This is a genomic window from Spirillospora sp. NPDC052269 (assembly GCF_040679435.1).
In the GTDB taxonomy this organism is placed as follows: Bacteria; Actinomycetota; Actinomycetes; order Streptosporangiales; family Streptosporangiaceae; genus Spirillospora.
In genome coordinates this window covers 285682-341936 of sequence record NZ_JBFAUU010000011.1, presented here as the reverse complement: position 1 = coordinate 341936, position 56255 = coordinate 285682, and the positions used below count along the sequence as shown (strand labels likewise).

General features: G+C 70.9%; 53 protein-coding genes and 1 pseudogene (1 of these 54 running past the window's edge). 28 read left to right on the top strand and 26 right to left on the bottom strand.

What is annotated here, in order from left to right; all coding sequences use genetic code 11:
• Positions 1-2918 carry the 5' portion of a sensor histidine kinase gene (locus AB0L06_RS25095; protein ID WP_500233511.1) on the bottom strand. Its footprint begins 496 nt before the window's first position, so the window shows 2918 of its 3414 coding nt (coding positions 1-2918); its start codon is at positions 2916-2918; its stop codon lies beyond the left edge, outside the window.
• Between the two features lie 926 nt (positions 2919-3844).
• Here AB0L06_RS25095 and AB0L06_RS25090 point away from each other — a divergent pair.
• The 6 genes from AB0L06_RS25090 to AB0L06_RS25065 all read left to right on the top strand — a co-directional run bounded on the left by AB0L06_RS25090 (position 3845) and on the right by AB0L06_RS25065 (position 10981).
• Complete coding sequence (locus tag AB0L06_RS25090; protein WP_500233510.1) at positions 3845-4621, top strand: ABC transporter permease; 777 nt, start codon at positions 3845-3847, stop codon at positions 4619-4621.
• Complete coding sequence (locus AB0L06_RS25085; RefSeq protein WP_500233509.1) at positions 4618-5457, top strand: ABC transporter permease; 840 nt, start codon at positions 4618-4620, stop codon at positions 5455-5457. The genes AB0L06_RS25090 and AB0L06_RS25085 overlap by 4 nt, the downstream gene beginning before the upstream one ends.
• A gap of 145 nt (positions 5458-5602) precedes the next feature.
• Complete coding sequence (locus AB0L06_RS25080) at positions 5603-6586, top strand: ABC transporter substrate-binding protein (protein WP_500233508.1); 984 nt, start codon at positions 5603-5605, stop codon at positions 6584-6586.
• Between the two features lie 25 nt (positions 6587-6611).
• Complete coding sequence (gene mdlC / locus AB0L06_RS25075; protein WP_500233507.1) at positions 6612-8240, top strand: benzoylformate decarboxylase; 1629 nt, start codon at positions 6612-6614, stop codon at positions 8238-8240.
• 70 nt (positions 8241-8310) lie between these two features.
• A complete protein-coding gene (locus AB0L06_RS25070; RefSeq protein ID WP_500233506.1) occupies positions 8311-9729 on the top strand; it encodes an ABC transporter ATP-binding protein in 1419 nt (472 codons plus the stop codon).
• A gap of 10 nt (positions 9730-9739) precedes the next feature.
• Complete coding sequence (locus tag AB0L06_RS25065) at positions 9740-10981, top strand: flavin-dependent oxidoreductase (RefSeq protein WP_500233505.1); 1242 nt, start codon at positions 9740-9742, stop codon at positions 10979-10981.
• Positions 10982-11020: 39 nt separating this feature from the next.
• On the opposite strand, the gene AB0L06_RS25060 is transcribed toward AB0L06_RS25065, so the two are convergent.
• From AB0L06_RS25060 to AB0L06_RS25050, 3 genes are all read right to left on the bottom strand, one after another.
• Positions 11021-11998 carry a CU044_5270 family protein gene (locus tag AB0L06_RS25060; RefSeq protein ID WP_500233504.1) on the bottom strand — a complete coding sequence of 326 codons (978 nt, stop codon included), beginning with the start codon at positions 11996-11998 and terminating at the stop codon, positions 11021-11023.
• Positions 11995-12591, bottom strand: coding sequence for an RNA polymerase sigma factor (locus AB0L06_RS25055; protein ID WP_500233503.1), 597 nt, complete (start codon positions 12589-12591; stop codon positions 11995-11997). Before AB0L06_RS25055 ends, AB0L06_RS25060 begins: the two co-directional genes overlap by 4 nt.
• A gap of 106 nt (positions 12592-12697) precedes the next feature.
• Positions 12698-13414 (bottom strand): hypothetical protein, encoded by a 717-nt coding sequence (locus AB0L06_RS25050; protein ID WP_500233502.1) that lies wholly within the window; start codon positions 13412-13414, stop codon positions 12698-12700.
• Between the two features lie 110 nt (positions 13415-13524).
• Between AB0L06_RS25050 and AB0L06_RS25045 the strand changes: the two genes are divergently transcribed.
• Positions 13525-14115: a DinB family protein gene (locus AB0L06_RS25045; RefSeq protein WP_500233501.1), complete on the top strand. Its 591-nt coding sequence runs from the start codon at positions 13525-13527 to the stop codon at positions 14113-14115.
• Positions 14116-14158: 43 nt separating this feature from the next.
• Positions 14159-14746 (top strand): DinB family protein, encoded by a 588-nt coding sequence (locus tag AB0L06_RS25040; protein WP_500233500.1) that lies wholly within the window; start codon positions 14159-14161, stop codon positions 14744-14746.
• Between the two features lie 47 nt (positions 14747-14793).
• Here AB0L06_RS25040 and AB0L06_RS25035 read toward each other — a convergent pair whose 3' ends face one another.
• On the bottom strand, positions 14794-15369 hold the full coding sequence (locus AB0L06_RS25035) for a TetR/AcrR family transcriptional regulator (protein WP_500233499.1): 576 nt from the start codon (positions 15367-15369) through the stop codon (positions 14794-14796).
• A gap of 49 nt (positions 15370-15418) precedes the next feature.
• Between AB0L06_RS25035 and AB0L06_RS25030 the strand changes: the two genes are divergently transcribed.
• The 3 genes from AB0L06_RS25030 to AB0L06_RS25020 all read left to right on the top strand — a co-directional run bounded on the left by AB0L06_RS25030 (position 15419) and on the right by AB0L06_RS25020 (position 18752).
• The gene (locus AB0L06_RS25030) at positions 15419-16240 is read left to right on the top strand and encodes a class I SAM-dependent DNA methyltransferase (protein ID WP_500233498.1); all 822 of its coding nucleotides are present in this window, start codon (positions 15419-15421) and stop codon (positions 16238-16240) included.
• A 200-nt stretch (positions 16241-16440) separates the two neighbouring features.
• The gene (locus AB0L06_RS25025) at positions 16441-16893 is read left to right on the top strand and encodes an imine reductase family protein (protein WP_500233543.1); all 453 of its coding nucleotides are present in this window, start codon (positions 16441-16443) and stop codon (positions 16891-16893) included.
• A 368-nt stretch (positions 16894-17261) separates the two neighbouring features.
• Entirely contained in the window at positions 17262-18752 is a 1491-nt protein-coding gene (locus AB0L06_RS25020; protein WP_500233497.1) for an alpha/beta hydrolase, read from the top strand.
• On the opposite strand, the gene AB0L06_RS25015 is transcribed toward AB0L06_RS25020, so the two are convergent.
• Positions 18749-19408, bottom strand: coding sequence for a hypothetical protein (locus AB0L06_RS25015; RefSeq protein WP_500233496.1), 660 nt, complete (start codon positions 19406-19408; stop codon positions 18749-18751). The genes AB0L06_RS25020 and AB0L06_RS25015 overlap by 4 nt on opposite strands.
• Positions 19409-19600: 192 nt before the next feature.
• On the opposite strand from AB0L06_RS25015, the gene AB0L06_RS25010 reads away from it, so the two are divergent.
• Positions 19601-21085, top strand: coding sequence for an alpha/beta hydrolase (locus tag AB0L06_RS25010; protein WP_500233495.1), 1485 nt, complete (start codon positions 19601-19603; stop codon positions 21083-21085).
• Positions 21086-21133: 48 nt separating this feature from the next.
• On the opposite strand, the gene AB0L06_RS25005 is transcribed toward AB0L06_RS25010, so the two are convergent.
• Positions 21134-22018: an ADP-ribosylglycohydrolase family protein gene (locus AB0L06_RS25005; protein WP_500233494.1), complete on the bottom strand. Its 885-nt coding sequence runs from the start codon at positions 22016-22018 to the stop codon at positions 21134-21136.
• Between the two features lie 178 nt (positions 22019-22196).
• On the opposite strand from AB0L06_RS25005, the gene dnaE reads away from it, so the two are divergent.
• Complete coding sequence (gene dnaE / locus AB0L06_RS25000) at positions 22197-25763, top strand: DNA polymerase III subunit alpha (RefSeq protein ID WP_500233493.1); 3567 nt, start codon at positions 22197-22199, stop codon at positions 25761-25763.
• A gap of 165 nt (positions 25764-25928) precedes the next feature.
• On the opposite strand, the gene AB0L06_RS24995 is transcribed toward dnaE, so the two are convergent.
• Positions 25929-26378: a MarR family winged helix-turn-helix transcriptional regulator gene (locus AB0L06_RS24995; RefSeq protein WP_500233492.1), complete on the bottom strand. Its 450-nt coding sequence runs from the start codon at positions 26376-26378 to the stop codon at positions 25929-25931.
• 147 nt (positions 26379-26525) lie between these two features.
• Here AB0L06_RS24995 and AB0L06_RS24990 point away from each other — a divergent pair, with 147 nt between their 5' ends.
• Complete coding sequence (locus AB0L06_RS24990; protein WP_500233491.1) at positions 26526-27971, top strand: MFS transporter; 1446 nt, start codon at positions 26526-26528, stop codon at positions 27969-27971.
• Between the two features lie 11 nt (positions 27972-27982).
• Positions 27983-28630, top strand: a complete 648-nt coding sequence (locus AB0L06_RS24985; RefSeq protein ID WP_500233490.1) for a nitroreductase family protein — start codon at positions 27983-27985, stop codon at positions 28628-28630.
• 29 nt (positions 28631-28659) lie between these two features.
• On the opposite strand, the gene AB0L06_RS24980 is transcribed toward AB0L06_RS24985, so the two are convergent.
• Positions 28660-29628 carry a helix-turn-helix transcriptional regulator gene (locus AB0L06_RS24980; protein ID WP_500233489.1) on the bottom strand — a complete coding sequence of 323 codons (969 nt, stop codon included), beginning with the start codon at positions 29626-29628 and terminating at the stop codon, positions 28660-28662.
• 106 nt (positions 29629-29734) lie between these two features.
• On the opposite strand from AB0L06_RS24980, the gene AB0L06_RS24975 reads away from it, so the two are divergent.
• Entirely contained in the window at positions 29735-30130 is a 396-nt protein-coding gene (locus AB0L06_RS24975; protein WP_500233542.1) for a RidA family protein, read from the top strand.
• A 43-nt stretch (positions 30131-30173) separates the two neighbouring features.
• On the opposite strand, the gene AB0L06_RS24970 is transcribed toward AB0L06_RS24975, so the two are convergent.
• Positions 30174-30992: a sigma-70 family RNA polymerase sigma factor gene (locus AB0L06_RS24970; protein ID WP_500233488.1), complete on the bottom strand. Its 819-nt coding sequence runs from the start codon at positions 30990-30992 to the stop codon at positions 30174-30176.
• Here AB0L06_RS24970 and AB0L06_RS24965 point away from each other — a divergent pair.
• The 5 genes and pseudogenes from AB0L06_RS24965 (at position 30901) to AB0L06_RS24945 (ending at position 34114) form a co-directional block, all read left to right on the top strand.
• On the top strand, positions 30901-31512 hold the full coding sequence (locus AB0L06_RS24965) for a dihydrofolate reductase family protein (protein WP_500233541.1): 612 nt from the start codon (positions 30901-30903) through the stop codon (positions 31510-31512). The genes AB0L06_RS24970 and AB0L06_RS24965 overlap by 92 nt on opposite strands.
• Before the next feature lie 158 nt (positions 31513-31670).
• On the top strand, positions 31671-31946 hold the full coding sequence (locus AB0L06_RS24960; protein WP_500233487.1) for a hypothetical protein: 276 nt from the start codon (positions 31671-31673) through the stop codon (positions 31944-31946).
• 273 nt (positions 31947-32219) lie between these two features.
• Positions 32220-32453: pseudogene (locus AB0L06_RS24955) on the top strand (alpha/beta fold hydrolase); the annotation flags it as partial.
• Positions 32454-32511: 58 nt separating this feature from the next.
• Entirely contained in the window at positions 32512-32976 is a 465-nt protein-coding gene (locus tag AB0L06_RS24950; protein ID WP_500233545.1) for an alpha/beta fold hydrolase, read from the top strand.
• 43 nt (positions 32977-33019) lie between these two features.
• On the top strand, positions 33020-34114 hold the full coding sequence (locus tag AB0L06_RS24945; RefSeq protein WP_500233486.1) for a methyltransferase domain-containing protein: 1095 nt from the start codon (positions 33020-33022) through the stop codon (positions 34112-34114).
• 461 nt (positions 34115-34575) lie between these two features.
• Here AB0L06_RS24945 and AB0L06_RS24940 read toward each other — a convergent pair whose 3' ends face one another.
• Positions 34576-35523: a quinone oxidoreductase family protein gene (locus AB0L06_RS24940; protein ID WP_500233485.1), complete on the bottom strand. Its 948-nt coding sequence runs from the start codon at positions 35521-35523 to the stop codon at positions 34576-34578.
• Positions 35524-35624: 101 nt separating this feature from the next.
• Here AB0L06_RS24940 and AB0L06_RS24935 point away from each other — a divergent pair, with 101 nt between their 5' ends.
• On the top strand, positions 35625-36101 hold the full coding sequence (locus AB0L06_RS24935; protein WP_500233484.1) for a MarR family winged helix-turn-helix transcriptional regulator: 477 nt from the start codon (positions 35625-35627) through the stop codon (positions 36099-36101).
• Positions 35983-36429 carry a DUF6368 family protein gene (locus AB0L06_RS24930; RefSeq protein WP_500233483.1) on the top strand — a complete coding sequence of 149 codons (447 nt, stop codon included), beginning with the start codon at positions 35983-35985 and terminating at the stop codon, positions 36427-36429. Before AB0L06_RS24935 ends, AB0L06_RS24930 begins: the two co-directional genes overlap by 119 nt.
• Here AB0L06_RS24930 and AB0L06_RS24925 read toward each other — a convergent pair.
• From AB0L06_RS24925 to AB0L06_RS24890, 8 genes are all read right to left on the bottom strand, one after another.
• Positions 36406-37923, bottom strand: coding sequence for a ricin-type beta-trefoil lectin domain protein (locus tag AB0L06_RS24925; RefSeq protein ID WP_500233482.1), 1518 nt, complete (start codon positions 37921-37923; stop codon positions 36406-36408). The genes AB0L06_RS24930 and AB0L06_RS24925 overlap by 24 nt on opposite strands.
• A gap of 131 nt (positions 37924-38054) precedes the next feature.
• Positions 38055-39182 (bottom strand): methyltransferase domain-containing protein, encoded by a 1128-nt coding sequence (locus AB0L06_RS24920; RefSeq protein ID WP_500233481.1) that lies wholly within the window; start codon positions 39180-39182, stop codon positions 38055-38057.
• Entirely contained in the window at positions 39179-40147 is a 969-nt protein-coding gene (locus AB0L06_RS24915; protein WP_500233480.1) for an MvdC/MvdD family ATP grasp protein, read from the bottom strand. The genes AB0L06_RS24920 and AB0L06_RS24915 overlap by 4 nt, the downstream gene beginning before the upstream one ends.
• A complete protein-coding gene (locus AB0L06_RS24910; RefSeq protein WP_500233479.1) occupies positions 40148-40276 on the bottom strand; it encodes a hypothetical protein in 129 nt (42 codons plus the stop codon). It lies immediately after the preceding gene.
• Between the two features lie 408 nt (positions 40277-40684).
• A complete protein-coding gene (locus AB0L06_RS24905) occupies positions 40685-40888 on the bottom strand; it encodes a DUF397 domain-containing protein (RefSeq protein ID WP_500233478.1) in 204 nt (67 codons plus the stop codon).
• A gap of 5 nt (positions 40889-40893) precedes the next feature.
• Entirely contained in the window at positions 40894-41088 is a 195-nt protein-coding gene (locus AB0L06_RS24900; RefSeq protein WP_500233477.1) for a DUF397 domain-containing protein, read from the bottom strand.
• The gene (locus AB0L06_RS24895; RefSeq protein WP_500233476.1) at positions 41085-41282 is read right to left on the bottom strand and encodes a DUF397 domain-containing protein; all 198 of its coding nucleotides are present in this window, start codon (positions 41280-41282) and stop codon (positions 41085-41087) included. Before AB0L06_RS24895 ends, AB0L06_RS24900 begins: the two co-directional genes overlap by 4 nt.
• Positions 41275-42141, bottom strand: a complete 867-nt coding sequence (locus tag AB0L06_RS24890; protein ID WP_500233475.1) for a helix-turn-helix domain-containing protein — start codon at positions 42139-42141, stop codon at positions 41275-41277. Before AB0L06_RS24890 ends, AB0L06_RS24895 begins: the two co-directional genes overlap by 8 nt.
• Before the next feature lie 246 nt (positions 42142-42387).
• Here AB0L06_RS24890 and AB0L06_RS24885 point away from each other — a divergent pair, with 246 nt between their 5' ends.
• From AB0L06_RS24885 to AB0L06_RS24875, 3 genes are all read left to right on the top strand, one after another.
• Positions 42388-42723, top strand: coding sequence for a hypothetical protein (locus AB0L06_RS24885; RefSeq protein ID WP_500233474.1), 336 nt, complete (start codon positions 42388-42390; stop codon positions 42721-42723).
• Complete coding sequence (locus AB0L06_RS24880; RefSeq protein WP_500233473.1) at positions 42720-43109, top strand: ATP-binding protein; 390 nt, start codon at positions 42720-42722, stop codon at positions 43107-43109. The genes AB0L06_RS24885 and AB0L06_RS24880 overlap by 4 nt, the downstream gene beginning before the upstream one ends.
• Before the next feature lie 343 nt (positions 43110-43452).
• Positions 43453-44700: a hypothetical protein gene (locus tag AB0L06_RS24875; RefSeq protein WP_500233472.1), complete on the top strand. Its 1248-nt coding sequence runs from the start codon at positions 43453-43455 to the stop codon at positions 44698-44700.
• Positions 44701-44718: 18 nt separating this feature from the next.
• On the opposite strand, the gene AB0L06_RS24870 is transcribed toward AB0L06_RS24875, so the two are convergent.
• The 7 genes from AB0L06_RS24870 to AB0L06_RS24840 form a co-directional block, all read right to left on the bottom strand.
• Complete coding sequence (locus AB0L06_RS24870; protein WP_500233471.1) at positions 44719-46368, bottom strand: bifunctional 3'-5' exonuclease/DNA polymerase; 1650 nt, start codon at positions 46366-46368, stop codon at positions 44719-44721.
• Positions 46369-46422: 54 nt separating this feature from the next.
• Complete coding sequence (locus AB0L06_RS24865) at positions 46423-47940, bottom strand: metallophosphoesterase family protein (RefSeq protein WP_500233470.1); 1518 nt, start codon at positions 47938-47940, stop codon at positions 46423-46425.
• 170 nt (positions 47941-48110) lie between these two features.
• Positions 48111-49769, bottom strand: coding sequence for a monocarboxylic acid transporter (locus AB0L06_RS24860; RefSeq protein WP_500233469.1), 1659 nt, complete (start codon positions 49767-49769; stop codon positions 48111-48113).
• Positions 49766-50209 carry a DUF485 domain-containing protein gene (locus tag AB0L06_RS24855; protein ID WP_500233468.1) on the bottom strand — a complete coding sequence of 148 codons (444 nt, stop codon included), beginning with the start codon at positions 50207-50209 and terminating at the stop codon, positions 49766-49768. The genes AB0L06_RS24860 and AB0L06_RS24855 overlap by 4 nt, the downstream gene beginning before the upstream one ends.
• A 389-nt stretch (positions 50210-50598) precedes the next feature.
• Positions 50599-50997: a YccF domain-containing protein gene (locus AB0L06_RS24850; protein ID WP_500233467.1), complete on the bottom strand. Its 399-nt coding sequence runs from the start codon at positions 50995-50997 to the stop codon at positions 50599-50601.
• A 344-nt stretch (positions 50998-51341) separates the two neighbouring features.
• Positions 51342-52229, bottom strand: coding sequence for a diacylglycerol/lipid kinase family protein (locus tag AB0L06_RS24845; protein ID WP_500233466.1), 888 nt, complete (start codon positions 52227-52229; stop codon positions 51342-51344).
• Positions 52230-52235: 6 nt separating this feature from the next.
• Positions 52236-53897, bottom strand: coding sequence for an FAD-binding oxidoreductase (locus AB0L06_RS24840; protein WP_500233540.1), 1662 nt, complete (start codon positions 53895-53897; stop codon positions 52236-52238).
• 80 nt (positions 53898-53977) lie between these two features.
• On the opposite strand from AB0L06_RS24840, the gene AB0L06_RS24835 reads away from it, so the two are divergent.
• Together AB0L06_RS24835 and AB0L06_RS24830 are read left to right on the top strand one after the other, a co-directional pair.
• On the top strand, positions 53978-54604 hold the full coding sequence (locus AB0L06_RS24835) for a TetR/AcrR family transcriptional regulator (protein ID WP_500233465.1): 627 nt from the start codon (positions 53978-53980) through the stop codon (positions 54602-54604).
• 14 nt (positions 54605-54618) lie between these two features.
• Positions 54619-56166 (top strand): glycerol-3-phosphate dehydrogenase/oxidase, encoded by a 1548-nt coding sequence (locus AB0L06_RS24830; RefSeq protein ID WP_500233464.1) that lies wholly within the window; start codon positions 54619-54621, stop codon positions 56164-56166.
• Positions 56167-56255: the final 89 nt, after the last annotated feature.

Below are 56255 nucleotides of genomic sequence, written 5' to 3'. Positions count from 1 at the left end.
GGCGGACGGCCGGGCGGCCGCCTGGGCGAGGCCGGCGGGCCGGTCTCGGCGGTGCGGCCCGCGTTCGGGGCCGGCGGCGCCTCATGGGCGGCCGACGGCGCGGCGTGCGATGCGCCCGTGTGCGGCCTGGCCGGGGTCGCGTCCTGGGGACGGTTCGTCTGCTCCGGAATGGCGTCCTCCGGGATGTTGGGTTCCTCCGGGATGGCGCTGACGGGGCCGGTGTCCCACGAGAACGCGCGGCGGGCCGGGGCCGGCTCGGAGTCCTCGGGGCGCTGCGGCGGCTGAGCCGTGCGGCCGGGGTCTCCGGCGTAGGGCTCGGCGGCGGGGTTCCGGTCCGCCGGGGCGGACCGGTCGATCTGCGTACGGTCTACGGGGCGACGGTCCTCGGTGTCGCCGGGCCACTGGCCGGACGCGGCGGGCGTCGCCGACGCGCGCGGGTCCTGGCCGTTGCGGTCGGCCGGCTGGAAGACGTCGTCGGCGGGCGTGCCCACGCCCGGCAGCTGCGCGCCGGGACGGCGCACGGGCAGGCCGGAGGTGGTGCTGCGGTTCGGGTCGTCCTGGCCGGCGCGCGGGACGGAGCCGTTGGCGAGCCCGTCCATGCGGGTCTCGGCGCGGTCGGGGGCCGCGTGGCCCGCGCCCAGGTCGCGCTGGTCGCCGGTGCCGCCGAGGACGGGCTGCGGGCCGGTGTCGCCGAAGCGGCGGCCGTGCCGTCCCTCGAAGCGGCCGTTCTCGCCGAAGCGCGACGCGCCGGAGCCGTCGGCGTCCGGACGGGCCGGGTACTCGTCCTCGCGGAAGGCGCCGGGGCGCTCGTCCATGGCGGTCGCGGTCGGGGCGGCGAGCGCCGGGACGGCCGCGCTCTCGATCTGGGCGGTGCCGCCGCCTCCGCGGGTGCCGACGCCGGCGTTGTCCGCCGGGCTGATGACGTGGTCAGGCAGCATGACGAACGCGGTGAGGCCGCCGCCCTGCGCCATGCGCAGCTCCACCCGGATGCCGTGCCGGATGGCGAGGCGGCCGACCACGAACAGGCCCATGCGGCGGGCCGCGGAGAAGTCGATGACCGGCGGGTTCGCCAGGCGCCAGTTGGCCTGCTCGAGCTCCTCGGCGGTCATGCCCACGCCGTTGTCGGTGATCTGGAGCATCGCGCCGCCGCCGCTGAGCCGCTGGCCGGAGACGGTGACGCGGGTGCGTCCGTCGGAGAAGACGGTGGCGTTCTCGACCAGCTCGGCGAGCAGGTGGACGAGGTCGTTGACCACGGGGCCGGCGACCGTCATGTCGCCGTGCACGCGGACCTCGACCCGCTCGTACTGCTCGACCTCCGACAGGGAGGCGCGGACGACGTCGATGAACGGGACCGGCTGGTTCCACCGGCGGGCCTGGTCCTGGCCGCCGAGGACCAGCAGGTTCTCGTTGTTGCGGCGCATGCGGGTGGCGAGGTGGTCCAGGCGGAACAGGTTCGCCAGCTGCTCCTCGTCGCGCTCGCTCTGCTCCAGCTCCTCGATGAGCTGCAGCTGCCGCTCGATGAGGGTCTGGCTGCGGCGCGACAGGTTGACGAACATCGCGTTGATGTTGCCTCGCAGGACGGCCTCGTCGGCCGCCAGCCGGACCGCCTCGCGGTGGACCTCGTCGAACGCTCGGGCCACCTGGCCGATCTCGTCGGTGGAGCTGACGTCGATCGGCTCGACCTCGATGCCCTGGGCGGCGGCCTCCGGGTCGCGGAGCCGGTCGACCAGGCCGGGCAGCCGGGTGCCGGCGATCTCCAGCGCGCCGTCCTTCAGGCGGCGCAGCGGGCGGACCAGCGAGCGGGCGACACCGAGGGTGAACAGCAGGACCGCGATGAGGACACCGGCGACGACCGCGCCCTGCACCATCACCGACTCCTCGGCGGCGCTCTTGCGCTGCCCGGCGGAGGCGATGATGCCGTCCACCATCTTGCGCTGCACCATGTACATCTTGTCGACGGTGCCGGTCATGGCCTTGCGCCACGCCTCGTTGTCGCCGCCGCCGCGGACCAGCCGCAGGCGGGACCCGCGCAGGCTCTCGGTGAGCGCCCGCTCGCGGAACTCGGCGGCGCGGTCGACGTCGGGGCCGATCACGGTGTCGTCGTAGAGCTGCCGCTGGGTCAGGTGGGCCGCGGTCCGGAAGTTCGCCAGGTCACCGTCCATCTGCGCGCGGGCGTCGAGCAGGCTGCGCAGCCCGTTGGTGTCGAGGCGGCCGGTGTTGGTGCCCGCGAGCAGGACCGCACGCTGCAGGGACGCCTGCTCGGCGGCGCGGCTGAGGGCGGCGAGCGCGCGGGTGTCGGTGGTGAGCCCGGCGTCGTTGGTGGCGGTGGAGATGCCGTCGAGGTAGCCGATGACCTCGCCGAGCATCTCGGTGTACTTGGTGGTCACCGTGTCGGCCGGGACGCGCGCCGAGGTGAGCTGGCGCAGCGCGGCGAGCCCGTCGAGGCGGGTGACCAGGGCGCGGACGTCGTTCTCACCGTCGGACGAGACGACGGCGCGGACATGCTTGCGCACCTGGGTGGCGACCTTGTCGACCTTGGCGTACTGCGCGGTGATGACGGCCTTGCCCTCGGCGGGCCGTTTCGCGGCGATGTAACCGGCCGACAGGTCGCGCTCGGTGCCGAGCTCGTGGACCAGGTCGGTGACGCTGCCGCCCAGCTCCGCCATCCGCTCGACCTTGGCGTAGTCGCTCGCGTCCTGCTGGGCGCCGAGGACGCGCAGCCCGCCCAGGACGACGGCGACGGCGGTCGGGATGAGGATCAGGGCGACCAGCCGGACCGGCACGCGCCAGTTCGCCGGCCTGAGCTTGCTCCCGCCGCGAGGGCCGTCCGCTGCCGGGACGCCCGCGGCGCCGGCCGGTCCCTCGGGAGCCGCCCCCGCGTCGGACCGCTCCCCGCTGACGGGTCGGTCGCCGGGCACGGCCCGGGAGCCCCCTGCCCGGGGGCCTTCGTCCGGCAGGGCCTCCGATGCCGGATCGCCCGCTCGATTGCGCACTTGGCGTTTACACCCTCTCACTTACTGTGCCGTTCACGGCCGTCCGTCCGCGGACGCCGGAGTCCGGGTGCCAGTGGCGGACGCGACCGACTGGCGGGGCGCCTAGACACGCGCCACCGCGGGACGCCCTCCGCTGCGCCCGACATTGCAGCACATTAGGGGAATCGCCGCAAAGAGAAGCACAACTTGGCGATCTTCGCGGCCTGACCTTGCGAAACGTGTGCAGTATGTCCGGTTTATGCCTTGCCGTCCTAGGACAAAGCACCCGAACGAGCCCACACCGAGCGCCTCCAGTCCGTTACTCCGAGTAGAAATTCCCGCCCCGGACGCCCCCGCACGGGCGGCGGCAGGGCCGTCAATCGACGACCCCACCGCTCCTACCCCCAACGGTTTTCCGCCCCATTCCCACACCCCTCACTGGGCCCCCGGATGGCACCATTCGAACAATTGTTCGAGCAAGAAAAGAGGCGGAAGAGGGTTGCGGCGATACCCCCCTGTTTGCGATATGGTCCGACCGCTGTCGATCAAGTAAAACCAGCTCGATCGGCACACGGCGGTGGTGCCCACCCCCTGACCGCACCGCCCGCCGCCCCCTCCGAGTACCGAAGGAACGAGATGAATCGGTCGAGGCGTGATAGCGCCGGAACCGGCCCTGGGACCAATGTTGCAGGCGTCGAGGTCGGCGTTGGACTGGTCCAAAGCGCAGCCGGACCGTCCTCGGCGGGCGTCTCGGCGAGGACGGCGGACCGATGACGGCCGCCTCTGATCTCTCCTCGGCCGACACCGCGACCGCCACTGCCGCTCGCGCGGCCCGCCGCCGCACCCGTCCCCGCGGTCAAGGATCCGGCGGGATGACCCGTCTCGGCCGGTTCGTCCGTGGCCTGGTCGGAGTACTCGTCACGGTCGGCGCCCTGGAGGCGCTCGCGCACGCGCACCTGGCCAGCGAGGAGAACTTCCCGCCGGCGTCCAAGGTCCTCTCGCGCGCGGCCGAGCTGGCCGGCGACCACGACTTCGTGTTCGTCCAGGTGAAGGCGACGGTCGAGGCCTGGGGCCTCGGCATGCTGCTGGCGATCGTCATCGCCGTCCCGCTGGGCCTGCTGTTCGGCACCGTGCCGATCGTGAACACCGCGGCCCGCGCGCTCGTGGAGTTCCTGCGGCCGATCCCGTCGGTGGCGCTGATCCCGCTGGTCGGGCTGATCCTCGGCGCGGGCCTCGAGATGAAGGTCACGCTGATCTGCTACGCCGCCGTGTGGCCGGTGCTGTTCAACACCCTCTACGGACTGCGCGACGTGGACCCGCTCGCCAAGGAGACGCTGCGCGCGTTCGGCTTCGGCCCCCTGGCGATCCTGTGGCGCGCCGTGCTGCCCGCCGCCGCGCCGTTCATCTACACCGGCATCCGGCTGTCCGCCTCGATCGCGCTCATCCTCGCGGTCGGCACCGAGGTGCTGTCCGGGTTCGGCGACGGCCTCGGCAACTACATCGGGCAGGCCGGCATCTCGCTGGGCGGCACCGAGGAGGTCCTCGCCGGAACGGTCTGGGCCGGCTGCCTCGGACTGCTCGTGAACGTCCTGCTCATGCTCGGCGAGCGGCGCCTGTTCCACTGGCACTTCCGGGAGGGTCGGTCATGACCGCCGTAGCGTACGGCCGTCCCCGGCGCGGCATCGCCTGGCGGGCACTCCGCGCGGTCCTGGAGCGCTGGCTGGTGTTCGTCCTCGCGGCCGGTGCGTGGGAGTGGGGTGCGCGCGCCGCGCACGACACGTTCTTCCCGCCGCCGTCCAAGATCGTCCAGCGGATGCACCACATGTGGTTCTCCGCCGGGGCGGACCGGTTCTTCCTCACCAAGGAGGCCACCGGGAACATCTTCCCCAGCCTCGCCCGGATGGCCGTCGCCTTCGTGCTGTCGGCGATCATCGGAGCGGTGCTCGGGATGCTGCTCGGACGGTCCGAGCGGGTCTACGCCTACGTGGACCCGGTGTTCCAGTTCGCCCGCGCGATCCCGCCGCCCGCGCTGGTGCCGCTGTTCATGGTCCTGATGCACATCGGCTCGCCGATGCAGGTCGTCTCGATCGTGTTCAGCGCCGTGTGGCCGGTGCTCATCAACACCGCCGACGGGGCCCGCACCGTGGACCCGCTCCAGATCGAGTCGGCGCGGGTGTTCCGGCTGTCCCCCCTCGCACGTCTGGGCAGGCTGATCATCCCCTCCGCGCTACCGAAGATCTTCGCCGGCCTGCGGCTGTCGCTGTCGCTGTCACTGATCCTCATGGTCTTCTCGGAGCTGCTGCCCGGCACGCGGAACGGACTCGGCTTCGAGCTGAGCAACGCGCAGGCCGGGACCGACCTGCCGACCGTGTGGGCGATCGTGGTGCTGCTCGGCATCTTCGGGTACGTCCTCAACGCGGTGCTCACCGCCGTCGAGCGGCGCGCGCTGGCCTGGCACCTGGCCGCCCGCCGCATCGAGATCTGAGCCGCCGCGCCGCGTCCGCCGGGACGGGCGTCCCGGGCCGCACCACCGGTCCGGCCCGTCCGCCCCGGCACCCTGTCCCCGTCCCCCCGCCGATGCTCCCCAAGACCCCGTTTGCCCCCTCCCCCGCACCCATCTAGGAGTACACATGCGGTCGCTTCGACGACTCACCGCCGCTGTGGCGGGCTTCGCGCTCGCCGGGTCCTCCCTCGCCGCCTGCGGCGGGGACGACAGCAACGCCAAGGGCAAGGGCCTGGAGCACGGCGGAAAGATCACCGTCGCCTCCCTGCCCCTGGTGGACGGCGCCGCGCTCTACATCGCGCAGTCCAAGAAGCTGTTCGAGGCTGAGGGCCTGAAGGTCAAAATCACGCCCGTCCAGCAGTCCATCCAGGCGATGGGCCCGCTGAAGACCGGCCAGTTGGACGTCATCGCCGGCGCCAACTACGTGTCCTTCCTGCAGGCCAACGAGGAGGGCGCCCTGCACCTGAAGATCATCAACGAGGGCGCCACGCTCACCTCGAACATGATGAGCGTCGTGGTCAAGTCGAACTCCCCGATCAAGGAGCCGAAGGACCTCGAGGGCAAGACCGTCGCGGTCAACATCCCCCAGAACATCCAGACCCTGACGCTGGACGCCATCCTGCGCTCCAAGAACGTCGACCCCACCAAGCTCAAGTACGTCAAGATCCCGTTCCCGCAGATGGCCCAGACGCTCGACAAGGGCGACGTGGACGCGGCGCACATGGTCGAGCCGTTCCTGTCGGACGCGCAGAAGAGCAAGGGCGACCGCGTCGTGGTGGACGGCGGAAGCGAGCCGGTGAAGGACATGCCGATCTCCGGCTACGTCTCCACCCAGGAGTTCGTCTCCAAGAACCCCAAGACCGCCGCCGCCTTCCAGCGCGCCATCCTCAAGGCGCAGGCCATCGCCGCGAGCGACCGCAAGCAGGTCGAGCAGGTGCTGCCCGGGTACGCCCACATCCCGCCGCAGGTCGCCCCGGTCATCACCCTGCCGGGCTACCCCACCTCCAACAACGAGACGCGACTCCAGCGGGTCGTCGACCTGATGACGGCGGCCAAGCTGCTCAAGCAGAAGCCGGACATCAAGTCGCTGCTGTTCACCCCGCAGTCCTGAGCAAGCTGAAAGGCAGTTCCCCGTCATGACGGAATACACGGTCCGCGACGCCTTCTACGACTACTGCCGTCAAGTGGGCATGACGACCATTTTCGGCAATCCCGGCTCGACCGAGCTGAAGATGTTCACCGAATGGCCCGAGGACTTCGAGTACGTCCTGGCCCTCCAGGAGACGGTCGCGGTGGCCGCCGCCGCGGGGCACGCCCTCGGCACCGGCCGGGCGGCGCTCGCCAGCCTGCACTCCGCGGGCGGCGTCGGACACTCGCTCGGGGCGGTCTTCAACGCCTACCGGGACCGCGTGCCCGTCGTGATCATCGCAGGCCAGCAGGGACGGGCGATGCTTCCGTACCGCCCGTTCCTGGGGGCCGACGAGCCGGCCGAGTTCCCGCGCCCGTACGTCAAGTCCAGCATCCAGACCGCGCGCGCCGAGGACGTCCCGGTCGCGCTGGCCGAGGCGCACCGGATCGCGATGACGCACCCGCGCGGCCCGGTCTTCCTCTCCATCCCCGAGGGCGACTGGGACCACCCGGCCGAGCCCGTCGAGGTACGCAAGGTCCACGGCGACTTCACCGCGTCGCCCGAGGCCCTCGCGGACCTCGCCGAGGCGCTGAACACCGCCCGCAACCCGGTGCTGATCGTCGGGTCCGGGGTGGACGACGAGCAGGCCATGCCCGAGGTCGTCGAGCTGGCCGAGCGGACCCGCTCGCACGTGTGGATCGCGCCGCTGTCGGGCCGGTCCGGGTTCGACGAGACGCACCCGCAGTTCCGCGGCTTCCTGCCGCCGGTCCGCGAGCACATCGTCGGACGCCTCGCCGAGCATGACCTGATCGTGGTCCTCGGCGCGCAGGTGTTCGCCTACCACGTGCACGGCGAGGGACCGTTCGTCCCCGAGGGCGCGCGGCTGTTCCACCTGGACTGCGACCCCAAGCAGACCGCGTGGACGCCGACCGGGACGAGCCTGCTCACCACGGTGAAGCCCGCCGTGACGGCGCTGCTCGGGCTGATCGACGACGAGGCCGCGGGCCGGCTCGGCCGCACCGCGCCGGAGCCGCGGGCGCTGCCCGCGACGCCGGTCGCGACCGACCCGATGGACGTCGGACTCGTCCTCGACGGGGTCCGGGCGGCGCTGCCCGAGGGCACCGTCATCGTGGAGGAGGTGCCGAGCTACCGGGACGCGTTCCACGCGCGCGTCCCGATCAACCGGACCGGCGGTTTCCTCACCACCGGCAGCGGCGCGCTCGGCTGGGGCCTTCCGGTCGCGGTCGGCCGCGCGCTGCACGCCGCGCAGTCCGGGTCGGGCGAGCGCATCGCCCTGGTCATCGGCGACGGCTCGATGATGTACTCGGTGCAGGCCCTGTGGACGGCCGCGCAGCACGACGTGCCGCTGACGGTCATCATCCTGAACAACAGCGGATACGGCGCGGTCAAGGCGCTCGGCCGGCGGCTCGGCATGCAGAACCCGCCGGGCTCCGACATCCCGGAGCTGGACATCCCCACGGTCGCGGCCGGCTTCGGCGTCCCGGGCCGGCGGATCTCCACGCCGGACGAGCTCGACAAGGCCCTGGAGGAGTCCCTGACCCACTCCGGGCCGTACCTGCTCGACATCACCGTGGCCTCGGACAACACCCCGGCCTACCAGCCCTGGGCCCAGTGACCCGCACCGGGGCCGCCCCGACCGCGGGCGGCCCCGGTCCTCCCCCACCTACTCCGAGAAGAGGACGCTCGTGCTCGAGATAGCCGACCTCACTCATTCCTATGCCGACGGGCACACGGCGATCGACGGCCTGAATCTCACCGTCGAGGACGGCTCGCTGGTCTGCCTCGTCGGGCCGTCCGGCTGCGGCAAGTCCACGCTGCTGCGCTGCATCGCCGGACTGATCCACCCGTCCGGCGGCACCGTCACCCTCAACGGCGAGCCCGTCCACGGCGTGCCGGACGACCTCGCCGTGGTGTTCCAGGACTACAGCCGCTCGCTGTTCCCCTGGATGACGGTCCGCGACAACGTGGCGTTGCCGCTGAAGCGCAAGGGCCTGTCGCGGTCTGAGCGCCGTGAGGCGGCGGACACCGCCCTCGCCGAGGTCGGCCTCGAGGGCGCGGGCCGCAAGTACCACTGGCAGCTGTCCGGCGGCATGCAGCAGCGCGTCGCGATCGCGCGGGCCCTGGCGTACAAGCCGTCCCTGCTGCTGATGGACGAGCCGTTCGGCGCGGTCGACGCCCAGACCCGCGAGGACCTGGAGGACCTGGTCCTCGCCCTGCACCGCTCGCAGAAGATGACCATCGTGCTGGTCACCCACGACATCGACGAGAGCGTCTACCTCGGCGACCGCGTCGTGGTCCTCGGCAAGTCCCCGGCGCGCGTCCGGGCGGACCTCCCCGTCCTGCTGCCCGCCGAGCGCGACCAGATCGAGACCCGTTCGGCCCCCGAGTTCATCCGCCTGCGCGCCGAGGTCGGACGCTTCGTCCGCGGCGCCGCCACCGACACCTCCGACGCCGGGAAGCCCGTCGAGGGCGACGCCGAGGCCGAAGCCGACGAGGTGAAGGCCGAGGCGAAGAACGCCAAGGCCGACGCGAAGGCGAAGTCTGCGAAGACCAAGGCCGAGGCCAAGGCGGAGACCGAGGAGACGAAGGCGGACGCCAAGGCCGAGGCCGAAGCCGAGGAGACCAAGGCCGACGCGAAGGCGGACGCTGAGGAGACCAAGACCGAGGTCAAGGCCGAGGGCACCCAGGCCCGCAGGCGCGGCCGCGCGAAGGCCAAGGCAGAGAAGGCCAAGGCAGAGAAGGCCGAAGCCGAGAAGGCGGAGACGGACTCCGAAGCCGAGAAGGCCGACGAGACCACCGCCGACAAGGCTGAGACCAAGGACGAAGCCGAGGTCAAGGACGCGGACGCGGAGAAGGTCGACGCGGAAGCCGAGACCGACACCGACGCCAAGACGGACGAGGCCGACAAGGACTCCGAAGAAACCTCCGAAAACGCGGGCGAGCTCGCGAAGGAGGACTCCAAGGAGGACGCGGAGAAGGCCGAGAAGGCGGAGAAGTCCACCGCGGAACCCGTGAAGAAGACCGCGTCCACGGCGCGTGGTGCGCGGAGGAAGAGCACCCCCGCGCAGACGGCAACACGGCCGCGGCGGCGGTCGGCCAAGTAGGGCGCGGGCAGTGCGCGTCCTGGTGGCTGGGGCGGGCGTCGGCGGGCTGACCGCCGCGCTCGCCCTGCACGCCAACGGCATCACGCCGACCCTGGTCGAATCGGTGGTGCCGCGTCCGCTGGGGGTCGGCATCAACCTGCTGCCGCACGCCGTCCGCGAGCTGACCGAACTGGGGCTCGGGGACGTCCTCGCGGACCTCGCGATCCCCACTCGTCAGATGACGCATTTCGACCGGCATGGCGGGGAGATCTGGTCCGAGCCGCGCGGCAGGGCGCTCGGCTACCGGTGGCCGCAGTACTCGATCCATCGCGGCGAACTGCAGATGGCGCTGCTCGAAGCAGTGCGCGAGCGTCTGGGCGAGCAGGCCGTCCGCTGCGGGACGAGCCTTCTCGGTTTCGAGCAGGGCGACGGCCTCGTGCGCGCGCGTCTCGGTGACCGTGCGTCCGGGGCCGAGGAGCGCTTCGAGGCGGACGTCCTGGTCGGGGCGGACGGCCTGCATTCGACCGTCCGGCGCGTCCTGTACCCGGACGAGGGCAGCCCGCTGTGGAACGGCATCCGGATGTGGCGCGGGGTCGTCGAGGCCGATCCCGTACTGGACGGCCGCACGCTGGTGGCCGCGGGCACCAACGCCGCCGTCAAGCTCGTCCTCTACCCGATCTCGGCGCGGGCCGAGCGCGAGAGCGGCCGCGCCCTGCTCAACTGGGTCGTCGAGGCACGCAGGCCCGGCACGTCCGCCGGGACCGCCGACTGGAACCGAACGGGCCGCCTCGACGACGTCCTCCGCCACATCGCCGACTGGCGATGGGACTGGCTGGACGTCCCAGGGCTCCTGTCCCGGACCGAGACCGTCCTCGAATACCCGATGGTGGACCGCGACCCGCTCCCGTCCTGGACGCGGGGCCGTGTTGCGCTGCTCGGGGACGCCGCGCACCCGATGTACCCGATCGGCTCGAACGGCGGTTCCCAGGCGATCCTGGACGCGCGGGCCCTCGCCTACGAGCTGGCCCGCGCGGACGACCCGTCCGAGGGCCTCGCCGCGTACGACCGTGCGCGCCGCGAGCCGGTCAACGCGATCGTGCTGGCCTGCCGCGAAATGCCCGCCGACCACATCCTGCAAACGGTCACCCGGCGGGCCCCGCACGGCTTCGACCGCATCGAGGACGTCCTGACCGCCGAAGAACTCGCGTCGCTGGCGAACTTCTACCGCACGACCACGCACACCGACAACGGCGACTCCCCCTGGAGCCGCTAGCCGGACCGGGCAGGCTCGGCGCCGCCCGGTCCGGTCCGGTCAGCGTTGCCCCGCCTTGTTCACGATCTTGCACTCGATCACCGCGGAGCGTTCGAGCAGGGTCCCCTTCCGCACCAGGTCGCCGGCATTGCGGAAGTCGGTGACGGCGTCCTCGCTGGTGCCCATGAGCCGGAAGCTCACCGGATCGATGATCACGGTCTTCCGGTCGCCGCCGTCGGTGAAGGAGAAGCCGTCGCCGCGTCGTCCCGCGGCATCGGTGAGGCGCGGCCGGACCACGACGCCGGGGATGCGGTGCAGGACCCGGTAGAGGGCCTTTGCCAGCCGCGGCGGCAGCGGGTCCTGGAGCATGTCCTCGACACGGTCGAACGCATCCACGGGGTTCGTGGGCCCGACCTGGTTCCGGTACCGGTCGGTGGTGAGGCGGTGCAGGAGAGCCTCGGTGTCGGTGGGCAGCCGGTCGTAGTTCGCGAACGAGTAGAGGGGGCCCCCACCCGCATAGATGAGGGTCGCCCTGCCCTTGTGGGAGACTCCTGCCGTCGTCCAGAAGAAGCTCAGTTTTCCGGATCGGTTGTAGAAGGCCTTCCCTTCGCCGTCCACGCGCCGCCAGTCCTCCTGCCTGCTCAGGGCGCTCGGATTCACGCCCTTGTACCAGGTGCTCATGCTGCCGCCACTCGCGAAGAGGCTGCGCGTGTAGATCCACTTGTGCGGGCCCACTCGGGGGTCCGTCCCCGATTGGACGCCGGAGGACGCGCCGCCCGTGTCCCTGACGACGGCGACGCCCACGCCGATCCCGACGGTCAGCAGCACGGCGGCCGCGATCGGCAGGACGGCCCGCCGCTCCTTGCGCGCACGCGGGGCGCGCTTCGGCATCGGGGCGTCGTCGGTGAGGGTGAACAGATTCGCGCGGATGTCATTCCGGACGGACTGGTCCATCGGCGGTATGTCGGCGCGCAGGTCGCGCAGTGCGTCGAGCTCGCCGGCGTCTCGTCCGCCTCCGGTCATGTCGAGTTCGTTCATCGGTCGTCGTCCTCTCCCAGCGCGGCGCGTACCTTGCGGCGGGCCCTGAACAGTCGCGACCGGACGGTCCCGAGCGGCACCTCCAGCGCGGCCGCCACCTCCTCGTAGGTCAGGCCGCCCCACGCGACCAGCAGCAGGACGTCCCGGTCGCCCGGGGACAGCTTCGCGACGGCCCCCGCGAGACGCCGTTCCGCCTGCGCCGCGACGCGTTCGACGACGGCCTCGTCCTCGGGCGCGGGCAGCGGGTCCACGCCCGTGCGCCGCAGCGCCCGCAGGTACCGCTCCTCGGACCTGCGGTGACGCGCGATGAGCCTGCCGGCGATCCCGTACAGCCAGGGGCGCGCGTTCGGGTACGTCCGGTCGTAGGTGGCGCGGCGGCGGAACGCCGTGTAGAACGTCTCCGCCGTGATGTCCTCGGCCGCCTGAACGCCGAGCCGCCGGGCCGCGTAGTCGTGGATCCGCGCGCCGTGCCGGTCGAACAGCACCGCGAACCGTTCGGGCTCGTCCAGCGAGAGCCCGATGAGCTCCGCGTCGTCGAGCCCTTCGGCGCGCGCGGCGGTCGTCGCCGGGACGGGTCTGGGGGCGGCCGTCATGAGCGTGTCCCGTGGATCATGACGTCCCTCTCGGGTCGGAGATGGCGTTCGCACACCCGTTGTCGCCCGCACCCCCCGATCGGGTTCACGACCTTTCGCGGGCGATCTAGTGCGGGGGCGGCATGGGGCTGATGGCGTTCCCGGCGCTGCAGCCGCCCTCCCCCGGCATCCGCTGGATGGTGGACGGGACGAACACGACGGTCTTCCCCGGCGCCACGCGGACGAGCACGCAGTCGAGAGGGCCGCTCACATGGCGCGGCCTCACGGTCAGGGCCAGGCCGACGGTGTCGTCCTGGGTCAGGTACTCGGCGGTGATCGCGGGATCGAGACCCATCCGGGACACGGCCGCGCGGATCTTCGTCTCGTCCGCGCGGCCACCGCGCGGGGCGGACGGGATGGCCTTGCGCAGCCGGGCCTCGGACGGCAGCTCGGGCTTCTTCGGCCAGGGGGCGAACCTGAGCGGCGCGTTCGCGGGGCACTTCACCTGCGGCGGGGTGGCGTCGAACTCCACATCCCCGTCGACGTGGATTTCGAAGCAGCGCCTGACAGTGACGGTGGACCCGCCGAACGACTCGGTCGCCTGCCCCTCGACCCGGACGACCAGCCGCACCCCGTCGCCGCGTCTCGGGTTCGTCCCGGACACCTTCAGGACCTCCGCGCCGTCCAGTTCGGAGGCGCGGTGGGCGACCTCCTGTGCCTCGAAGAACGAGGATCCGCGCAGCACGTTGCCCATCCGGCGGGCCTTGCCCTGGGCCGTCGAGATGGCCCGGTCCTCGACGGACGGCACCAGGCCGCACCCGGACACGAACAGGAGAAGAGCCACAAAAGGCGTAAATCGTCGCACCCGTCCATCATCGGGGCCCGCCCGACCGCCCTGCATCCGTACAAATACTCAGATGACCGTCCCACCGGACGGCCGCGAGAATGACACGCGTGATCGCATTCGACGCCAAGGCCGACCTGCTCCTCCACCTCCAGGACGCCCGGGACGCCCTGGTCTGGAAGCTGGACGGCCTGCCGGAATACGACGTGCGGCGTCCGATGACCCCGACCGGGACGAACCTGCTCGGGCTGGTCAAGCACCTGACGGGCGCCGAGGCGGCCTACTTCGGCGCGGCCTTCGGACGGCCGGTCGAGGGCCCCGCGCTGTGGTTCGCGGGCGACGCCGAGCCGAACGCCGACCTCTGGGCGACCGCCGACGAGACGCGGGAGCGGATCCTCGACGACTACCGCGCGATGTGGCGGCACTCGGACGCCACGATCGCCGAGCTGGAACTGGACGCGGTCGGACGCGTCCCCTGGGGGAACCGGCAGGAGCTGACGCTGCACCGCGTCCTCGTCCACATGATCGGCGAGACGCACCGGCACGTGGGGCACGCCGACATCGTCCGCGAACTGGTGGACGGCTCGGCCGGGCAGCGCGCGGACGGCGCCAACACGGCCGAGGGCGACGCCGCCTGGTGGGCCCGGTACCGCGACAGGCTGGAACGCGTCGCCAGGGAGGCGTCCGGCGAAGCGGGTTGATCAACTGGGCACGCCCCGGGCCGCGGTTCGACAGAATGTTCGCATGACGAAGCCCGATATCAAGACCCACCTGCGCCAGTACCTCGACTTTGGGCGCGAGGCCATGCTCTGGAAGCTCGAGGGGCTGTCCGAGTACGACATCCGGCGTCCGATGACGCCGACCGGAACCAACCTTCTGGGCCTGGTGAAGCACCTGGCCGGGACCGAGATCGGCTACTTCGCCGTGACGTTCGGGCGGCCCTTCCCCGAGCAGTTCCCGTGGCTGGGGGCGGACGCCGAGAAGAACGCCGACATGTGGGCCACGCCGGACGAGTCGCGCGAGGACGTCCTCGCCCTGTACGAGCGGGTGCGCGCGTTCGCGGACGCGACGATCGCCGAGCTCCCCCTGGACGCGCCGGGCCGGGTCCTCTGGTGGCCGGAAGAGCGCGCGAACGTGACGCTCGACCAGATCATCATCCACGTCGCGGCCGAGACGCACCGGCACGCCGGGCACGCCGACATCGTCCGCGAGCTCATCGACGGCACCGTCGGGATGCGCCTCGGCCGGGAGAACATGCCCGAGACCGACCGGAACTGGTGGGCCGACTACCGGAACACGCTGGAAGAGGCGGCCAAGACCGCCGCGTCCTAGCCCCTCACGCGGTGCCGCGCCCCTGCGGCACCGCCCCCCGACCGGGATCAGCCCGCCATGACGACGGTTGTGGAGACGATCTCGCGGACGGTTTCGCCGCCGCCGTCTCCGCTGGTGAAGTGCATGTGCGCGCTGCCGATGAGCATGAGCGCGAGCGTCTCGGAGCTCGCGCCGGGGGCGATCCGCGCGGCCGCGCGCTCGGCCTCCAGGTAGGCCGCGATCATCTCGGCGCCGTGGGTCAGCACAGGGAGGCCGGGGTGCCCGGCGGCGCGCAGCCGGGCGCGCAGACCGTCCCGCGAGGTGACCAGGGCGACCATCGCGACGGCCACCGGGCTGAACAGCTCGGTGAGCGCCTCGGTGAGGACGTCGATCACGTCGCCCGTCCCGGCCGCGGCGACCAGTTCGGCGCGCTGCGCCTCGACGCGGCACACCCGGTCCTCGACGAGGCCGGCGAGGAAGGCGTCGAAGTCGGTGAAGTGCCGGTGCAGGACGCCCTTGGCGACCCCCGCCTCCGTGGTGACGGCGCGGCTGGTCAGCGCGCTCGGGCCGTCCCGCAGCAGGACACGCTCGGCGGCGTCGAAGAGCTGCTCGCGCGGATCGCGGATGGCCACACCGGTAGGCATGCGTTGTCGCTCCCTTGTCGAGTGGGCATGTGCCCACTAGTGTGGGCACATGCCCACTCTACCGTCCGGAACCCCCCGTCCCCTCGAGGGCGCGGCGCACGAGGCCCGCGAGATGGCCGAGTCCTTCGGCGCGTCCGCCGCGCGCTACGACCGCGCCCGCCCGTCCTACCCGCGGGCCCTGATCGACCGGATCGTCGCCGCCGCGCCCGGACGCGAGTTCCTCGATGTGGGCTGCGGCACCGGCATCGCGTCCCGCCAGTTCCAGGCGGCGGGCTGCACGGTGCTCGGCGTGGACGCGGACGCGCGCATGGCCGAGGTCGCCCGCTCGCGAGGCCTGGACGCCGAGGTCGCCAAGTTCGAGGAGTGGGACGCGTCCGGCCGGACGTTCGACGCCGTCGTGTCCGCGACGACGTGGCACTGGCTGGAGCCGAACGCCGCGGCCGCGAAGGCCGCCGAGGTGCTCCGTCCGAACGGTGTGCTCGCCGCGTTCTGGCACCTGTTCGATCCCGAGCCGGAGGCCGCCGAGGCGTTCGCGGCCGTCTACACGCGCGTCATGCCCGAGCTGGCGGCCCTCACCCGCCCGCAGGCCGCCGCGAGCGGGCACTCGACCATCGTGGACAAGGCGTCCGACGGCATCCGCGCGACGTCCGCCTTCACCGAGCCCGAGGTGTGGGAGTACACCTGGGAGCGGCGTTACACGCGCGACGAGTACCTGGACCACATCCCGACCACCGGCATCGCCCCGCGCATCCCCGCGCCGAAGATGCGGGAGATCCTGGACGGTCTCGGGGACGTCATCGACGCCCTGGGCGGCTCCTTCACCATGCGGTTCACCACCCACGCACTGGTCGCTGTCCGCGCAGACGCCTGACCACCCGAACGTCCAACCGCCCGGACGTCCGGCTCGCGGACGTCCGGCTCGTGAGGCGGGCGCAGGGCGGGCGCGGGGTCAGGCGCTCAGTGGGAGTGCTTCGGTGGCCGTGATGAAGTCGCTGAGGGAGTCGCGCGTGCGGGCGAGCGTGTCGATGTGGTCGTCCAGGCCGTCCGCGACCTGCTCGACCCGGCGGACGCCTGGGACGGACCGCGCACGAGCCGACGCTGCTGAGCCTCGGCTCCGGGACGCGGCACCTCGGCGACGACCACGCCGTCACCGCGTACCACGAGATGGCCGTCCTGAGCCTGATGTGGAACATGCTGAACGGCTTCCTGCACGGAGCCGCGCTGCTCAAGGCCGCGGGCGTGGACGCCGCGTCGTTCGCCCCGATCGCCGCCCAGGGCGTCGGGACCGTCTCGGCCTGGCTCCCCGGCTACGCGCGGCAGGTCGACGAGGGCGAGTACCCCGTCCTCGACTCCACGCTCGACGGGCACGTCGCCTCGATGAGGCACCTCGTCGAGGCCAGCGAGAGCCTCGGCGTCAGCGCCGAACTGCCCAACCTCATCCAGGACATCGCCGGACGCGCCGTCGGCGAGGGACGCGGCGGCGACGGCTACGCGGTCCTGGTCGAGCAGTTCGCCAAGGCGTGACGTTCAGGCCCAGAAGGCGAAGGCGGGCGCAGAACCGGCCGCCGCCGGCAGGGCGGCCAACAGCGGCGGACGGCACCAGAGCGTGATCTCCACCTGGACGCGGACGAAGTGGTCCACCGGATGCTCCCTGACCGCCACGTCGTGCGCGGCGGTCAGGATCCGGTGGGCACGCTGGCAGGTAGCGCGCGCCGAACCGGCTTCATCTCATCCCGTTCCGAACGTGGCTCCGACTTCGGCGGCCTGCTACAGCGGTGGTAGTGCGTGCCAGGTCAGGCCGTTTCGGGGCCGCGGCTACTGCCGTCGGCTCAGCGCGGCTTCGGTCCGCCGGAGGATTCACGGCCGCGGACGACGCGCCTAGCGTCCTGGACATGAGGAGATCACGTTGGGTCACACGCGGTGTCGCGGCCTTTGCCGCCGCCGCGAGCACCGCATCGCTGCCGGGCATCGCGTCCGCGGCATCGCCGATGGGCTCCGCGCGCGGGACCGCGCCCGCATGGAGCGCATGCCCTGAGTCCAGTTCGGCGCAGTGCGCGGACATCCAGGTCCCGGTGTCGTGGGCGGATCCGCGCGGACGGACCATCTCGCTGCACATGTCCCGCCTGCCCGCGCTCGATCCGAAGCACCGGATCGGAACGCTGATGTTCGTCCTGGGCGGGCCCGGTGAACCGTCCGCGGAGACGACCGCGCTACAGGGACGCAAGCTGATACCCACCGGGCTCCAGAACCGGTTCGACATCGTCGGCGTCGACCCGCGCGGCATCGGCGCGAGCACCGCCGTGAAGTGCGCCGGTCCCGCCCTGTCCTCCACAGTGCCGGTCTTCCCGAACTCTCCCGCTCAGTTCGCGGCGTTGCAGCGGCAGAGCGCGGCCTACGGAACGTCCTGCGTCAGGAACTCCACGCCCGGCCTGGTCGCCAACGTCGACACCGTCAGCGTGGCCCGCGACATGGACGTCGTCCGCACGGCGCTCGGAGAGCGGAAGCTCAGCTTCCTGGCGATCTCCTACGGGACGCTCATCACGCAGACCTACGCGCGCCTATACCCGGACCGCGTCCGCACGATGGCGCTGGACGGCGCCGTGGACCACACCGTCGGCCTGCGCGACCTCGTCTACCAGGAGGGGGCGTCGACGTCTCGCGTGTTCAGCCGGTTCGCCGCGTGGTGCTCGGCGACGGCCTCCTGCGCGCTGCACGGTCAAGACGTCGTCAAGCTCTGGGACGACCTGCTCGTCCGCGCCGCCCGCGCACCGATCCCCGCCCCGAACGCCACGGTCGGCGAACACACGGTGAACGACGAGGCGATCCGGATGGCCCTGCCGAACCTGCTTCAGATCGGCCCGACGTCCACGCTGATCCCGTCGTCGTGGCCGGTCCTGGGCGAGGGCATCGCGCGCGCACGAGCCGGGGACGCGTCGATCCTGTCCGACAACTCCATGGCCGGGACGCCCCAGGCCGCGTACGCCGCGGTCAGCTGCCAGGACTTCCCGCCCCGGCTGCACGGCTACGCCGAGATCGCCACCTGGTTGAAGCGGGTCCGCGCCCTGTCGCCGCACACCGGCGGCGCGTCCGGCTCATGGCTCGTGACGGCCGCGTGCGCGTCCTGGCCGCTCCCCGCGTCCAACCCGCCGGCCCCGCAGAAGATCACCGGCGTTCCGCCGACCCTGATCGTCAGCTCCAGGAACGACCCGTCCACCCCGCTGGTCTGGGCCCAGGGCCTCCAGCGCCAGATCGCCGGAAGCCGCCTGCTCGTCGCGAACGTCACCGGCCACCTCGGCTTCGTCAACTCCGCCTGCGCCCGCGCCGAGGAGACGAACTACCTCATCACCGGAACCCTCCCCACCACCCTCACCTGCGGCGCCTAGTCCGGTGGAGGCTCATCCCCGGAGCCCAGGACGTCCTTCAGCGTGAACCGCATGACGGCGCCCGAGTCCTCGCCTCCGGGGACGTAGCCCCACGCGACCCATCCGTCCTTCGGGCACTGGTAGACGCCGGGCTCGGTCTCACTGCCGGTCGTGAGCTCGGCCTCCCGTTCAGCAAGGGTCTCGCCGAACCTCTTCCGCGTCGCCATTCCCAGGAAGGCCAACAGCACCGCGCTGCGCAAGAGCTCCGTCCACTGTTCGACGGCCAACTTCAGGGCCACTCGCTCGATCCACTCCCGCGGGTCGTCCACCTTCTCGGCGGGGACCTCCCACTCCACCTCGATCTCCTGCCCGCAGGGGTGGAGCCGCTGGATGTCGATCACGCTTCCGCCATCGCCGGCGGGGTCGATGGCGACAGGGCAGCCGTCCTCGGGGGGCAGCGGCTCATCGCAGAAGGGGCAGAGGGTGTAGAGGCGCTCGGCCCACACGACGGGGATCTCCAGGGGCCCTTGCCCATCGGTCCCGGCCAGGACGGTCGCGCGAAAGCCGTCGGGCAGCTTCACGCCGAGCGCCTCATCGGCCACCAGGCGCCCCGTGAGGTGCCTGTCCACGTAGTACGGACTCCCCCATTCGTCCTTCGCGCTGCGCGGGTCGGGCAACGTCCCTCCATGGCCGTCGGTGTCAGACCGGCACCACCCTGGGGCCGCCCTTTCGGCCGGTCAAGATCCTGACCTGTTCCGGTCCGTGGTCGGCGCCGCGCAGCTCCCGATGGGTAATCCTCCTTTCTGCTGATCTTCCGTACGTCCTGCGAGGGATGAGCAGGAGGGGGCGGGCTCTGTAGCGTCCCCCGCATGAGGAGATCACGACTGGTCACACTCGCCGTCGCGACACTTGCCGGTGTCGCGACCGCCACCTCGCTATCGCAATCCGCGCTCGCCGCACCGCCCGCCCCGTCCGCGACGTCCTGGAGCCCCTGCCTCCACGGCGGACCGGGCTCCGGTGCACAGTGCGCGGACATCAAGGTGCCGCTGTCCTGGGACGACCAGCACGGACGCACCATCACCCTCCGCCTGTCCCGTCTACCCGCGCTCGACCAGAAGCATCGGATCGGATCCCTGCTGATGAACTTCGGCGGCCCCGGCGGGGCGGGCGCCGAGATCGTCGCAGCGGGCGGACGGAACCTGGTGCCCACCTCCCTGCAGAACCGGTTCGACATCATCGGCTTCGACCCGCGCGGCATCGGCGAGAGCACCGCCGTGACGTGCGGCGGGCCCGGCCTGTCCGCCAAGGTGCCCGCCTTCCCGAACTCCCCCGCCCAGTTCGCGTCGATTCAGCGGCAGAGCGCGGCCTACGGAACGTCCTGCGTCAAGAACTCCCCACCCGATCTGGCGGCCCACGTCGACACCGTCAGCGCGGCCCGCGACATGGACGCGATCCGTGTCGCGCTCGGCGAGAAGAAGGTCAGCTACCTGGGCCTTTCCTACGGGACCTACCTCGGCCAGACCTTCGCCCGCCTGTACCCGCACCGCATCAGGACGATGGTGCTGGACGGCGCGATCGACCACGCCGTCGGCCCGCGCGAGTTCCTCTACCAGGAGGCGTCGTCGCTGTCGGACGTGTTCGGACGGTTCGCCTCGTGGTGCACGGCGTCCACGTCGTGCGCGCTGCACGGCCAGAACGTCGTCAAGATCTGGGACGACCTCGTCGCCCGCGCCGCCCGCACACCGATCCCCGCCCCGAACGCCCAGGGCGGCGCGACGACGGTGGACGACCAGGCGATCCAGCTCGTCCTGCCGAATCTGCTGATAGCGAGCTCGTCCGTCCTGTTCCCCTCGACCTGGACGACACTGGGCGACGGCATCGCGCAGGCACAAGCGGGCGACGCGTCCGTCCTCGCGGACAACTCCGCGATCGGCCAGCCGCAGGACGCCTACGCCGCGGTCAGCTGCCAGAGCTTCCCGCCGCAGCTGCGCGGCTACGCCGACGCCGCGTCCCGCCTCGCGCACGCCCGCGCGATCTCCCCGCACACCGGCGGCGCGTCCGAGGCGTGGATGATGACGGACCTGTGCGCGTCCTGGCCCCTCCAGGCGTCCGACCCGTGGGCCCCGCAGCGGATCACCGGGACGCCGCCGATCCTGATCACCAGCAACCGGTACGACCCGTCCACCCCGCTGGTCTGGGCGCAGGGCGTGCACCGCGAGATCCCCAACAGCGGCCTGCTCATCGCCGAGGTCGCCGGCCACACCACCTTCTTCAACTCCGCCTGCGCCCGCACCGCCCAGGCCGACTACCTCATCTCCGGAAACCTCCCGACCACCCCGACCTGCGGCGCGTAACCCGCGTAACCCGCGTGGGCGGCCACCGCACCGGCCGCCCTTCGCGGGTCATCCGCCGGAAGCCCAGGCCGGAAGCCGCTCCACTGCCGCGCGCCACGCCTCGGGCAACCGATCGGCCCCGATCCCCGACGCGACGATTCCGCCGACGATCGCGCAGGTCGTGTCGATGTCCCCGCCCGCGGACGCGGTCGTCCAGAAGGCCCGTTCGAAGTCGTCCAGGTTCCGGGCGGCGGCCCAGATCGCGAAGGGCACCGTGTCGTGAGCGGCCACGGCCCGCCCGTTGCCGAGGACGCGGGCGACGGTCTCCGCGTCCGACAGGGTCAGCAGCTGCCGAGCCTCCCGCAACCCCTCGCGCACCTTCCCGGACGGCACATGCTCGAGAATCCGGTCGATGAACGGCCCCGGCCGCTGAGGCCCTGACGCCACGAGCGCAGCGGCGACGGCCACCGCGACCGCACCTGCGACGGCATCCGGGTGGGTATGCGTGACCACCGCGGAAAGCGCGGCCTGCCGGGCCGCCTCGCCCAGGTCGTCCGCGAAGAACGCGCCAAGCGGAGCGACACGCATGGCAGCGCCGTTCCCCCACGACCCGGACCCGTCGAACAACCCGGCCGCGAGCTCCCGCCAGTCGCCGCCCTCCCGCACGAGCCTCAGCATCCGGTTCGTCGCGGGACCGTACCCGCGATCGAAGTCGTGCCGCTCAGCGAAGGACGCCGCGAGAACGTCCTGGTCAACCTCATGATGAGCGGCCAGGACGAGATAGACCGAGCACGCCATCTCGGTGTCGTCCGTCCACTGCCAGGGCCCGGGTGGCAACGACCGCGCGTCCAGGTGAGGACGGTTCGAAGGAACGAAGAACTGGGACCCGAGTGCGTCCCCCAGCGCAAGCCCGGCCAGCGACCCCCAAGCCCGCCCAACCCGATCACGTGACATCCCCCCATCTTTGCCGATCTGAACGGCGTCCCGGAACGCGCCATGCCTGGGTTTCCGTGGTGCCCACCCTCGCCCGCGCCCGGACCGTAGGGTGGCGACGCCGCTGGCGGACCGGAGCCACACCAAGCGCCATTTGTGGCTCTGACCTGCGCAAACACATCTTCTTGGGGGTGCTTCCGTGTCCGACTCCTTCGCCCATCTGCATGTCCATACCGAGTACTCCATGCTGGACGGAGCCGCCAAGATCAATCCGCTGGTCCACCGCGCCGCGGAGCTCGGGATGCCCGCCGTCGCGATGAGCGATCACGGCAACATGTTCGGGTCGTACGAGTTCTACAAGAACGCGAAGAAGGCCGGGATCACTCCGATCCTGGGTGTCGAGGCCTACGTCGCGCCCGAGTCCCGGCACGTCAAGAAGCCGATCCTGTGGGGCGAGCCCCACCAGAAGAAGACCAACGAGCAGACGGGTGAGGGCGGCGACGTCTCGGCGTCCGGGTCCTACCTCCACATGACGATGTGGGCCCGGGACGCGGGCGGGCTCCGGAACCTGATGAGGCTGACCTCCCTGGCGTCGCTGGAGGGGCACTACCGCAAGTGGCCCCGGATGGACGACGAGCTGCTGTCGGAGTACGGCAGGGGGATCATCGCCACCACCGGGTGCCCGTCCGGCGCCGTCCAGACGCGGCTTCGGCTCGGGCAGTACGACGAGGCGCTGAACGCCGCCGCGAAGTACCAGGAGATCTTCGGGAAGGACCACTACTTCCTGGAGCTGATGGACCACGGCCTGCCCCTGGAGCGCCGCGTCCGCGAGGACCTGCTGAGGATCGCCGGGGCCCTGGACATCCCACCCCTGGTCACCAACGACTCCCACTACGTCACCGAGGACCAGTCCGAGGCCCACGACGCCCTGCTGTGCGTCGGCACGCAGGCGCTGCTCACCGATCCGGACCGGTTCCGGTTCGGCGGGTCGGGCTACTACCTCAAGACGGCCGACGAGATGCGCGCGGTCGACGCGTCCGGCACCTGGCAGGACGGCTGCCGCAACACGCTGCTCGTCGCGGAGATGGTCGAGCCCTACGACCCGGTGTTCGAGCGCCGGGACCTGGCCGCCAAGTTCCCGATCCCCGCGGGCGAGACCGAGTCGACGTGGCTGCGGAAGGAGGCGTTCGAGGGCGCCGAGCGCAGGTTCGGCGCCCCGGTCCCGGCGGAGGTGGTCGAACGGATCGAGTACGAGCTCAAGGTCATCGACGACATGGGATTCCCCGGGTACTTCCTGGTCGTCTCCGACATCTGCCGTTACGCAAAGAACAACGGCATCTGGCTCGGCCCCGGACGGGGCAGCGCCACCGGCTCGATGGTCTCCTACGTCACCGACATCACCGACCTCGACCCGCTCGAACACGGCCTGATCTTCGAGCGGTTCCTCAACCCCGAACGCGTGTCGATGCCCGACGTCGACCTCGACTTCGACGACCGCCGGCGCGAGGACATGATCCGGTACGTCACCGGGAAGTACGGCCGCGACAACGTCTCGCTGATCATCACCTACATGTCGATCAAGTCCAAGGCGGCGGTGAAGGACGCCTGCCGCATCCACGGCCTGCCGTTCGCGCTCGGGGACCGGATCACCAAGGCGTTCCCGCCCGCCGCCGGAGGCAAGGAGATCCCGCTGTCGGCCGTGTTCGACGACGGGCACCCGCGCCACGCCGAGGCGGCCGAGCTGCGGCAGCTCTACGGCGACGACATCGAGGTCAAGCGGGTGATGGACACCGCCGTCGGCATCGAGGGCCTGACCCGCGGCACCGGCGTGCACGCCGCCGGGGTGATCCTGTCGTCCCAGCCGCTGATCGACGTCATGCCCATCTACCAGCGCCAGGACGACGGGGCCCGCATCACCGGCTACGACGGGCCGTCCTGCGAGGAGCTCGGCGCGCTGAAGATGGACTTCCTGGGCCTGCGGAACCTCACCATCCTCGGCGACAGCATCGACAACGTCCGCGCGAACCGCGGCGACGAGATCGTCCTGACCGAGCTGCCCATGGACGACGAGAAGACGTACGCGCTGCTGCGCGAGGGGCACACGCTCGGGGTCTTCCAGCTCGACTCGTCCATGATGCGGGACCTCACCAAGCTGATGTCCCCGACCGAGTTCGAGGACGTGTCCGCCGTCCTGGCGCTCGGACGGCCCGGACCGATGGGCGCGAACGCGCACGTCAACTACGCGCTCCGCAAGGCCGGGCAGCAGGACGTCGCGCCGATCCACGACGAGCTGAAGGACGCGCTGGAGCCGATCCTCGGCAACACCTACCACCTGGTCGTGTACCAGGAGCAGGTCATGGCCATCGCCCAGCAGCTCGCCGGATACACCCTCGGCGGCGCGGACCTGCTCCGCCGCGCGATGGGCAAGAAAAAGAAAGAAGAGATGGACAAGCAGTGGGCCATCTTCTCGGCGGGGATGGCCGACAAGGGCTACACGGCCGAGGCGGCCCAGGCCGTGTGGGACGTGCTCGTTCCGTTCTCCCAGTACGGGTTCAACAAGTCCCACACCGCCGGGTACGGGATGGTCTCGTACTGGACGGCCTACATGAAGGCGAACTATCCGGCCGAGTACATGGCGGCGCTGCTGACGTCGGTCGGCGACAACAAGGACCGGATGGCCATCTACCTCGGCGAGGCGCGGCGGATGGGCGTGAAGGTGCTGCCGCCGGACGTGAACGAGTCGGTCGGCCGTTTCGCGGCGGTCGGCGACGACGTCCGGTTCGGGCTCGGCGCGATCCGCAACGTCGGCGAGAACGTCGTCGCGGGCATCATCGAGGGCCGCACCGAACAGGGTCCCTACAGGGACTTCAACGACTTCCTCGGCAAGGTCCCGATGCCGGTCTGCAACAAGCGGGCGGTCGAGTCGCTGACCAAGGCCGGGGCGTTCGACGGGCTCGGGCACCGGCGCAGGGCCCTGATGACGATCCACGAGCAGGCCGTCGACGCCGTCATCTCCGAGAAGAAGAACGCCGCGATCGGCCAGGACTCGCTGTTCGGCGGCCTCGCCGCCCCCACCGGCGAGGACATCGGTTCGGCGGCGGTGCCCATCCCGTCCGAGGACGAGTGGGACAAGGCCACCCTCCTGGCCTTCGAACGGGAGATGCTCGGCCTGTACGTCTCGTCCCACCCGCTGGACGGCACGGAACGCATCCTGGAGCGCAACCGCGACGCCACCACCGCCGACATCACCGGCGGCGGGCGCGAGGGCACGGTGCGGGTCGCCGGCCTGATCGCGGGCCTGGACCGCAAGGTCACCAAGCAGGGCAAGACGTGGGCGATCGTGAAGCTCGAGGACCTCAACGGCTCGATCGAGGCGCTCTTCTTCCCGTCCGCCTACCAGCTGTACGCGCACGCCATCGCCGCCGACCTCGTCGTGTCGATCCTGGGACGGATCAACGAGCGCGACGGCGGCATCTCCCTGCACGCCCAGGAGATGGAGGTGCTGGACGTGGCGTCGGTGAGCGGCGCCGAGCCGCCCGTCGTGATCAGCCTCGGCGCCGACAAGGTCACCGAGCCGACCGTGGAGCAGCTCAGGAACATCTTCCGGGCCCACCCGGGCGACGTCCCCGTCCACCTGCGGATCAGGCAGCCCGGCGGACGCAGGACCGTCGAGTGGGACCTGACGCGCTTCCGGGTGAAGCCGTCGCCCGCGCTGTTCGGCGATCTGAAGTCCGTCCTCGGCGCGGGCGCCGTGAGCCAGGGCTGAGCCGCGCCTCCCGATCAACCGGAGCCTGACCCGGGCGCCTGTTGTCCGTGCCCGGGGTTCTGACCCCGGGCGCGTGCCGTGCCGTGCTCGGAGTCCTGACCCCGGGCGCGTGTTGTGCCGTGCCTGGGGTGCTGACCCCGGGCGCGTGCCGTTGCCGTGCCGGGGTCAGAGCTGCATGAGTTTGCTGACGAGCGCGGTGAGCTGGGCGCGCTCGTCGGCGGTGAGCGGGGCGAAGGTCTCGTCCAGGAAGGACGGGACGGCGGTCTCGGCGCCGGCGAGGCGTTCGCGGCCCTCGCCGGTGATGGTGACGGCGTAGGAGCGGCGGTCGTCGGGGTTGCGCCGGCGGTGGACGAATCCGGACTTCTCCAGGTCGTCGCACACGTTCACCATGACGCTGCGGTCGATGCGCAGTTCCTCGGCGAGGACCTGCTGGGAGCAGGGGCCGACGGCGTCGAGCATCTTCAGCACCAGGTGCTGCCCGACGCCGAGGCCCTGCCGGGTGGCGTGGGCTTCGCCGGCGCGGGCCAGGTAGGCCGCGGCGCGGCACATCGCGATGTCCGGGCGTTCGGTCGCGAGCGCCGCGAAGTACGCCGGGCGGACGGTCTTGGACGGCATGGGTCTCCTGCTCTGTCGACGCGCCCGAGGCTACCAGAACCATCTTCCAGGCGATTGTTTGACAGCAGATCGTTTGCGGTCATACGGTTTCGGTCGTCTTTCCACAGACGATCTCCCTCAAGATGGTTCGCTCAAGGATGGAGTCTCATGGCGATGTCTCCCGACCGCCGCACGACGGCGGCGCTGGTCCTGCTGTGCGCGGCGGTGTTCCTGGACTCGATGGACCTGTCGCTGATGGGCGTGGCGCTGCCCGCGATCGGCGCCGACCTGGCCCTGCCGGAGAGCACGCTGCAATGGCTGATGTCCGGCTACGCGGTCGCCTACGGCGGGTTCCTGCTGCTCGGCGGCAGGCTCGCCGACCTGCTCGGACGACGCCGGATGTTCCTGGCGTCGCTGGCGGTGTTCGCGCTGGCGAGCCTGGCGGGCGGACTGCTCTCGGACGGCTGGGCCCTGGTGGCCACCCGCGTGGTGAAGGGCGTCGCGGCCGCGCTGACCGCTCCAGCGGCACTGTCGCTGATCACCACGACGTTCGCCGAGGGGCCGCGCCGCAACCGGGCGCTCGGCGTGTACGCGCTGGCCGGGGCGGCCGGCTACAGCGCCGGGCTGATCGCGTCCGGGCTGCTCACCGAGGTGAGCTGGCGGCTGGTGTTCTTCCTGCCGGTGCCCGCCGCGCTGCTCGTGCTGGTCGTCGCGCCCAAGGTGATCCCCGCCGGACGCGTGGACGGCCCGCGCGGAGGATTCGACGCGGCGGGCGCCGGCGCCGTCACGGGCGGCATCCTGCTCCTGGTCTACGCCCTCACCGAGAAGAGCTGGCCCGCCGGTGCGGGGGCGCTCCTGCTGCTGGGCGCGTTCGTGGCGGCCGAGCGGCGGCAGCGGGATCCGCTCGTGCCGCTGGGCGTGTTCCGTTCGGGACGGCTCGCGTCCGCGAACCTCGCGGCGCTGGCCTGGGCGTGCGCGACGATCGGCTGGCAGTTCGTGGCCGTCCTCTACCTGCAGGGCGTGCTGGGGTACTCGGCGCTGGCGACCGGGCTGGGGATCGTCCCGATGGGTCTGGCCATCGTCGTGACGGCCAACCTCGCCGGACGGGTGATCGAACGCTGGGGCCTCAGGCGCACTGCCGCGCTCGGGCTGCTCGTCCAGGGCGCCGGGATCCTGCTGTTCCTGCGGGCGGGAGCGTCCGGCGACTACACGACCGTCCTGCTGCCCGCGCTCGTCGTGCACGGCATCGGCAACGGCCTGTCGTTCCCCAGCCTCAACATCGCCGCCGTCGGAAGCCTGCCGGACGACCGCCAGGGCCTTGCGTCCGGCCTGGTCACCTCCGCCGTCCAGGTCGGGGCCGGTATCGGCGTTGCGGTGCTGGCGGCGGTGATGGCCGTCCCGGCGTCCCTGCTGGACGGCTATCGCGCGGCGTTCCTGACCGCCGGGGCGTTCTCGCTGCTCGGCGCGCTCATCGCCTTCTTCGGCCTACGCACCCGCACCACCCCCGCCGCAGGCGGACCCGCGGCGGCCGAACCCGCCGCAGACGAACCCGCCGCGAGCGGCCCCACCGCAGTTCGGTCGACGACCACCGCACCGTCCTCCACCCGAGTCTGAGGAGCAGCACGATGACCCTTGACCTCACGCCCGACGAACTGCTGTCCACCACGCGGGCCGTCCGCAAGCGGCTCGATCTCGACCGGCCCGTCCCGCGCAGGCTCATCGAGGAGTGCGTCGACCTGGCCACCCAGGCACCGACCGGACGCAACCGCCAGCGCTGGCACTTCATCGTGGTCACCGAGCCGCGCCTGCGCCGCAAGGTGGGCGACATCTTCCGCCGCGCGCTGGCCGCCGCCGAGAGCCATCCGCTGAACGCGCAGGACATCCGCCGTATGAACCACTCCCCGCGCTCCACCCAGGGGGTGTTCGACGGGATTCAGCACCTGGCCGAGAACATTCACCGCGTCCCGGCGTTCGTCATCCCCGCGATCGAAGGGCGCACCGACCGCGCCTCGGTGGCCGTCCAATCCGGAACGTGGGGGTCGATCCTGCCCGCGGCGTGGAGCTTCATGCTCGCCGCCCGCGCCCGAGGCCTCGGCACCACGTGGACCACCGCCCAGGGACCGCTGGAGCGCGAACTCGCCGCGACGCTGGGCGTCCCATATGACGAGGTCATGCTCGCCGCGTTCATCCCGCTCGCCTACACGATCGGCACCGACTTCAAGCCCGCACCTCGCGTCCCCCGCGACCAGGTCCTCCACTGGGACCGCTGGTGACGAACCGATCGGCGACGCGGACTCTCGGGTCAGGACTCGTAGAACGCGGCGAGCGCGGCGGCGCGGTCGCGTAGAGAGGTGCGCAGCCACTGAGGGGCCAGGGCCTCCGCGCTCGTGGAGAGCTGCCACAGCGCCCATTCGGCGTGCCTCCGGTCCTGGAAGGTGACCTCCAGCCGCAGTCGGCCGTCCTCGTCGGTTTCCTCTTCGAGGACGGCCAGCGCGGTGCCCACCAGCTCCTCCCGCCGCGCCGGATTCATCCGCACCTGGACGGTGACCTGGTCGTCCCCGGCCCGGAAGCGCGTGCTGCGTTCCTGCCAGGCGCGGTCCAGATCGACCTCGTCCGGTCGCTGCGCGGGTTCGGAGGTCTTCTCGGCGGCCAGGATCCGGGACAGGCGGTAGGTGCGGTCCGCGCCGGACCTCGTGGCGAGCAGATAGCCCTGTTCTCGGACGGTGACCAGGCCGATCGGGTCCACCGTGCGCCATTCCGGGTCCTGGTCCCAGGCCGCGTAGTGGATGCGCAGCTTGTGTCCGGCGAGGACCGCGCGCCGGACCTCGGCCATCACGGCGTCGGACACCTCCTCGACGTCCTGCCGACGCGAAAGAAGATCGGCCTCGGGGTCGATGAGCAGCCGCTGGGCCGCGTCCGACGCGATGTCCCGATGGCCGCCGGGCAGGGCGTCGACCACCTTGAGCATCGCCGAGGCGAGCGCCGACCCGAGCCCGAACGCCTGCGCCCCGCGCCGCGACCCGGCGATCAGCAGGGCAAGGGCCTCGTCGTGGTTCAGACCGGTGAGCTCGGTCCGGAAACCCGGCATCAACGAGACCCCGCCGTGCCGTCCACGTTCGGCGTAGACCGGGACGCCTGCCGCCGACAGCGCCTCGATGTCCCGCAGGACGGTGCGGGTGGACACCTCCAGCTCGCGGGCCAGCGTCGCCGCGGACATCTGACCGTGGCGGCGCAGCAGCAGCACCAGCGAGACCAACCGGTCAGCACGCATCCGAAAACGCTACCCAATACATGACAGTTGATGTCGTGATTTGCCGAGAGGCTCATGGACGTCGCCAGAGATGGCGGCACCCGAGTCGAATGGAGCTGAAATGGCAATGCAGCGAACGGCCGTCAACCCGTGGCCGTGGTCGGTGGAAATGGGCTACAACCAGGGAGAACTGGTCACCGGCGCCACCCGGACCCTGTACTGCTCCGGGCAGACCGCGATGAGCCCCGAGGGCAAGCCCCAGCACGCCGGTGACATGGCCGCGCAGCTGGCGCTGACCCTCGACAACCTGGAGGACGTCCTCGCCGAGGGCGGCATGTCCCTCGCGAACCTCGTCCGGCTCAACGTCTACACCACCGACGTCGACGGACTCTTCGAGCACTACGGCGTCCTGGCGTCCCGCCTGGGCGCCGCCGGAGTCGCCCCGTCCACCACCATGCTCGGCGTGACCCGCCTGGCCATCCCCACCCTGATGGTCGAACTCGAAGCCACCGCCGTCGCCTGACGCCCTTCACGGCCTTGCCCTCGGGCCACGCCACAAACTCCCACTAGTGCTCGAACGGGAGTGTGCGGGGTAGGCCGAAGCGGGACAGGTGACTGCTGTCGAAGCAGGTCAGGGCCGTGATGCGGTCGGCCGCGAGGGTGAGGACCATGAGGCCCGTGCCATGCCAGGCGGGCGTTCGACGATCCAGCAGGTAGACGCCGAAGGCGGGTTGACCGTTGGCTCGCGTCGCGACCAGGCGGTAGCGGGTGATCTGGCTGAAGACGGCGGAATGGAAGCGGGCGACCGCCTCGCAGCCGAGGTATTCGGCCGGCACCGGCGGCATCGTCAGGCGGACGTCGTCGGCGCGGTAGCCGAGCACGTCCCGCAGGATGAGCACGGCGCGCTGACGCGGCGGCAGCAGCTGGACGGCGGTCACGAACGCCAGCGATATCGCCTGCCTGGACTCGTAGCGCGCCTCGGGGCCGGGCGCGGTGTCACTCAATCCCTCGAGCAGAACGTCGGGATAGGGCTCGAGCCAGACCACCTCGCCGTGGGCGGACGGCTCGGGCAGCTCGAAACCAGCCGCATCCTCGCCGGGGGCAGCCGTTCGGGGCCTCCTCCTGGCGGACCTCAACACCTTGAGGCAGCGATTCGTCGCGACGCGGTAGAGCCGGGTTCTGACCGACGACCGCGCCTCGAACGCGCCGAACCCCTGCCAGGCGTCGAACAAGGTCTCCTGCAAGGCGTCCTCGGCGTCGTGCATCGAACCGAGGAACCGGTAGCAGTGCACCATCAGCTCCCGGCGGAAAGGCTCGACGAGTTCGCGAAACGCCTCGGCGTCGCCGGCCCGGCACCGGACGATCAGCTCTGATGCGGCGGTCATACGACCTCCTGTCGGTCGGTGGTGCCGGCCTGCGGCCGGACAGTCGTCAACCAGTCCGCCCCCGGGCCCCGAGAAAGAATGGATCCAACGCATAACGAACGACACGCGCGACGTGCAAGCGCTGCTGTTCGGCCGCCGCACCTACGAATTCTTCGCCGCCCGCTACTCCGACAGCACCAGCACCGTGGCGGAACTCACCAGCGGCATCCCGAAATACGTCCTGTCCAGCACCTTGACCGACGCGTCCTGGACCAAGACCGCCGTGCTGAGCGGTGACGCCAGCACCGAGGTGGCCAAGCTCAAGGCCGACCTCGACGGCACGATCGTGATCTGGGCCAGCTCCCTGCTTGTGCGCGAGCTGATCGAGTACGACCTGGTCGACGAGCTGCGCCTGGTGGTCTTTCCGATCGTGATCGGCCACGGCGCACGCCTATTCGGCGACACCACCGACGTCAAACACTGGCGCCTCGCCGCAACCGAAACCGTTGGAGACCTCGTCTATCTCACCTATCGCCGTTGACCCGGCCGATAGGCGCAGCGTGACTGCCGCGCCTACCGGCCGCAGTGCGTGATGGCGACGCCTTGTGCCGCCATCACGCACGGTCGGCGTGACCGCGGGATCGGCCGCAGCGCCTCAAAGCCGTCGAGGACACATGGTTTCGGTGGCACGATCGGCCCATGAGCAGCGACGCGTCCCGGTACTCCGAAGGCCGGAACACGGGCTGGCGCCTGATCTGGTTCGGCCCTGACGAGTGGGTCGCCGGGACCTTCCCGGTGACACGCGACCAGCTCCTCCAGATCCGCCATCTCTTCGACCACGACGACGATGAGTGGTTCGCCCTCACCTATCGCGTCGAACACCACCACTGGCCCACGTTGCTCCGCGTGTTGTCCTGCCCAGAACCCGAGCCGCGATACGACTACTTCATCGAGGGCTACGCGACGGACCAGTGACGCTGACCTGGGCGTAGCTCGCTTCAGGAACTTGTTCGTCAGTTCAGTCAGATGGTGCGGCCACCACCCCAGGGCACCCCAGGGCCATGGCCTTGGTGGCAGGGCGCCCGATTGCAGAAGCGGGCGGGATAGGCGGTGTAGGGGGTCGCACTCGCCTGGGGACTGACTTGTTGGGGGTGTTGCATTCGTGCGGGTCAGGGGTGTCCGCCTGGCGGGGCGTCCCGGTCCAGTAGCTGTCCGCAATGTGGCCTGGTGCACCTTGAGGTTCGTGTCATGCGTGGGTTCTTCGAGGTGGGTGGGCGGAAGCTGTCGTATCTGGACTTCGGTGGTCCGGGAGAGCCGCTTGTGGCGCTGCACGGGCACGACAATGAAGCGGCGGCGTTCGCGTTGCTGGCAGAGGCGTTGGCTCCGCGGTGGCGGGTGATCGCGCTCGACCAGCGCGGCCATGGAGAGTCCGACCGTGCCACCAGTTGTGAGCGAGACGACTACGTGGCCGACGTTGATGCCCTCCACCGGCACCTGGCGCTTGGCCCCGTGCCTGTGCTGGGTCACTCACTGGGCGGGGGTGAACGCCTACCAGTTCGCTGCCCGGCACCCGGACAAGGTCAGCAAGCTGATCGTGGAGGACATCGGCGCGGTGGTCGACAGCGACTGGACGTTCACCACGCGCTTTCCCTCTCCCGCGCCGTCCCGAGAGGCGCTGGTCGCGGCTCTGGGCGCGGTGGCTCCCTATCTTGAATGCTCCTTCCGGCAGGACGGTCAGAACTGGGGCTACTCGTTCGGCATCGACGACACCGAGACGTCCCAGAAGGCGCTCAATGGCGACCACTGGGACGACTGGACATCGGTGTCCTGCCCCACCCTGCTGATCCGTGGAATCCGCAGCGACGAGTTGGCGGGCTATCACGCCCGGGACATGGTCGCCCGGCGCCCCCGACCCGATGGGTCAAGCTTGAGTCCGCCCGCCGCCTCCGGTCCCCGCCGGAGGCGCCACGAGCAGCGCCACTCACACCCTCGCGGACACCTTTAGCGACCACTTGCCTACTGTCCGATCAGGAACGGACACTGTCCGCGTGGACTTCGACGGGGTGAAGGTTCCGGAAGCGTGGGCCGAAGCCGCCCGCGCTGTGCCTCGGGAGAGCTTCGTTCCGGCGGTCGCACTGGTCGGGGCACTTCCCGACGATCCGGCGTCGTGGATCGATCGCGATCTCGACCCCGCCGGCTGGCGTCGCGCGGTTCACTCGGACGCCGCCATCGCCGTCCAGCTCGATGACGGCGCTCTCGACATCGTGGAGAAGCCCGGCGACCCGTTCGCCGTGGCCACGAGTTCGTGCTCGGCCCCGAGCCTCGTGTTCTCCATGCTCGACCTGCTCGCTCCGGACACGGGCGATGTCGTGCTCGAAATCGGCACCGGCTGGACGGCCGGCCTGCTCGCCGCGCGCCTCGGTTCCGACAGCGTCGTCAGCGTCGAGATCGACCCGGCCATCGCGGCGTGGGCGCGCTCGAACCTCTGGGATGTCGGACTCGCGCCGTCCGTCATCGTGGGCGACGGCGCCCTCGGGTACCCCGGCCGTGCCCCCTACGACCGCGTCCACGTCACGTGCGGAGTCACGCGCGTCCCGTATCAGTGGGTCAGCCAGTCCAGGCCCGGCGGGGTGATCGTGCTGCCGTGGATGCCCGGCTGGCAGACGGGCCACGTCGCGCGGCTGACCGTGCACGACGGTGTCGCGACCGGACACTTCCACGGGCCGTCCGGCTTCATGCTGATGCGCGCCCAGCGCCCGCCCGAGGTCCCGATCGGCGGCGACCCCCGCGAGTCGACCAGCACACTCGACCCGCACGACCTCGCATCCGCATCGCGGGGCCTGTCCCTGACGATCGCAGGTCTCCTCCCGGACGTCCGGGGCCACGCCGTCACCAACGCGGACGGCACCCTGCGCGTCGCCGCTCGGCACGGCGACTCACACGCGCTGGCGGTCTTCCCTGCCGACGCCTCGCGAGGAGACGTCGTACAACGCGGCCCGCGCGACCTCTGGGACGAACTGGAGGCGGCCGTCCGCCAATGGCACGCCTGGGAACGTCCCGGCCCCGAGCGCTTCGGCCTCACCATCACCCCGGACGACCAGCACGTTTGGCTCGACTCCCCCGAGTCTCCTGTAGGGAAGTGAACCGTGGGCAGACACAGCAAGGAAACACCCTGCTCCATGTGCGGCGGCACAGGAAAACAGACCTACAACGTGGACGACAAGACCGAGGAACGCCCCTGCCCCGGCTGCCGAGGCACCGGCAAAGTCCGACCTCGACGCTCATCCGGACGGAGGGGCCCCTCCACACCGAGCGCGCCTGAACCCTGGGCTTGTGGCCGCAGCTGATCGTCAAGGAACGTCGGGGCCGTATGTCTGGCGGGCGTCATACTCCCCGTTCACGTCCTGACCCCATTGTGAATCCGTCCACCCTGCCATTGCGAAGTCGCCCCGAGCATCGTGGGGCTTGAGGTGGGGTCCCCGGTCTTCGTTGTAGCAGGTCAGGGTGCGGTCGCTTGTCGACGTGCGGTGGGTGCCGTGCTGAAGGCCGCCTTCGGGTCTGTGTGGGGCGGCGGCCTTCCAGCTGGTGTGTCTGCGGGGTGTGGTCAGGCGATCCGGAGGATGGTCTTGCCGCGGGCGCCGCCGTTGGCGAGTCGCTGGATGGCGGTGTCGAGGTCGGCCGGTTCGTACTCGGCGGTGATGTCGATGTGGACCTGGCCTTCGGCAACGAGCTTGAGGGCCTGCTGAGCGCTGGCGGCGAGGCGTTCGGGGTGGGTCTGGCTCAGCAGGTTGCTGTTGTAGGTCAGCAGGGACTTGCCCTGCATGAGCAGGTCGTTGACGGAGACTTCGACGGGTTCGAAGGTGGCGATGTTGCCGTAGACGGCCAGTCGGCCGTGGGGGGCGAGGCGTTCCAGGTTGGCGTGGCGGGTGGGGCCGCCGATGGGGTCGAGGATCACGTCGAACTGGTCGTCGGCGAGCGCTTGGGGGAACTGCTCGCGCACCAGCACTCGGTCGTAGCCGAAGGGCGTGGCGTAGTCGGCCTGGTCCTGGCCGCCGACGACGCCGACGATGGTGGAGGCTCCGGCGGCCTTGGCGAACTGGGCGGCCATGGTGCCGACGCCGCCCGCGGCGGCGTGGATGAGCACGCGGTCGCCGGGCCGCACGCGGGTGACGGTGTTGATCAGGTCGTAGGCGGTGGGGGTGACCCAGCCGAAGCCCGCGGCGACTCGTGGGTCCAGGTCGGTGGCCTCAAGGGTGAGGACGGCGGGTGCGATGACGACTTCGGCGTAGGCGCCGGAGCTGGTCAGTGCGATGACCGATGTGCCGATGCGGGCCGGGTCGACGTCGTCGCCGACCGCGATGATGCGCCCGGCGGCTTCGAAGCCGGGGACGAACGGGCGGGGCACGGGGAAGTGGCCGTTGCGGACCAGCACGTCGCCGTACTGGATTCCGGCGTAGGCGACTCGGATGGCCACCTCGCCGGGGCCGGGGGTCGGCTCGTCGAGGTCGGTGAGGTGGAGCCGGTCGTCGGTGTTGAGCACAACAGCCTTCATAATTGCAACCTCCTGAGTTGACTCAGTAACCTGATACTGAGAACCGTAGCCAGTATCAGGATCCTGAGTCAACACAGCGAGCTGTGAAAGTGGTGGGAACGATGGCGGAGATCCCGGCCGAGGAGTATCTGTGCACCCGGATCAGGCGCACCGAGCAGGCGCTGATGGGGCACCACGAGGCGGTGCTGCGCGGGTACGGGCTCACCATGACGCAGTACACGGTGCTGCTGATGCTCGCCCGTGAGGGCGGCATGTCCGGCGCCCAGCTCGCCCGCGCCAGCGGCGTCACCCAGCAGAGCATGGCCAGCGTGCTCACCGGCCTGCAGAACAAGGACCTCATCACCCGCGAGCCGTCCCCGGTGCACGCCAAGGTGTTGATCGCCACCCCCACCGAGGCGGGCCGCGAGCTACTGGACCGCGCCTACCAAGAGGTGATCGTGCTGGAGCGTGCGCTCACGGATGCGTTCACACCCGCCGAACACGCCTCCTTCTGCGAACTGCTGGAACGTGCGACGGCGATCCTGGCCGAGCAGACCCCGCGGTCCCCTTCCGCGTCCGAGACCAAGCCCGCCACCTGAGCCCCCCTCGACGGTCCGGCCACTCACTCCATGGACGGCAACGCGATCTGATCGCGCGCGAGGCAGATCAGAACGTTGGGCTCCCGGCATGGCAGGCCCAACGCTCGTGATCGATCTGCCGGAGCCCGTCCCATCGGCTGCGCTCCACGAGTTCCGCGAGTCGATGCTGGGCCTCTCCTCCCACTTCGAGGAGAAGCGGCCGGGAGTCTTCGACATCAGCGTGCCCGTGACGCGCCTAGGAGTCCGGGACCGGCGCGAGGGGGAAGGTCCAAGCCGGTGCCGGGGCCTTCCCGCGGAAGGAGGGTCAGGCGAAGCGTTGGGCGGGTGAGCCGTTGCAGGGTTGGAGCGCTACGGCCTTGTCGGCCACCGGCTGTGTCAGGCACAGGCCGTTCGCGGTGGCTGGACGGATCGTGCCGTCGGCGGGCATCGTCCACTGCTGGTTCGTTCCGCCGTGGCAGTCCCACAGGATGGCGGCGGTGGGGGCGGCGATGTCCCGGGAGTCCAGGCACCGGTCATGGGACAGGCCGGTGTGGATGGACTTGTACGCGGGGTCGTACCACCAGGTCTGGTTGCGTCCCCCGTGGCAGGCCCATCCCAGGACGGCGGTGTAGTTGCGGGACGAGCCGCCCGCGCTGTCCATGCACTGGCCGGTGGCCTGGTTCTTGAGCGGCTTGAACTTGTCGTCCCATGCGCCGGGATAAAGCTTGGGGGCGTTGGTGGACGCGGGGTCGGCGCACGACGCCTCGCGCAACCCGGAGTCGTAGAACTGGCTGAAGCACGAGGCGAACGCGCCGTGACCTGCGGCGTTGGGGTGGTAGGACTGCCGGACGGAGTTCTCGTCCGGTGGGAACGAGCCGTCGTAGAAGAAGCCGCGCGCCCAGGTGCTCTCGGTACAGACCTCGTGTCCATGGAACAGGCGGGAGGCGTCCAGGTAGGACGCGCCGGACTGCTGGGCGGCCCTGCGGACGCCGACCTCGAAGGCGGGGACGGCCGTGTTGCGGCCCCAGGCCGCGTCGGAGTCGTAGCCGAGGCAGCCGCCGGGGAGCTTCCCGGGGAAGTTGGGATTGTCGGCCATGTCGGGGCTGATGGGCGAGGGATAGCTCATCAGCACGAGCTTGTAGGAGTCGTCGGCGTACCCGGCGTCCCGCATGACCTTCTTGAGGTCGGTGACGGTGGACGCCACCTTGGGCACCATGCCGTCCACACGGGCCTGCCAGCCGGGTGTGTAGGTCGGCTCGCACGTTCCCTTGGAGAGCACCCAGCGCTCGACGCAGTCGGTCATCACCGGTCCGAACTGGATGTCGTCGTTGGCGCCGACGACCAGGACCACCATCTTCAGGCGGGTGTTGCGGGCCTTGATCGCGAGGTTGTCACTCTGGACGAGCTGGTCGGCGTACTGCTTCACGCCCCCGATCCTGATGTGGTAGCCGGCCGCACCCGAGCAGGAGACGTTGGTGGAGACGTCCGCCGGGATGGAGGTGCGGTAGATCGCGGCCTCCTGCGAGCGGTGGCACCAGTTCGTCGGGCCGGCGGTGTCCGGCCAGTACGAGCCGGCGCCCTCGCCGGAGATCTCCGAGTCGCCGAGGGAGATCAGCCCGGTCTTGCGCTGGGCCATCGGGCGTTCCTCCGGGCTGCCGTACAGCTTGGTGGCCTCGGCCGCGCGGATCTGCTCCAGGTCGGCGGGCAGCGGCGTGCTCGCCGCCACGGTGCCGGCGGGGGCGGCACTCGCGGAGGGGACGGCGAGCACGCCGAGGGACAGGAGGGAGAGGGTGGCGGTGGCTGCGACGGCACACGTCCTCAGCCTTTGCCTGGGATGGGACATGGGGGCCTCCCGGGCTGGGTGTTACCACTGGTGATAACCCGGCCGACGAGGTCCCCGAAAGACCCAACATGAAAATCACTCAACTTTTTCGGCCCTGCCGAGTCCCCGGTGATGTCCAGTGCGCGGACGGCTTACAGGCTGCCGACGTGGTTGTCCGGCTGGTCCAGCCACAGGGACTGCTCGTCGGCGGTCACGGTGAGCCCGAAGCGTTCGACCGTCGGCGACCCGGCTCCCAGCCAGGCCGCGCGCGTCGCTTCCACGACCTCCCAAACGTCCCCGGTCCCGCCGAACTCGACGGGGCCCACTCCACGACGCGGGACGGTCGCCCACGACCGGTTCGCAATGAGCGTCACCTCATCCGCCCCCGGGAACACGATCAGGCCGGGCAGTCTGGCCCACACCATCAACCCCAGCCCCTCGGCCATCAGCGCTTCGCCCGGCACTGCCGTGGCGCGCCTGCGGGTGCGGGTCTTGTCGAGCGCCGGCGGCTCGGGGTAGCCGGACGCGTCGCCGTGCCGGGCGGGCATGAAGCCCGCACGGCAGGGCAGCAGGTGACCCCGCGCCGAGCCGTTGTCCACGGTGAGTTTGGCCAGGGCGCCCGTCCAGAGCGCGCCGGGTGGCCGCAGGTCGGCGAGGATGAGGCCGCCCGGGACGGTCTGCTCCACCCATGACCACGGCACGCGCGGGAACGACACGGTCGAGATGATCCGGTCGAACGACGCTCGCTCGGGGTAGCCGTCCTTGCCGTCACGGCAGCCTGCGACGGGGTCGTAGCCGGCGGCTTTCAGATGCCGCCACGCGGTTGTGGTGACGTCCGGATCGACGTCGACGGTGCACACCAGCCGGTCGCCGAGGCGTTCGCACAGCAGTGCGGCGTTGTAGCCGGTGCCGGTGCCGATCTCCAGCACCCGCATCGCGTCCAGCAGGTCCAGCTCGTGCAGCATCCGCAGCATCAGGCTCGGGGCGGTGGAGCTGGAGACGGCGAAGGTGCCGCCGTGATGCTCGGCAAGGCGGGTCACCAGCGTCTGATCGCTGTAGACGGCGCGCAGGTAGCCGGGCGTCCGCGAGGTGACCGGCGGGCCGTAGCCGGTCGGGGTGGAGGGGAAGAACGTCGGGACGAACAGATGCCGGGGAACGTCGGTCAGGGCCCGGTGCAGAGCCGGGTCGGTGAGGATGCCGTCACGGGTGAGCCGGTCGCCCAGCTGGACGGCGTAGGGTTTCCAGTCCTCAGTCCGTCCCTCGGCCGTTCCCCCGGTCATCGAAGATCCATCGTCAGCGTCTCGGCGATCGCGCCGGCGATGGGCGCGCCGGTCTGATCCTGAAGCCAGCCCCAGCGCGCGGCCGGGCCGCATTCCAGGAACCACCAGACCCCGTCGGCGTCAACGGCGAAATCGAACACGCCCATCCCCAGGTGAAGGGCGTGGAGGTAGCTCAGGCATCCGTCCCGTACCCGGCTGGGGACGGATTCCGGGTGGTAGCTCAGGGCGTCGTAGCGGGCGCGGAAATCCTGCCGCGCGTCCGGGTCGTCAGTGGTGATGGCCACCGCGAGGGTGTGGCCACCAGCGGTGGCGGTCAGGCGGACGTCCCGCACCTTGTCGATGTTGTGTTGGAACAGGTGAGGAGCCCAGCGGACCCGGTCGTCCAAGGCAGCCGCCGCGACCGGCGTGGTGTAGATCAGCCTGGCGTGTTCCCCGGCCTCCGCGACCAGCTTGTGCATCAGCGCCTTGTAGACCGCTGGACGTGTGGCGGCGAACTCCTTGGCCGCTGCTGGGGAACTGGTGATCAGAGTGTCGGGAACGGGCAGGCCGCAGCGGGCGGCCACGGCGAGTTGGAGCGGCTTGTACTCCGCGTCGGCGGCCCGGCCCGGATGGCTGATCCAGCGGACGGGCAAGGACATCAGCAGCCCTCCGATCCCGAAGCGCGCCTCTGTGGTCGCGAACCTCTGCTCGGGGCGACTCAAAGTGGCCGGAAGCCGGAACGGCTGGGACTGCTGGTAGTAGACGGCCGTGATCCTCGCCAGATCGAGCACGCCGCGCGGCGTGGCCAGGGTTCCGCCCCAGCCCGCCGCACCGTCCTGGTCGGGGCGAAGGGTGGCGCACAACTCGGCCCGTTGGGGGAACCATGCGGTGTCGAACCACACGTGGGGTTGGTCGCGGGCGTCGAGTTCGGCGGCGACGGCCAATGCCTGACCGTCGCCGTCCTCCGCGCACAGCAGCACGGGCATCTAATCCGTCACCGTCTGGGTGATCTCGTCAGTCCTGATCTCGCTGTCGTCGGTGTACTGGGTCGGCTGCTTGACGTTCTTGGTGCCGGTCGGCTTGTCGTGCTTGCCCATTCCTTGAACGGGAGTCACGGCTTGGTCCATGCCCCACGGCCTGTGGAGATGACTGGGCTGATCGGGCACGAGCGGCACGCGGTCGCCCGGGGAGCCCGAGGGGGAAGCGGTCACGGGGGTCACTGAGCGACATGGAGCGATCACACCTCCTTTGCGCTGCCAGGATGACATCTCGGAGGCCGCCGGTCCGCCCTTTCCTGGACCATGTCACCCACGGACGGTCCACATAAGCGCGCCAGCCGGCGAAGCGGTCAGCCGCAGCTTGATGACGGAGGCGGGACTTATTCGTCCGAGTCCATGAGCAGCCGGTCGACCACCTCGACCGGCTCATCAAGGAAGTCACCCAACTCGGCCACGAGCCGAGCTATCCGCTCAGACCTAGGGTCGTCCCCATCGGCTGGCCCCATGGGGACGCCGCGTGAGCACTCATGCAGATGGACGCCCCTTGAGCACAGCGGTGAACGTGCGCCACTCAGCCGAGGGAACGGCCAACCTCGGGCCTTCAGGGTCCTTGGAATCTCGAACCAACCTCGCCGCGCCGAGATCGGCCACCTCAACGCAGTCAGAGTGGTCAGGTGAGCTGTGCGTGCTCTTGCGCCAGGTGATCCGGGGGTCGGGGCTCGCACTCATGAGATTCAACGCTCCTTGATCTCCGCGGCGAACGCCTGCCAGGCGGCAGATGGGACGAGGAGACTGGGGCCGCCCGGGTCCTTGGAGTCCCGGACGGCGACGTGGAGACCTGCGCCGGCAATCTCAACGCAGTCGGAGTGTTGGGCGGAGCTGTGCGTGCTCTTGCGCCAGGTGCCTCGAGAAGGCGCGTTCGCACTCATGCTGTCGGCCCCTCCTTTATGGCGGCGGTGAATGCGCGCCAGTCGGCGCAGGAGACTGACAGCCTCGGGCCGCTGGGGTCTGTCGAGTCCCGGACGAGCTTGGCCGCTTCGAGTTCGGCCACCTCAACGCAGTCAGAGCCATTCGGCGTGCTGAAGGTGCTCTTGCGCCAGGTCAGAGGGAAAGCTTCAGGCATGTCCACCACGCTGGGAGACCTCCTTGGCAACCGCAGCGATGAAGACCACCGACTCGTCCGGCGACCATGCCACGGCGCGGATGCGTTCAAAGAACATGATAATCCGGTCTACGTGGCTCGAGCTTTCCACGTAGATCTCCCCGCCGACTGTCTCAACGTAGGCAACGTCGGGGTCTTCAGGTTCGCTGTATCCAAGAACGACGAATCCGCTGTCCAAACCCGCGTGCAAGCCAGCCGAGAACGGCATCACCTGAACCGTGATGTTGGGGCGCCGGGCTACGGCCTCCAACGAGACCAACTGCTCGGCCATGACTCCCGGACTGGTGGGAGCTCGCCGGATGACAGCCTCGTCCAGCACGAAGTGCATACTCGCTGCCCCCGCCCGCGAGAGCAGAGCCCGTCGCGCGAGCCTGGCTTGGAGGCGTCGCTCCAGCGTCGCGCGATCAAGGTCCATGCCACCTGAGGAGATGACCGCGTGCGCATAGGCGTCGGTCTGGAGCAGGCCAGGGATGACCTGCGGGTACCAACCCCGAACGCTTGACGCCTCGTCCTCCAACGCCACGAACGAGGACTGAAAGACATCGGCGTAGGCGGTCCACCATCCGCGTTGACGCGCCTGCCTCGCCAGGTCCATGAGCGCGGCGCGATCGGGCAGGTCAGCACCATATAGGTCAAGCGCCGCGCCGACGTCGGCGGGCGTTGGGCGCGTGCGGGCCGCTTCGAAGCGCACGAGTTTCGTCCGCGACCAGCCGAGCCTGTCGGAGGCTGCTTCCGTCGTGAGCCCGGCTCGCTCGCGATGCTTGCGCAGCTCGCGGGCCAGGCGTCGGTGACGCACAGTAGGGCTCTTGATACCGGTCATGACGGGAGCATGCGACAGCCGCTCGTAGCACTGCAACCGGATCTCCAAAGAATCATGGACCAACTGCACTGATGCATGGACAGGAGCGTCGCGACAGGTTCACGATGAATGAGCGCAACCGAGTGAACACGGATAGTGATCACTCGCCGGTGGGAGATCCGCCACCGGTTAAAAGCCGCCGCGCGGCCGGGTGTGGATTGGAGCCCTCCCCCGGCCGCGCGGCCCATCCTCACTGGGAGGACGTACATGAGAATACGACGATCGGCGGGCGCGCGGGCTGTGCGCGCGGACGTTGAGGACCATCACCTCGGACGCCTCGCGTGGGCGCTCGCTGAGAACGGGTGGATGTCCTCGTCCCGCCCCTGGGAACGCCCTCGCCTGCTGCGCGTCTACCACCCGCTCGTCCCGCACATCGGCGAATCGGTCCAGGTGCGCAGGTGTCGGGGACGGCTCTTCTTCTTCGACAGCACCGGGCACGTCCTCGGACACGTCCGGAAACTCGAACGCGCCGTCGCCGGACTCGACGCACAGCTCGAACCCTGCCGCGTCGCCGCCCAGACACCCGCGCGGACCGTCCGGTGACCGCGTCCCCGGACGTGAAGCACCGACACGTTTTCCCGTCCGACACCGAACAGGTCGCAGCTGCTCGGCGGTGGGTCACCAGCGTCCTCGGGGACGACCACCCCGCACTGGACGACTGCGTCCTGCTCACCTCCGAAACCTTCACCAACGCCGTCATCCACGGGGACGGGGCGGAGGTCGAGGTCACCGTCGAAGCCGATGGAGACGGGGTCACCGTGGCCGTTCTGGACGAAGGCGGCGGAGCACTGCCGCATCGTGTCGACGACCCCTGCGGGCTCGGCGGACGCGGACTTCCCATTCTGGAGGCGCTCTCGGACGCCTGGGGATTCCACGTCCTCGGCGACGGGCGACTGCGGGTCTGGTTCTCGCTGGTCCTCGACGCCTGAAGGCACGAGATGGCCGCCTCCTCGCCCGGATTCCGAGGCCGGAGGCGGCCTTGGCCCGCAGAGATTGATCTCGCGGATGATGTGCGTGTCCGGACATGGCCAGGGCTTCAGCCCTGGGCCTGCTCTTCCGTGGTGTCAAGAGGGCGACGATGTCGCCAAGTCGCTCTGTTATGACCCCCTTGGGTGCTCTTGTCGCGGTCTGGGGTTGGCGTTTGGCTCGAAGGGGCCGCGCCGTCCCCCGAGACAAGGAGTCATGACCGTGACCAAGCTGACGTACGCCCTCCTCACCGAACCGGCGCAGCTGGAGGCGTCACAGGCTGGACGGTCCCCATCCAAGGGAAAAGTGCATCTGGTCGTCACCAACACCGACAGGCAGGTGGACTGGGTCACGATCGAGGTGACGGTGCCCGTCGGCAACGGGGACGGCGATCTCACCCCGGACATCGGCACGATCACGCCCAAGGGCACGTACACCCACACGCACGTGAACGCCCAGTTGCTCACCCCGCCCGCCACCGTGCCGGTGACATTCCAGCGAGTGCAGGGCGCCAACACCTTTCAGGCCACCCCTCCGGCGGCGGCCAAAACCTTCCATCCCGGCGACTACATGGTGCTGACTCTGGAGGACATCAATGTCGCCGCTGCCAGCGGACTGGCAGTGCTGATGGTGAGAGAGACCAGGTCAACCCAGCTGGGTTACGAGGTCCACTTCGCGGCCGTGCCGCTGATGAAGGCCGCTCCCACGGAGATTCCGGCGCCACGTGACTTCCACCCGGACAAGGCCATGCTGGACGTCGGAGACCCCCTCACACTGAGCTGGGAAGGATCCGACGACGTCGATTACAAGATCATGTTCCCCGGTGGGGAATCGGCCGTCCAGCGCGGGCGGCGCACCTGGTCACCGGCCGCCGACGCCATCCCGCGGCGGGCCACGAGCTACACCCTTGTCGCCACCTCCCGGACCACGCCCCGGGTGGAGCACTTCCTCACCACGACCGTCCAGGTGCGCCATCCCGTCCTGGAAACGCTCACCGCCACCAACGGCGTCGACACACCCTGGGTCCAGGGGACGGCGAAGGCGACCAAGGGGCGCGTCACCTTCACCGACGCGGGGGTGGAGATCTCCGACGGCGCCGGCAAGCCGGGGACTCTGAAGGCCCACAAGGCCGATCTTCACGGCATCAACACCGAATGGGTGCAGGGACGGAACGCCGATGACGGATGGATCAGCTTCCCCAAGGACGGGTTGAACATACGCAAGGGGACCGGGAAGACCTGGGGATCGGTGTTCGCCGACAAGGCCGATCTCAATGGTGTGAACACCGCATGGGTGCAGGGAAGAAGCGCCGACGACGGATGGATCACCTTCCCGGTGGAAGGACTCAAGGTCCATCGAAAGGACGACGATCACCTGACTCACCTGGTCGTCGGTTACGCGACCCACGACATCGTGAAGACCAGAATCGTGCGGGGAGTGGTGGACGATGAGGGCTGGATCAGCTTCCGCAAGGAGGGCCTGAACATACGCCGGGGAGGCGGCGGCACGGAGCGGGGCACGCTGTTCGCCGCCAACACCGAACTCAAGGGATGAGCCCTTGATGGGCCGGGGTTACTTGGCGTCGGAGTAGCGGTGGACGATCGCCGCCTCCATGGGGAACACGACCGGGGTTCGGCCGAAGAGGATGTCTCCGGCTTCCTTTGCGGACGTCTCGATCGCTGCTACGACAGCGTCCGCCAGCTCGGTCGGGGTGTGGACGATGACCTCGTCGTGTTGGAAGAAGACCAGGTGGGGGTCGCCCAGCGCGGTCAGGCGCTGGCGGAGGCGGGCCATCAGGGTCAGGGCCCAGTCGGCGGCCGTCGCCTGGACGACGAAGTTGCGCGTGAAGCGGCCTCGGCTGCGGACGGCCGAGGCCGAGCGGGTGTCGTCGCCTGTGGACGTCAGTTCGCGCCAATCCGCGGATGGGGGCGGGCAGGTTCGGCCCAGGCGGGAACGGACGAGGTGTCCCCGTTCCCCCGCTTGAGCGGCTGCTTCCACGAAATCGAACGCGTCCGGGAAGCGCTTCTTCAGGACGCCGAGCAGCTGCACCGCCTCGCCCGTCCCGCCTCCGTACATCGCCGACAGCAGCGCGAGTTTCGCCTTGTCGCGGGCGGTCAGGTCGGCGGACGGGGTGAACACGTCCGCCAGGGCGGCATAGAGATCGCCCTGGGCCGCCGCGTCCGCGAAGGCGCGGTCGCCAGCGAGGGCGGCCAGGACACGGGGCTCCAACTGGGCGGCGTCCGCGACGACCAGGGACCAGCCCTCGTCCGCTATGACCGCCGAGCGCAGGACGCGCGGGATCTGGAGCGCACCGCCGCCGTTCGTGGCCCAGCGGCCTGAGACCACGCCGCCGACCACGTACTCCGGACGGAACCGGCCGTCGTGCACCCACGTGTCAAGCCACGTCCAGCCGTGCGCGGTGTGCAGGCGCGCCAGTTCCTTGTACTCCAGCAGGAGGGGCACGGCCGGGTGGTCGATCTCCTTCAGGACATGCGCGCGCGTCGTCTTCACCTGGTACCCGATCGCCGCGAACGCCTTGACGAGCTGGGCGGGCGAATCCGGGTTCACGTGGCGTCCGAACGCGGTGCTGATCTTGTCGGCCAGGTCCTGGAGTCTGCGGGGGCGCAGGCCGCCGGACGGACGGGGGCCCAGCATCTCGGTCAGCAGTGCGTCGTGCGCCTCCACCGACCAGGGCAGGCCGGCGTGCGTCATCTCGGCCGCGATCAGCGCACCGGCCGACTCGGCCGCCGCGAGCAGCGCGAAGCCGCGCAGGCCCGCGATCCGCCGCTGCTGCTCGGCATGGACGGCCACGATCTGCGCCAGATCCTCGGCCTCGTCCTCCTCGTCGTCATCGAAGAGGGACGCCTGCGGGCCGGCCTCGGCCGGGGGCGGACGATCATCCGGCACGGGCTCCCCTCGCAGTCGCGCCCAAGCCGCGGCGACCGACCTCGGCTCCCCGTACCGTCCGTCGTAGCCGGAGATCAGGCTCTCGGCCAGCTCCAGGTCATGGCACCGCTCGACCCGGACGCCCGCCTCCACCAGCGCCCGGTAGACCCGCGCGGACGACGACCACACCCAGCGCGGACGGTCGGCACGCTCGCGCTCGGCCACCGCCGACACCAGCGACGGAACGGACTCCGCCTCCCCCAAGGGCGTGCCGTCATCGGCGAGGGGCCGCAGCGCTCCCCCGCCTCGGGCCCCAACGGCGACGGCGATCCTCACCAGCACATTGTGCCGTCCGGGTCCGACAAAACGTCAGCCGACCGCCGACGCCCCTCAGGTGAGGGGGATCACGAACTCGTCCTCGATCGGGGGGTCGGCCTCGTGGTCGCCGCAGCCCGTGACCGCGTAGCAGCGGACGCGCAGCTCGGCCTCCGTGACGTCCAGGCGCAGGAAGCTCTTGAAGAAGGGCGGGGTGTCCCAGTCGGCCATCTCGGACCGGAAGCGCTGCGGAATGCGCTTCACCGGCAGGCGGGGCGGACGCCCCGGACCGCGCCACCTCCCCCGCGGGACCCCCAGCAGCGCCGCCACGAACCGCGCCCGGAGCGACACCTTCTCGTCCGCGTACCGCCGCCCGGGACGGATGCCGAGGCGCTTCTCGACGGCCGCCGTCGCCTCCCGCGGCGTCAGGTTGAACAGCCACGGCATCCGGAACCACCGGCCGTACAGCATGCTGTACCGCGACAGGGAGTCGCCGCGCAGCGGGTAGCAGCGGAAATCGGACTCGTCCACGATCGTCGTCTTCGGGATGATGTGGGTCGCGTGCATGAACGCGCCGCCGCCGCCCGACACGACGTACTGGAGCGTCCGGTCGCCGACCTTCACCGGGTAGCGCTCGTAGTTGTGGATGTCGCCGCCGATCGCCGCGACGTAGTTGTTCGCCGGGTCGCGGACGATCGCGTCCACGGTGCCGCCGCCCTCGATCTCGTCGGGATGGCTCATGTCCTCCACGACCAGCGGTTTCCCGGTCACCAGCAGCTTCGGCTTCGGGCCCGCCGACACGCCCTTCAGCCAGCGTCCCTGCTCGTCGTCGATGCCGCCGAGGATGCCGGTGTCGATGCCGATGATCCGCAGCGTCGGGGTGTCGATCGCCCAGTACGGCGCGGGCTGGACGGCCCGCTGCCCCGGCGCGCCCCGGTACCGCGCCCGGATCTCGGCCAGGCCCGGCGCGTCCACCACGCCCGACTTGCGCCAGAGCCGCCGCGCCAGCCAGGTGAGCCGCCCGTTCCAGGACGGCGTGCAGTCCATGTCGAACTGGCAGAACACGTTCAGGAAGCCGCGCAGCCCGTCGTACCAGTCGTGGTTGCCGGGCACGGCGTAGATCGGGCCCGGATAGCCCGCGTACGGGCGGAAGAACTTGTCCTCGTAGTCCCCGGTGTCCCCCGTCGGGTAGATCACGTCGGACGCGATGACGAGGAAGTCGGTGTCCGCGCCGACCGACAGCAGCGGCGGGACGACGGCGTACTGCGACCGGTCGCCCTCCCCGGTGTCCCCCATGACGATGAACGAGAACTCGCTCTCCGGACGGTGCATCGTGAGCGACGCGGGCGCGCCGCGACGCTCGCTCAGCGCCGCCAGGGCCCGCTTGCGCAGCTCGTTGGACGGGTCGCCCCACCACCGCGCCACCACGTCGTTCCGGGACCGCCACAGAACACTCGGACGCCGCCACGAGAACGCCCGCACATGCTCGGGCATCAGTCTCGGGAACGTCCCCGGCCGTCCGCACACCCACCCGGCGCCGGCCTCGGACGTCCGAGAGTTCTCGACCGGATGCGACCGGTCCTGGGCATGCATGAAGAGACCTCCGGGGGGCTGGGGTAACCCAACCTTCCCCGGAGGTCTCTCCGGACGTCAAGCTCGCCGCGATGGTCCGGTTCGCGCCCCCGCGTCCGGGCCGTCCGCGACGTCCGCCATGACCGTTCGCGACGGGACGCCGTGGGCGTTCGCGACGGGCGCCGGACGTGTCAGTGGGCGCCTTCGCCGGTGAGGGCGCGGACCTCCAGCTCGGCGTACTTCTCGGCGGTCTTCTCCCTGGTCAGGACCGTCCCGAGGTAAGCGCAGAGGAACCCGATCGGGATCGAGAACAGACCGGGGTTCTGCATGTGGAACGGCGCGACGGTGTGCTCGCTGAACAGCGCGTCCGGGTTCCCCTTCGGGACGGTCGCGGACTTGCCGCCCCAGCAGATCGGGCTCAGCAGGACGAGCCCGACCGCCGCCACGAGGCCGCCGTAGATGCCCGCGACCGCGCCGGAGGTGTTGAACCGCTTCCAGAACAGCGAGAACAGCAGCGTCGGCAGGTTCGCGGACGCGGCGATCGCGAACGCGAGCGCCACCAGGAACGCCACGTTCAGCCCGCGCGCGAAGATCGACAACAGGATCGCGATCGCGCCGATGACCAGCGCCGACACGCGGGCCACCCTGACCTCGTCCTTCTCCGCGGTCTGCCCGCGCTTGAACACGTTGGCGTACAGGTCGTGCGCGAACGACGAGGACGACGCGAGCGTCAGCCCGGCGACGACGGCGAGGATCGTGGCGAACGCGACCGCCGCGATGATCGCCAGGAAGACCGCGCCGCCGGTCGTCCCGGAGCCGCCGCCGAGTCTCTCGGCGAGCTGCGGGGCCGCGGTGTTGCCGCCCTTGTCCTGCGCCATGATCGCCTTGCTGCCGACCAGGGCCGCCGCGCCGAACCCGATGACCAGCGTCATCAGGTAGAACACGCCGATGATGCCGATCGCCCAGTTGACCGACGTCCGGGCGGCGCGCGCGTTCGGCACGGTGTAGAAGCGGATCAGCACGTGCGGCAGTCCCGCCGTGCCGAGCACCAGGGCCAGGCCGAGCGACAGCAGGTCGAGCTTGGACCACACGTCGGTCGCGCCGTACTTCAGTCCGGGCTGGAGGAACTTGTCCCCCTTGCCGGAGCTGTCGGCCGCCGCGCCGAGCAGGTGGGACAGGTTGAAGTCGAACTTCGACAGCACCCAGACGGTCATCACGACCGCGCCGATCATCAGCAGGACGGCCTTGACGATCTGCACCCAGGTGGTGCCCTTCATGCCGCCGACCACGACATAGAAGATCATCAGTGCGCCGACCACCACGATCGTCCAGATCTTGGCGGCCTCGCCGTGCGTGCCGAGCAGCAGGTTGACCAGGGCGCCCGCGCCGACCATCTGCGCCAGCAGATAGAAGATCGACACCACGATGGTGGAGATCCCGGCCGCGGCCCGGACCGGGCGCTGCCGCATCCGGAACGCCAGGACGTCCGCCATGGTGAACCGGCCGGAGTTGCGCAGCATCTCGGCGACCAGCAGCAGCGCGACCAGCCACGCGACCAGGAACCCGATCGAGTACAGGAACCCGTCGTAGCCGGACAGCGCGAAGATGCCCGCGATGCCGAGGAAGGACGCGGCGGACATGTAGTCGCCGCCGATGGCCAGGCCGTTCTGCAGCCCGGTGAACTGGCGTCCGCCCGCGTAGAAGTCCGCGGCGGTGCGGGTCTGCCGGCTCGCCCAGATCGTGATGAAGAGCGTGACCGCCACGAAGACCGCGAACAGGACGAGGGAGATCGTCCGGTGCTCGGTCCTGGAGGCGGCGGTGGCCGCCGCGAGGACGTGGTGGGCGTTCACTCGGCCTCCTCCTCACTGGCCACGGGACGGGTCTCCCCCGCCTCCCCACCGGACGCGTCGGACGGTGCGGCCGACCTCTGCGGTGGGACGGACGCGCCGGCGGCGTCCGTCGGGACGTCGGCGGCCAGGGGCTCGAGGGTCTTGCGTGAGTAGCGCTCGTAGGCGACGGCGATGAGGAAGGTGGACACGAACTGGAGGAGGCCGAAGACGAGGGCGACGTTGATCTCGCCGCCGACCTTCTTGGCCATGAAGTCGCGGGCGTAGGCCGACATGACGACGTAGAGCAGGTACCAGAGCAGGAAGGCCGCGGTCAGCGGGAAGACGAAGCGGCGGAACGCGGACTTGAGCCGCCGGAACTCCGGGCTCGCCTCGATCCGCAGGTAGGCCGCCTCGTCCAGGCCGCCGGTGGGCTCCGGCCGCGGGTTGGACTCCGTGGTCATCGATCACCTCCGGGAGTAGATCCCTTACCGAATGTCACCGTGATCGGCGGCAACGATGCCCTACGGAGGTGGCCGATGCGGGCCAATTGACCAACAACTTGGTTGGCCGAATGAACTGGATATCGCCCCGATGCGGTACCGATGCCCGAATGTGATCCCTGTCACACGGAGCCGGTGCGACCCGGCCGACCGGTACCCCGGTGGCCGGACGTGCCGGCGATGCCGCGGGGGAACGCGCCAACGGTACCGCGGGGGCGGACGGGCCGACCGGCGCCACGCGGCGGACGAGCCGACCGGCGCCACGCGGCGGACGAGCCGACCGGCTCCGCGAGGCGGACGTGCCGACCGGCTCCGCGAGGCGGACGTGCCGACCGCTCCGCGAGGCGGTGTCAGGCGACGCCGAAGGTGCGGGGGTCGCTCGTCGAGACGATCTCGCGGCCGAGCGGGGTCAGGGAGACCGGGACGAGCTTGAAGTTGGCGATGCCGAACGGGATCCCGATGATCGTCAGGCAGAGCGCGACGCCGGTGACGACGTGCCCGATGGCGAGCCAGATCCCGGCGAAGACCAGCCAGATCGCATTGCCGACGCAGGAGCCCGCCCCCGCGTCCGAGCGCTTGACGATCGTCTTGCCGAACGGCCACAGCGCGAAGGCCGCGATGCGGAACGAGGCGATCCCGAACGGGATGGTGATGATCAGGATGAAGCAGATGATCCCCGCGACGGCGTAGCCGAGCGCCATCCAGAAGCCGGCGAGGACGAGCCAGATGATGTTCAGGAGCGTGCGCACGTCATCAACCCTAGGCCCTAGGGGCGTTCGGCCTCTGGCGCCGAACGCCGGTCCGTGCCCTGAAACGCGGCGGGCGCCGGTGCCACCCCCATGGACACCGGCGCCACCACGGCGGGGGCGTCTGCGGCCATCATGAGTCCCCCCAGAACGGCGACGAGTCGCCTTCTCATGATGCCTCCACAGACGGCCCTGGTCCCAGCAGAACCGGGACGCACTAAGAACACTAAGTGGAAGTCCGTAATGCCCGCGTAAACCAGCCCAAATACCCTGGGCAAGTCTTATATGTGCAGGTCAACCGCCTGATACCCGCCCCGGCCCGCCTCCCAACCCATGATCCCAGCCCGTCAGGGGGCCAGGACGCGGAGGGCACCCGGGAGGACCTTGGCGGTGACGGGGAGCTCGCCGGGCAGCTCCCCGTCCGCGCCGTAGGGCAGGACGCGGTCCGGGTCCTCCAGCTCGATGCGGACCTCGCGGCCGCGCAGGACCTCGACCTCCGGACGCCCCAGGTGCGAGCCGTCCTCGAGTTCGCGCATCACGGCGAAGAAGATCCGCTTCGGGCCGTGCCGGATGACGACCACGTCGAGCAGGCCGTCGTCGACGGAGGCGTCCGGGGCGACATGGCGGCCGAAGCCGTAGTAGCCGGAGTTGGCCGCGATGACGGTGTAGCCGCGGAAGCGGTGCACCGTGCCGTCCAGGGTGATCCGGTAGTCCGCGGGCCTCCACGAGGCGACGGCGCGGAGCGCGCCCACGTAGTAGGACGCCGAGCCGCGCAGCCAGCGGGACCGGTTCGCGTTGAGGTTCGCGACGGCGTCCACGCCGGCGTAGACGCTGCCCAGGACCGGGACGCCGTTGGCCTCGATGGCGTCCACCGCGCGGGGTTCGCCGCGCAGCAGCAGCTCGGCGAGCGCGTCCGGCTCGGTCGGGATCCCCAGCTGGCGGGCGAAGTCGTTGCCGCGCCCGGCCGGGACGATCCCGAACACGGCGTCCGTGCCGACCAGGGCGCCGCCGACGCAGCCGACCATGCCGTCCCCGCCGACGCCGAGCACCACGTGACCGGTGTCGGCGGCGCCGCGGGCGAGGGCGGTGGCGTGCTCCAGGCCGCGGCTGTACTCGACGACCAGCTCGGCCCCCGCCTCGCGCAGCGCGCGGGCGAGCGGGATCAGCGTCGCCGCCGAGGCCGAGCTTCCCGCCGTCGGGTTGACGACGGCGGTGAACACACGAGGGGGGGTCATCGGGGTCTACTCCTGGGCGGCCGGGGGGCGCCGGTCGGCGCTCGGGGGGACGTCCCCCCGCATCCCCTGGCCGGGCTCGGCCCGGAAGAGGATGCCGGGGTTCAGGATGCCGGACGGGTCAAGGGCCCCCTTGACCGCCCTCAGCACGGCGACGCCCAGCGGGCCGGTCTCGCGGGCGTACCAGTCGCGGTGGTCGGCGCCGACGCCGTGGTGGTGGCTGATCGTCCCGCCCGCGGCGAGGATCGCGTCGTTCGCGGCGTGCTTGGCCTTCTCCCAGTGCGGGACGGCGTCCGGGCCCTGCGCGGAGACGACCGTGAAGTAGAGGGACGCGCCGGACGGGTAGACGTGCGAGATGTGGCACATGACCAGCGGCGGCGTCCCGGAACCGGCGAGCGTCTCGTTGAGCGCGCCCTTCACGCCCGCGTAGAGCGCGGGGATGTCGGCCCAGAAGGCGGCCGTCTCCAGCGTCTCCGCGAAGGCGCCGACGTCGAGCAGCGCGTCGCGCATGTAGGGGGCGTTGAAGCGGCCGTGCGCCCACTTGTCGCCGGGCTCCGCGCCGAGCGGCTCGCCGCCGAGGCCGGTGAGGACGCCGTGGACCTTCTCGCGGCGGGCGGCGATCTCGTCCGGGGTTCCCTCCAGGCCGAGGACGACCAGGCAGCCGGACGCGGAGAGCCCGCCGCCGACGCCGGACGGGTCGGCCAGGCCGACCATCGTCTCGGTCTCGTCCGAGAGGCGCAGGACGGTGGGGAGCGGGCCGTCCTGGGCGAGGGCGCGCAGCGCCGTGGAGCCGGTCTCGAAGTCGGGGAAGCGCCAGCCCTCGTACGCCTGCGCGTCCGGGACGGGCCGGATCCGCACCCGGACGGACGTGATGACGCCGAACGCGCCCTCTGAGCCGAGGACGAGCTGCCGCAGGTCGGGCCCGGCGGCGGACTTCGGCGCGCGGCCGAGGTCGAGCGTCCCGGTCGGGGTCGCGACGGTCAGGCCGACGACCATCTCGTCGAACCGCCCGTACCCGGCGGACGCCTGGCCGCTGGAGCGTGCGGCGGCGAACCCGCCGATCGACGCCCACTCGAAGGACTGCGGGAAGTGGCCGAGGGTGTAGCCGCGCTCGCGCAGCAGCTCCTCGGCGCGCGGGGCGCGCAGGCCCGGCTGGAAGACGGCCGTGCGCGACACCTCGTCCAGCTCGACCAGCTCGTCGAGGCGGCGCAGGTCGAGCGCGACGAACGAGGTGATCCCCTCCTCGTCGAGGCCGGTGGGCGCGAGGCCGCCGACGACGGACGTCCCGCCGCCGAAGGGCACGACCGCGACGCGGTGCTCGACGCACGCCGTGAGGACGGCGAGGACCTCGTCGTGCGAGCCGGGCAGGACGACGGCGTCGGGCGCGTCGTCCACCTGACCTGCGCGGATGCGCAGCATGTCGGGGGTGGACTTGCCGCGCGTGTGCCGGATGCGGGTCTCGGCGTCGCCGCGCACGTGCTCCGCGCCGACCACGTCGGCGAGCGCGTTCCGGGCGGCCTCGGTCAGGCGCGACTCCGGCGGGACGATCTCGTCCAGCGCGAGCGGCGGGGCCTCCACCGGCTTCACGCCCAGCAGTTCTCGCAGCAGCCCCACGACCGACTCGGCCAGGGGCGTGGCCCGGGCCGGATCGCCCCAGCCGCTCCACAGCATGTCCCCGGTTCCCACCGCGCTCCTCCATGTGGCTCAACGGATGTGGCTCAACAAGTACTTACTGGCTTACACTGTGACACATGACGTCGAATCGTCACAATAGGATGGACGAGCAGGCCGTGCTGGACGCGGCACGCGACTGCGTTCTCGCCGTCGGCGTGCGCCGCACCACGCTGACCGACATCGCACGCCGCGCGGGTGTGTCCCGCATGACCCTCTACCGCCGCTGGCCGGACGTGACCACCATCGTCGCCGACCTCATGACCCGCGAGTGGACGGCCGTGGGCGCCGCCGTCCGCCCGACGACCGGCGGCCAAGCCGGTCCCGGGGCGGGCGCCGAGGGCCCGCCGGTCCGGGAGCTGCTGGTGGACGGGCTGGTCAGCGGGGTCGCGCAGCTGCGCGGGCATCCGCTGATGTGCAAGATCCTCGACGTCGATCCCGAGCTCCTGCTGCCCTACCTGCTGGACCGCCTGGGCGCGAGCCAGGACGCCTTCCTGGAGACCTTCGAGGAGGCGCTCACCGCCGGGCACGCCGACGGCTCGATCCGCGAGGGCGACACCGTCCGACAGGCGCGGGCGCTGCTGCTGGTCGTCCAGTCCTTCGCGCTGTCCGGCCGGACCGTCGCCGACGCGGCCGACCCGGCGCTCACCCCCGAGGCGTTCGACGCCGAGCTCCGCATCATCCTGGAAAGGACGCTGTCGCCATGACCTCAGTCAGCGCCATGACCCCTGTCAGGTCGTCCCTCAACGCCGCGCGCCGTGCCCGGGAGCTTTCCGCGCTCCCCGACGAGATCGTGGACGTGCTGGTCGTCGGCCTCGGCGCGACCGGCGCGGGCGTGGCGCTCGACGCCGCCTCGCGCGGCCTCTCCGTCGCCGCGATCGACGCCCACGACCTGGCCTTCGGAACGTCCCGCTGGAGCTCCAAGCTCATCCACGGCGGCCTGCGCTACCTGGCGTCCGGGCAGGTGGACGTCGCGCACGAGAGCGCCGTCGAGCGCGGCGTCCTGATGTCGCGCACCGCGCCGCACCTCGTGCGCGCGCTTCCGTTCGTGATGCCGCTGACCCCGCTCGTGTCGCGCCAGGAGGCCGCGGTCGTGCGCGTGGGGCTGCACGCCGGTGACGCCCTCCGCCTCGGCGCCCGCACCCCGCGCGCGCTCCTGCCCGGCCCGCGCCGCCTCTCGCCCGTGGAGACGCTGCGCCTCGCGCCCGCGCTCTGCTCGTACGGGCTGCGCGGCGGCCTGCTCTCCTGGGACGGCCAGCTCGCCGACGACGCGCGCCTGGTCACCGCCATCGCCCGCACCGCCGCAGCGCACGGCGCGCGCGTCCTGACCCGCGTCCGCGCGCTGCGCCTGGACGGCACGGGCGCGCAGGTCCGGGACGAGCTGACCGGACGCGAACTCACCATCCGCGCCCGCACCGTGATCAACGCGACCGGCGTGTGGGCGGGCGGCCTCGTGGACGGCGTCCGGCTGCGCCCCTCGCGCGGGACGCACCTGGTCGTCCGCGCCGAGTCCCTCGGCGGGCTGGGCGCGGGCCTGCACATCCCGGTCCCCGGCGCGTCCAACCGGTTCGTGCTGGTGATCCCGCAGGGCGACGGCCGCGTCTACGTCGGCCTCACCGACGAGCCCGCCGACGGCCCGATCCCGGACGTCCCGGAGCCGACGCCCGCCGAGATCGGCTTCCTCCTGGACATCCTGGACTCCGCGCTCGACCTCCCCGTCCGCCGCGGCGACGTCATCGGCGCGTTCGCCGGGCTGCGCCCGCTGCTGGACGACGCGCGCGGCAGCACCGCCGACATCTCCCGCAGGCACGCCGTCCTGACCTCGCCGGACGGCGTCGTCACGGTCGTCGGCGGCAAGCTCACCACGTACCGCCGCATGGCCCAGGACGCCGTCGACGCCGTCCTCGCCACGGGCCGCCTCACCGCCGGGCCGTCCCGCACGTCCCGCATCCCGCTGGTCGGCGCCGCCCGCCCGGAGGTCCTCGCCGGCATGGACGCGCCGCGCCGCCTCGTCCAGCGCTACGGCGTGGAGGCCCCGCTCCTGACCGGTCTGGGCCGCGTGGACGCCTCGCTCCTGGAGCCCGTCGTCCCCGGCCTGCCCGTCCTGCGCGCCGAGCTCGCCTGGGCCGTCCGCCACGAGGGCGCCCTGGACACGTCCGACCTCCTGGACCGCCGCACCCGCATCGGCCTGGTCCCCGCCGACCGCGCCGCCGCCCTCTCCACGGCCCAGGCCGCCCTCCCCTCGAAGGCCGCCACCCCCGCCGCCTGACCCCGCGGCCGCCATGCCGGTGGCGGCGGAGGGGAGTTGCGGTGGTGGCGAGGTATGACGTGGGTCACCTGCCGTGGCGCGCCGGCGAA

What these genes read in the sequence shown, in the direction of transcription:
- AB0L06_RS25090 (WP_500233510.1), top strand. Translation starts at nt 3,845, where the DNA reads ATGACCCGTCTCGGCCGGTTCGTCCGTGGCCTGGTCGGAGTACTCGTC.
- AB0L06_RS25085 (WP_500233509.1), top strand. Translation starts at nt 4,618, where the DNA reads ATGACCGCCGTAGCGTACGGCCGTCCCCGGCGCGGCATCGCCTGGCGG.
- AB0L06_RS25080 (WP_500233508.1), top strand. Translation starts at nt 5,603, where the DNA reads ATGCGGTCGCTTCGACGACTCACCGCCGCTGTGGCGGGCTTCGCGCTC.
- mdlC (WP_500233507.1), top strand. Translation starts at nt 6,612, where the DNA reads ATGACGGAATACACGGTCCGCGACGCCTTCTACGACTACTGCCGTCAA.
- AB0L06_RS25060 (WP_500233504.1), bottom strand. Translation starts at nt 11,998, where the DNA reads ATGAACGAACTCGACATGACCGGAGGCGGACGAGACGCCGGCGAGCTC.
- AB0L06_RS25055 (WP_500233503.1), bottom strand. Translation starts at nt 12,591, where the DNA reads ATGACGGCCGCCCCCAGACCCGTCCCGGCGACGACCGCCGCGCGCGCC.
- AB0L06_RS25040 (WP_500233500.1), top strand. Translation starts at nt 14,159, where the DNA reads ATGACGAAGCCCGATATCAAGACCCACCTGCGCCAGTACCTCGACTTT.
- AB0L06_RS25035 (WP_500233499.1), bottom strand. Translation starts at nt 15,369, where the DNA reads ATGCCTACCGGTGTGGCCATCCGCGATCCGCGCGAGCAGCTCTTCGAC.
- AB0L06_RS25030 (WP_500233498.1), top strand. Translation starts at nt 15,419, where the DNA reads ATGCCCACTCTACCGTCCGGAACCCCCCGTCCCCTCGAGGGCGCGGCG.
- AB0L06_RS25020 (WP_500233497.1), top strand. Translation starts at nt 17,262, where the DNA reads ATGAGGAGATCACGTTGGGTCACACGCGGTGTCGCGGCCTTTGCCGCC.
- AB0L06_RS25010 (WP_500233495.1), top strand. Translation starts at nt 19,601, where the DNA reads ATGAGGAGATCACGACTGGTCACACTCGCCGTCGCGACACTTGCCGGT.
- AB0L06_RS25005 (WP_500233494.1), bottom strand. Translation starts at nt 22,018, where the DNA reads ATGTCACGTGATCGGGTTGGGCGGGCTTGGGGGTCGCTGGCCGGGCTT.
- AB0L06_RS24995 (WP_500233492.1), bottom strand. Translation starts at nt 26,378, where the DNA reads ATGCCGTCCAAGACCGTCCGCCCGGCGTACTTCGCGGCGCTCGCGACC.
- AB0L06_RS24990 (WP_500233491.1), top strand. Translation starts at nt 26,526, where the DNA reads ATGGCGATGTCTCCCGACCGCCGCACGACGGCGGCGCTGGTCCTGCTG.
- AB0L06_RS24985 (WP_500233490.1), top strand. Translation starts at nt 27,983, where the DNA reads ATGACCCTTGACCTCACGCCCGACGAACTGCTGTCCACCACGCGGGCC.
- AB0L06_RS24980 (WP_500233489.1), bottom strand. Translation starts at nt 29,628, where the DNA reads ATGCGTGCTGACCGGTTGGTCTCGCTGGTGCTGCTGCTGCGCCGCCAC.
- AB0L06_RS24975 (WP_500233542.1), top strand. Translation starts at nt 29,735, where the DNA reads ATGCAGCGAACGGCCGTCAACCCGTGGCCGTGGTCGGTGGAAATGGGC.
- AB0L06_RS24970 (WP_500233488.1), bottom strand. Translation starts at nt 30,992, where the DNA reads ATGACCGCCGCATCAGAGCTGATCGTCCGGTGCCGGGCCGGCGACGCC.
- AB0L06_RS24960 (WP_500233487.1), top strand. Translation starts at nt 31,671, where the DNA reads ATGAGCAGCGACGCGTCCCGGTACTCCGAAGGCCGGAACACGGGCTGG.
- AB0L06_RS24940 (WP_500233485.1), bottom strand. Translation starts at nt 35,523, where the DNA reads ATGAAGGCTGTTGTGCTCAACACCGACGACCGGCTCCACCTCACCGAC.
- AB0L06_RS24935 (WP_500233484.1), top strand. Translation starts at nt 35,625, where the DNA reads ATGGCGGAGATCCCGGCCGAGGAGTATCTGTGCACCCGGATCAGGCGC.
- AB0L06_RS24930 (WP_500233483.1), top strand. Translation starts at nt 35,983, where the DNA reads ATGCGTTCACACCCGCCGAACACGCCTCCTTCTGCGAACTGCTGGAAC.
- AB0L06_RS24925 (WP_500233482.1), bottom strand. Translation starts at nt 37,923, where the DNA reads ATGTCCCATCCCAGGCAAAGGCTGAGGACGTGTGCCGTCGCAGCCACC.
- AB0L06_RS24920 (WP_500233481.1), bottom strand. Translation starts at nt 39,182, where the DNA reads ATGACCGGGGGAACGGCCGAGGGACGGACTGAGGACTGGAAACCCTAC.
- AB0L06_RS24915 (WP_500233480.1), bottom strand. Translation starts at nt 40,147, where the DNA reads ATGCCCGTGCTGCTGTGCGCGGAGGACGGCGACGGTCAGGCATTGGCC.
- AB0L06_RS24905 (WP_500233478.1), bottom strand. Translation starts at nt 40,888, where the DNA reads ATGAGTGCGAGCCCCGACCCCCGGATCACCTGGCGCAAGAGCACGCAC.
- AB0L06_RS24900 (WP_500233477.1), bottom strand. Translation starts at nt 41,088, where the DNA reads ATGAGTGCGAACGCGCCTTCTCGAGGCACCTGGCGCAAGAGCACGCAC.
- AB0L06_RS24895 (WP_500233476.1), bottom strand. Translation starts at nt 41,282, where the DNA reads ATGCCTGAAGCTTTCCCTCTGACCTGGCGCAAGAGCACCTTCAGCACG.
- AB0L06_RS24890 (WP_500233475.1), bottom strand. Translation starts at nt 42,141, where the DNA reads ATGACCGGTATCAAGAGCCCTACTGTGCGTCACCGACGCCTGGCCCGC.
- AB0L06_RS24885 (WP_500233474.1), top strand. Translation starts at nt 42,388, where the DNA reads ATGAGAATACGACGATCGGCGGGCGCGCGGGCTGTGCGCGCGGACGTT.
- AB0L06_RS24865 (WP_500233470.1), bottom strand. Translation starts at nt 47,940, where the DNA reads ATGCATGCCCAGGACCGGTCGCATCCGGTCGAGAACTCTCGGACGTCC.
- AB0L06_RS24855 (WP_500233468.1), bottom strand. Translation starts at nt 50,209, where the DNA reads ATGACCACGGAGTCCAACCCGCGGCCGGAGCCCACCGGCGGCCTGGAC.
- AB0L06_RS24845 (WP_500233466.1), bottom strand. Translation starts at nt 52,229, where the DNA reads ATGACCCCCCCTCGTGTGTTCACCGCCGTCGTCAACCCGACGGCGGGA.
- AB0L06_RS24840 (WP_500233540.1), bottom strand. Translation starts at nt 53,897, where the DNA reads ATGCTGTGGAGCGGCTGGGGCGATCCGGCCCGGGCCACGCCCCTGGCC.
- AB0L06_RS24835 (WP_500233465.1), top strand. Translation starts at nt 53,978, where the DNA reads ATGACGTCGAATCGTCACAATAGGATGGACGAGCAGGCCGTGCTGGAC.
- AB0L06_RS24830 (WP_500233464.1), top strand. Translation starts at nt 54,619, where the DNA reads ATGACCCCTGTCAGGTCGTCCCTCAACGCCGCGCGCCGTGCCCGGGAG.